Origin of the sequence: Natronincola ferrireducens (assembly GCF_900100845.1) — a bacterium.
Classification (GTDB): domain Bacteria; phylum Bacillota; class Clostridia; order Peptostreptococcales; family Natronincolaceae; genus Natronincola_B; species Natronincola_B ferrireducens.
Window position 1 is genome coordinate 1 of the sequence record NZ_FNFP01000001.1, and the last position, 57,671, is coordinate 57,671.

The window sequence follows — 57,671 nt, forward strand, 5'->3', positions numbered from 1 at the left end:
ATTAAGGAGGTTAGAATCCTGAAGGCTTCTAACTAAGTGACCAGCAAGAAATCAAAGATTTTAGCTGCCTACTTAACCGCTGATGGGCCTGGGCGGGAGACTGCCTGGGAGAGTAGGTCGTTGCGACGTGATAAAAAAGAACTCTACAGAAAATGTAGAGTTCTTTTTTTAAAAACAATTACCTTTTCATAGTTTTTTTCTGTAGATAGCGCATATGCCAAGAAAGGGCTTCATTTAGTTGATGCTTTATATGACCATTGGGTCCCTTATTATAGTATTCTAGCAACTCATGACGATAATCAGGATGGGCACAGTTATTGATGATGGTTTTTGCCTTTTCCTTTGGAGATAACCCTCTTAAATCAGCAATACCCTGTTCTGTAACCACCACCTGAACATCATGCTCCGAATGGTCACAATGGGATACAAAGGGAACAATGGAAGAAATATCACCTTCTTTAGCAATGGATGGAGTGGTAAAGATAGAAATGAAGGCATTTCTAGTAAAATCCCCAGAACCACCAATACCGTTCATCATATTTGTTCCCATAATATTGGTGGAATTCACATGACCATAGATATCTATCTCAATTGCTGTATTCATGCTGATAACCCCTAATCTTCGAATTACCTCAGGACTATTGCTGATTTCTTGGGGTCTAAGCAAAATCTTCTCCTTATAATAGTTAATATTGTTATAAAATCGTTCTATTCCTTTTGGAGATAAGGTTAAGGAAGACCCGGAGGCAAATTTTACAGTACCATTGTCTATTAAGTCCAAAACTGCATCTTGAATTACCTCAGAGTAAATCACAAGATCATAAAAGTTTGATTTAACCAATCCTGCCAATACAGCATTAGCTACTGAGCCTACCCCCGACTGAAGAGGAAATAAGTTTTGGGGCAGTCTTTTTTTATTTACCTCTAAATGAAAAAAATCAATTAAATGTTCTGCCATTTTCTCACTAGCTTTATCAATTTCACTAAAGGAAGCAATACTATCTGGAATATCTGTCATTACGATGGCTTTAATTTTTTTACTATCAACCCTTATAAAAGCATCCCCAATTCGGTCAGTAGCCTTTAATATAGGAATAGGTTTTCTAAAGGGAGGTTTTTCTGGCTGATAAACATCATGAATTCCCCAGAGTTCTAAGGGATGATGGGTATTGATCTCCACAATAATTATATCTGCCGTCTCCACAAAAACAGGTGTATTACCTAAGGAGGTGGAGGGAATGATAAAACCCTCTTCAGTAATAGCTACTGCCTCAACGATAGCAACATCAATATTACCTAAAAATCCATACCTAACAAAATCCGATACATGACTTAAATGCATATCGACATAATGAATATTTCCTTGATTAATACCCCTTCTACAATCCTTTTGGGTTTGATAGGGAAGTCTTTTACCGATAGCCTTTGCCCTTGCCAATTCTCCATCCAGTTCATCTCCTACAGAAGCACCGGTATAAAGGTTAATTTTAAAAGGCTCCTCTTTAGCCTTGATTCTTTCTGCCAATGCTTTTGGTACTGCCTTGGGATAGCCTGCTGGTGTAAAGCCACTGGTAGCAACTGTCATACCATCCTTAATAAATACAGCTGCCTCCTGGGGTGACATGACTCTATTAAGAAGTTCTTCTTTTTTTATTCTATCTTTTAACATATAAGTCACCCCAACCATTATTTAGAAAATTATTCTATTTCATAAACCATCATATCTTCTTATAAGCAGTCAATACCATCTTTTTTTAATATACCATCAAAGGATATTTATTACAATATATTCTAATTTAAGGAAGCATTCCCATACCCATCTGCTCCTCACTAAAAAACTGTATAAATTTAAAAAATAGCATCAATATATATTCTATAGGAAACAAAACACTTCTATAAACTTTACATACACTAGAGGGGTATGGTATATTATTCATAAGAAGGGAGACAAAAAAATGGAAAAACCAAATAAAAAGCCAAGTGAACAATCCTCTAAGGTACAAAAATCTATTCTAGATAGACTCAGTAGAATAGAAGGACAAATTAGAGGAATAAAAAAAATGATAGAAAAAGGAACCTACTGTGACGACGTCATTAACCAAATAGAAGCCTCTCGTTCTGCCCTAAGCTCTCTAGAACTTATTTTGCTGGAAAGTCACTTTAAGCATTGTGTTGCAAGGGACCTGCAGCAGGGGAAAAAGGGGGCGTTAGAGGAAGCAATGATAACTATTAAAAGGCTTACAGACCTAGAACCCTCGTCACAAACAGAGGAGCCTGTTCTTGATGGACTGAGTGAAGCTGAGGAGGCTATAAAAAAGATCAAAAAAATGATAGAAGTAGGAACCTACTGTGATGATGTTATAGGTCAAATAGAAGCGTGTAGGACCCTTTTAAGAAATATAGAACTTGTTTTACTGGAGGGGCATCTCAAAAGATGTGTTGCAGGTCAGCTTAGGGATGGAAAAGAAGAAGTGATACAGGAAGTACTAAAGACAATAAAAAAACTTATTCATTAGAGGTTATACAAGTATTATAGGATAAAATATTATTAAAAATTGGAGGGATTATTAATGAAAAAGAAGATTGCCATTGAAGGTATGAGCTGCGGCCATTGTGTTGCCCATGTGGAAAAGGCTTTAAAGGAGCTACAAGAGGTGGTTAATGTTCAAGTAGATCTTCCAGGAAAGAATGCTGTAGTAGAATTGAAATCAGAGGTAGGGGATGAAGTGCTTTCTCAGATAATTGACGATGCTGGTTATGATGTAGTGTCAATAGAGGATTTATAAAAAAGCCTTCCTTTGGAAGATTTATTGGTAGACTTTAGGTGAAAAAAAGGAGATCCTAGGATCTCCTTAATTTTGATTTGTCATTTCACGATATTTGGCAACATTCCTCAAATGTTCGTTATAGGTTTTGCTAAAGACATGTCCACCTTCTCCTAAAACATAATACAAATAATCATGATCTTCGGGATAGAGGACCGCATGAATAGATGTTTTTGAGGGAGCTGCAATAGGTCCTGGAGGCAATCCTTTAACCCTATAGGTATTGAAGGGGGAAGGATCCTCTAAATGGACAAAAAGAACCCGATTAATATGCTCTCGACCTTCACCGATACCATAGATAACGGTGGCGTCAATTTGTAGCAGCATATTTTTCTTAAGCCTATTAAAAATAACACCACTAATCCTTTGCTTCTCCTCATCATGATAGGCTTCCCTTTCAATTAAAGAAGCAATCGTCAATACCTCGTGGAGGGATAAATTCAACTCCTCTGCCCGTACCCTATACTCCTCCGTAAAAATACTCTCCATCGTCTTAGCTAAGGTACTAACCACATCTACTACACCTTGTCTTTCACTAAAGTAATAGGTATCGGGATAGAGATAGCCCTCCATTTCATAGAAAAGCTTAGCTGTATCAAAGGAATACTCTTTTTCTTCAAAGTATTTCTTTGTAGCTTCTATAAATTCCTCCTTGGTTCCTAAGCCTGCAATTTCAACCCTGTTGGCTATTTGATAAAGGGTAAAGCCCTCCGGTATGGTTATAACAATCGGCTTCTCTGGCACACCTTTTCGTAGCAATTCAAAAATCTCATTTAAATTGATGTTAGGATGTAATGTATAGGTACCGGGTTTAATACTCCTATCGATTCCTTCGGCGCGGGATTGATATTTAAACCAAAGTCTACTTTTAATAACACCTTTATTATAAAGGTGTTCAGCTACAGCATTTAAAGAAGCTCCTTCAGCCACAGTAATTTCTACTGGGTTTTCGTTAGAGGCTACAGATAAATAGGAGGGTACATAGAAATAAGCTCCAAGGGCAAGTAATGTTAGTATAAGTAATAAAGAAAACAATTTTTTCATGAAAATAACCCCCCTGTCATTTATAAAGTTTCGCTATAATCTATTTACTATTCTATCATTTTCTCTTATAAATTGCATTACCATCTTTTATAAAGAAAAAGAATTTTAAAAAATAGAGGTTTTACAAAAAACACTATAGAAGTTAGACTGAAACAATGTAAAAAAATCTGGGGGGAAAAGATATAGGCAATAAATTAAATTTTATGGCATACAATTAGTCAACAGCAATTAGTGAAGAAAGCTAAAGTATATAGAATAGAAGCTTCTTGTATTGGAAAGGAAAAAATCATGAAGAAAAGAAAAATGTTTAAAGCTATAGTAGCAATTTTTATAATTTTTATAGGTATTATTTTATTAATTAAGTTTAGGGACCACCTATTTATACAATGGAATATAGAAAGACTTCAAAGGGGGATAGAAGGCCTTGGGATTTGGGGTGTATTGGTTTTTATAGGAATTGCTGCTATTCGGCCATTTCTCTTTTTCCCTAATGTTGTGATTTTTATCGTTGGAGGCTTAATTTATGGCACATTCCTAGGGAGTATCGCTGCATTGATAGGAGTAATGATTGCTTTTTCCTTAAGCTTTTGGCTAGGCAGCAAATTTCAGGACCTTGTTAAGAAAATTGTAGGAGAAAGGTACATCATCAAGCTCCAAAGCATACAAGATAAAGAAATTATAAGAAAGTTATTTGTCATGAGGGTTACCCCTGGATTTCCCATTGATCCCATTAGCTATGGAGCTGGATTAGTAGGAATATCCTACGAAAAATTTTTTGTAGGAAGCCTTCTAGGGATTACCCCCAAAGTCATTTTATATACCTTTTTAGGAGATACTATCAACAACGTTTTCTCCATACAGACTATAATTGTTTATGTCTTATTATTATTGCTAGCTATTGTCCCAACTATATTTTTTAAAACAGAAATCTAATCATCCATAATCAACCATAACACCAGGACTTTTTTTATAACCTTATATTTCTATTGAAAACACAAGGGAATTTTGATATGATGTTTGTGACAAACCATATCAAAAAACAATTTAAAATAAAAAAAGATTTATACGTTTAGGTGTTTCATAGGAAACTTAAATGGGAAAGCGGTGAAAATCCGCTACAGCCCCCGCTACTGTAAGTGAGGATGAAATCGACAACAGCCACTGAACTGAATTTGGGAAGGCGTCGAGAGTAAAGGGATTCACGAGTCAGGAGACCAGCCTAAAGCTGACAACAACCTTCGGAGGGAGGGGATGTTTGTAGTACTGTAATAGAAAAATTATTTCAGGACATACAAAATCCACTTCTAGTGGATTTTTTTTATTTTACAACAAAACAACTAAGATTTCATAATTAATAAGGAGGCATATTCATGAAAAGAGGATTGTTTGTATTGGCCCATGGTAGTAAAGCAAAGGAAGCAGATGACATTTTAAAGGAAATTATAGCAATGTTAGAGGAGAGAAATAAGGAGGAGTTTCCTCTACTGGGTTTTGGCTCCCTACAGATTTCAAAACCAAGCTTTCATGAGGGAATAGATGAGTTAGTAAATAAAGGAGCAGAGGAGATTGTTATTGTTCCAATGTTCCTCTTTCAAGGAAATCATATTAAATATGATATTCCAGAAGAGTTAGACCAAGTAAAGGAAAAGTATCCAGCCATTAAATTTATTATGGCAAAGCATATAGGAGCCGATAGAAGAGTTGCAGAGATTGTTAAAGAAAGAGGTAAAGAGGCTTTGGCCCTTACATTCTAAAAACATAGAAGGTGATGAGTAATGAAGGTAGTTGTATTTGGTATTACCCATAAAAATTCTACTATAACCCTTCGGGAAAAGGTTGCATTTTCCAAGTCGATGCTACAGAAGGCCTATAATATTATGAAGGAGGACCCCTTTATAAAAGAAGGGGTTATCCTATCCACCTGTAATCGCAGTGAAATCATTAGTGTGGTAGAGGATACAAATCTAGCAGAAAAATGGTTTAAGAATTTTTACACAGATTTTTTTCAATTGAAGCAAGAAGAACTGGAAGGACATTATGTATTTAAAAGGAAAAAGGAAGCTGTAACCTACTTATACGAAGTCTGTTGTGGTTTGGACTCCTTGGTTTTAGGAGAAGATCAAATATTGGGACAGGTGAAAGAAGCCCATCATAGGGCAATGGAGGTTAAAGGCTGCGGTAAGGTGCTAAACAAACTATTTTTAGATGCTATTACCACAGCTAAAGAAGTCAAAACCAAAACCAATATTTCTGAAAACCCTCTATCTATTAGCTATATAGCCGTAAAGCAAGTTGAGAAACAACTAAAAGGCTTAATAGACAAAAAGGTATTAGTCATTGGCTTTGGGAAAATGAGTAGACTGGCGGTGGAGCATCTAATCGATAGAGGTGTTGAAAGGATTTATATTTGCAACAGAAGAAGGGAAACCATAGAGGCTCTTAGCAACAAACATAGTCATATTCAACACATTGATTTCAATAGGAAATATGATGTGTTAAAGGAAGTAGACATCGTTATTACAGCTACAGGTGCACCCCACTATATTTACCACAAGGAAGAATTTGAAGTCCGGTATGATCAGGGGAGAGAACTGTGTATTGTAGATATTGCTTTGCCGAGGGATATCGATCCTGCCATTGGAGAAATAGAAGGGATAAGACTATTCCATATAGACCAATTAAAGGAAATTGCTGATGAAAATTTAGCCTCGAGACAAAATTTAATTAAAGAGGTTCGACAATATATTGAAGTTGCCATTGACAGCTATGAAGATTGGTATCAATGTCTACCGATATATCCCAAGATTGAGGCCATCAAAAACTATAGTCAACGATTAACCGATGAAGAGCTTGAAAAAATGTTTAAAAAGCTTTCTCATATACCTGAAAAAGATAGGGAAACCATAGAAATTATTGTTAGAAGTTTGGTGAAAAAGATGTGGAGAAAACCTATACTTCAGTTGAAGGATGCGGGAGTGAAGGGTAAGGGAGAAGAAATGGCTTCCTTTGTAGATGAATTTTTAGGATTATAGAAATTTTGAAATAAGGAGAAGAACAATGGCTTTATATTATCCAATGATGGTTGAAATCAAGGGAAAACCCTGTACTGTTGTGGGGGGCGGTGAGGTGGCAGAGCGGAAGGTGATAACGTTACTGGAGTATGGTGCTGTTGTGACGGTTATAAGCCCCAAGCTAACCCCTGCCTTGGAAAAACTAGCGAAGGACAATAAAATTGTCCATAAAAACAAGCCCTATACAACAGGGGATTTAGATGGAAGTATTTTAGCTTATGGGGTTACAGATGATGCTGATATTAATAAAAGGTGTAAACAGGAAGCAAATCAGCGACAGATTTTTATTAATGTTGGTGATTCTCGACACCTATCAGACTTTATCCTTCCTGCCTCCATCAACCGTGGAAGCTTAACAATAACTATATCCACTGAAGGGAAAAGCCCCATGCTTTCCCGAAAAATCAAAGAAGAACTGGAATCTATCTACGGAGAAATCTACGGAGACCTCCTAGATATATTAGGGGCTATAAGAGGGAAGGCCTTAAGGGAAATACCCTCCATCCAGGATAGGAAAAGGTTATTTCATCACCTAATATACGATGTTGACTATCGGAAAGAAGACCCTTTTAAAATCAAGGAAAAGCTATGGGACACTTATGAAGCTTTTAAAGAAGGGCTATAGACTGAAAAGAGGCTGTCTAATAGGAGTTTAAACAAATTTAATTCAATAAAAGGCGTGATAAGATGCGAACAATTAAAATAGGCTCTAGGGCCAGTGAATTAGCCTTAACCCAAGCAGAAATCATTATAGGAATGCTGAAGGAAAGGTTTCCCCAATATCAATATGAAATTATTAAAATCAAAACGATTGGGGATAAAATTTTAGATAAAACCTTAAGCAAAATTGGTGGTAAAGGACTGTTTGTCAAGGAAATACAAACAGCCCTATTAGAAGAAGAGATTGATTTGGCTGTCCATAGTATGAAGGACATGCCGGCAGAATCTCCTGAGGAATTGATTCTAGGTGCTATAACCAAAAGAGAAGATCCTAGGGATGTGTTGGTAATCAAGGACAATAGAACCTTAGAGGAGCTACCCCAAGGGGCCCTGATCGGCACCAGTAGCCTTCGGAGAAAGGTTCAGCTATTAAGGCTGCGACAGGACCTACAATTAAAGGACATAAGAGGAAACGTAGGAACACGACTGAAAAAAATTGAAACCGAGGGCTTAGATGCTGTTATTTTAGCAGCGGCAGGATTAAAGAGATTGGGATATGATGAAGAAACCTTTTATTACTTAGATATAGATAACTTTACCCCTGCTGTAGGCCAAGGTGCACTGGGCTGTGAAATTAGAAAAAATGATAAAGAGCTGCACCGGATGCTACAGGAGATAAATGATGAAGAAACCTACCACTGTGTTATGGGAGAACGACAATTTTTAAAGCTGCTGGAGGGAGGATGCCATGTTCCCATAGGGGCTTATGGAAAAAAAGTAGAGGAGGAGCTGTGGATTACAGGTATGGTGGCTTCTTTAGATGGTCAACAAGTTCTCCGTCATACAGAAAAGGGAGAATTTCATAACTTTTTGGAAATAGGAAGCCGATTGGCAGAGGAAATGATGGCTTTGGGAGCTAAGGAGCTTTTGTAAAGAGGAAAGAAAGGAGGGGTTCTGTGAAGAAACCCTATGTTTATTTAGTAGGAGCTGGCCCCGGAGATGAGGATTTAATCACAGTGAAGGCCTTAAGGGCTATTAAGAAGGCAGAGGTTATTTTATATGATCGATTGGCTAATGCCAACCTTTTGAGCCATAGAAGATTAGATGCTGAAATCATCGATGTAGGGAAGGCTCCAGATCACCATGCCTATACCCAGGAGGAGATTAATGGCCTGCTGGTTAAAAAGGCAAAAGAAGGAAAGATTATTACTCGGTTAAAGGGAGGGGATCCCTTTGTTTTTGGAAGGGGAGGAGAAGAGGCCTTAGCCCTTCACCAGGAAGGAATTCCCTTTGAAATTATCCCGGGAATTACATCTGCCATTGCAGTCCCAAGCTATAGTGGGATTCCTGTAACCCATCGACATGTTAGTACCTCCTTTCATGTCATCACAGGCCATGAGGACCCTAAAAAAGAAGCCTCCACCGTCAATTATGAGGCTCTAGCAAAGCTGGAGGGAACCTTGGTCTTTTTAATGGGAGTAGGACATTTAAAGGAAATTACCGACAGGCTAATGGCCTATGGAAAGGATAAGAATACCCCTGCAGCCCTAATCCATAGGGGAACCACCGCTAGGCAAAGGACCGTCACCGGTACCCTAGAAAACATTGTAGAGGTGGCAGAGAAAAACAATATAAAATCCCCCTCCATCATCATCATTGGAAAAGTAGTGGGACTGAGGGAGGAATTAAACTGGTTTGAAGGTCTACCCCTTCAAGGAAAAAGAATATTAGTGACAAGAACAAGACAGCAGGCCAGTAACTTATCCCAAAGGCTAAAGGAGTTGGGGGGAGAGGTAATAGAGCTTCCCACCATACAAATAGAACCTCCCTTAAGCTTTAAAGAAATTGATAAGCATTTACAAAACCTTCATCAATATCAACATATTATTTTTACCAGCGTCAATGGTGTAAAGGGGTTTTTTGAAAGATTAAGGAACTTAAAAATAGACATTCGAACCACTGGTATAGCTAAGATAGCAGCCATCGGAACCGCAACACAGGAGGCCCTAGAGAATAGAGGGTTGATGGTGGATACCCTTCCAGATGTTTTCACTGCGGAAGGAATTCTAGAAGCTGTGGAGGGAAAGATTGCAAAGGGCGACAGGGTTCTGCTACCTAGGGCAGATATAGCTAGAAGAGCTTTGACCCAAGGTTTAAGGGAAATGGGGGCAATTGTTGATGAGATCGACATTTATAGGACCACGATTCCCACCTGTAGAAGACAAGACTTAATGGAGATACTAGAAACCCCCTTAGATTATATCACCTTCACAAGTGCATCAACGGCAAAAAACTTTATAAAGATCCTAGGGGAAGAAAATAAAGATAAGATTAACAATAGCAAAATAGCAGTTATTGGTCCTATTACAGGAAAAACAGTAAAGGAACTAGGTTTATCCGTTGCTGTGGAAGCAAAGGAATATACGATACAGGGATTAGTTGATGCTATAAGGGAGGGATAGTTTTGGAGGATTTTAGAAGATCTAGAAGGTTAAGAAGCAATGCCGCCATAAGAAGTCTCGTTAGGGAGACAAATTTAAATATTTCAGATTTTATTTATCCTATGTTTGTTGTACCAGGAGAAAACATAAAAAGAGAAATTCCTAACCTGCCGGACCAATACCACTACTCTGTTGACCAGTTAAAGGAGGCAGTGGGTGAGGTTGTGGACTTAGGGATTCAAGGGATTATCCTGTTTGGACTGCCGGAGGAAAAGGATGAAATAGCCTCTGGGGCCTATGCCATGGAGGGTATTGTCCAGAGGGCTGTCAGGGAAGTAAAAAGTCACTATCCTGAACTTATGGTGATTACAGATGTCTGTTTATGTCAATACACCAGCCACGGACACTGTGGCCTTGTGGAGGACGGGACTGTTCTTAATGATGAAAGCATTGAAAAGTTAGGAGCCACAGCTTTATCCCATGCTATGGCTGGGGCTGATATGGTGGCCCCCTCTGACATGATGGATGGAAGAGTGGCAAAAATTCGAGAAATATTAGATAAAAATAAATTCAATCATATACCGATTATGAGCTACAGCGTTAAATATGCCTCAGCCTTTTACGGTCCCTTTAGAAGTGCTGCCAATTGTGCCCCCAAATTTGGAGACAGAAAAACCTACCAAATGGACCCCGGCAATAGAATGGAGGCCTTGAGACAGGTGGAGATAGATATAGCAGAAGGTGCAGATATTATCATGGTGAAGCCAGCCCTTGTTTATTTAGATGTTATAAGGGAAATAAAAGACAGTTTTTCTATGCCCTTGGCAGCCTACCACGTCAGTGGAGAATATGCCATGATTAAACTGGCGGCAAAGCATGGACTGTTAAAGGAAGAAGATAGTATGATCGAGGCCTTAACCGCCATAAAGCGGGCTGGAGCCGATATGATTTTGACCTATTTTGCTAAGGATATGGCAAAATGGATAAGGAGGAATCAATAATGAATCTTGAAAAATCTAAAACACTTTTCAGAGGAGCTAAAGAAGTCATACCGGGAGGCGTCAATAGTCCAGTAAGGGCATTTTCATCGGTGAAGATGGATCCTCCCTTTATAAAAAGGGGAGAAGGAGCTTATATCTATGATGAAGATGGAAACAAGTATATTGACTATGTAGGTTCCTGGGGTCCCTTGATTTTAGGTCACTGTCATCCAGAGGTAGTGAAAAACCTAAAGGAAGTTGTGGAAATGGGTACCAGCTTTGGGGCTCCTACGGCAATAGAAACAAAAATGGCCCAATTGATTGTAGAGGCTATACCCTCCATTGAAATGGTTAGAATGGTAAACTCCGGGACGGAAGCTACCATGACGGCATTAAGGCTGGCCAGAGGCTATACAAATAGAAGTAAAATTGTAAAGTTTAATGGCAATTATCATGGTCATTCCGACAGTTTGCTGATCAAGGCAGGATCTGGTGCGTTAACCCATGGTGTCCCCAACAGTCCTGGTGTACCGGAGGACGTAGTAAAAAATACCATTACTGCAAAATATAATGATTTAGAAAACATAGAGAAAATTTTTAAAGTCTATGGGGAAGATATAGCAGCCGTCATTGTAGAACCAGTGGCAGGAAACATGGGGGTTGTCCCTATGACCCAAGAATTCGCAGATGGCTTAAGAAGGATTACAGAGGAATATGGAAGCTTGTTAATATTTGATGAAGTCATGACGGGATTCCGCTTAGCCTTTGAAGGCGCCCAAAGCCTCTATAATATCACACCCGACCTTACCTGCTACAGCAAGGTTATCGGTGGGGGTCTGCCAGTAGGAGCCTTTGGGGGTAAGAAGGAAATTATGTCCCAAATGTCGCCAATAGGCCCCGTCTATCAAGCTGGAACCCTATCTGGCAATCCCTTAGCCATGACAGCAGGCTACACAACCCTAAAAATCCTTAAGGAAAATCCCCAAATTTATGAAGAAATCAACAAGAAGGGACAGAGGCTAGAGGAAGGACTAAAAGAACATGCCAAGGCTCTAGGAGTAAAGGCTTCCTTCAATAGGGTAGGATCTATGCTATGCATGTTCTTTACTGAGGGTGCTGTAGAAGATTTTGAAGCCGCCCTAACCTCTGATACAGAGAAATATGCTGTTTACTTCAAATCCATGCTACAGCAGGGGATCTACTTAGCACCCTCTCAATTTGAAGCCACCTTCATAAGCGCTGCCATGACGGATGAAGATATAGAAAAAACCCTTGAAGCAGCCTACCATGCCCTAGAGGAAGTGAAGAGGCTAGGATAAATGAAGGGGACTAGAGGATTTTTATTAGCAGGAACCCAAAGTGGGGTGGGGAAAACCACCCTTTCTACAGGTGTTATGGGGACATTAAAAAAAAGGGGGCTTCAAGTAAAGGCCTTTAAGGTGGGTCCCGATTATATTGATCCACAATTTCATCGTTATATCACCGGGAATCCCTCCCGTAATCTGGATAGCTACTTGTTAAAAGAAGATACCATTAAAGAGCTTTTCCATAAAAACCTAGAAGAGGAAGACATAGCAGTTGTGGAGGGGGTAATGGGCCTTTATGATGGTTTAGGAACCCAAAAAGACGAGGGAAGCTCTGCCCATGTTTCTAAAATTTTACAGCTGCCGGTTATTTTAGTTATAGACGGTAGGGGGGTTTCCACCAGTGCAGCTGCTATGGTGCTGGGCTATAAACTTTATGATCCTGATATCAACCTAGCAGGGGTTATCATCAACAATGTATCGGGAGAGAAGCACTATAGCCTTTTAAAGGAAGGGATAGAAAGGGATACTGGAATAAAATGCTTAGGCTATCTAAGGAAAAATAACAACATTCAGTTAAAGAGTAGGCACCTAGGCTTAATTCCCTGTGATGAGGTTCCAGAACTGGAGGAAAAACTAGAGGATCTTGTGGAGATGGTGGAGGAAACCGTTGACATAGAGGGATTACTGGCAGTGGCAAAGGAGATAGAGATAAAGAAAAAAGAAGTTAAACCCCTTAGAGCAGAAGAAATTACCCTTGCCTATGCCTATGATAGTGCCTTTAACTTTTATTATCAAGATAACTTAGACCTATTAAAGGAACTGGGCTGTAGACTTATTCCCTTTAGTCCCCTAAAGGATACGGGGCTACCAGAGGGAATAGATGGTATCTACATTGGAGGAGGGTTCCCAGAGGTTTTTGCTAGGGAACTGGAGGAAAACCAAGGGATACGAAGGAACCTTTATGAAGAAGCCCAAAGGGGCCTACCTATCTATGGAGAATGTGGGGGCTTCATGTATTTAACAAAGGCAATAAAAACCTTTGATGGGGAAGTTTATCAGATGGCGGGGGTTTTTGATGCCACAGCTGAAATGACCAACCGACTACAGAGATTTGGCTACTGTCAAGTAAGTATTAAGGAGAATAGTAGCTTCCATAAAGAAGCTTTTACAACAAAGGCCCATGAGTTTCATCGTGGAGTTGTAATAGCCCCCAGTAGAGAATATGTTTATAGTGTAGTTAAGAAAAAGAAGGAAAAAATTATAGATAGATGGAGCTGCGGCATAGAAAGCTATAATTGTTTAGGAGGATTTCCTCATATACATTTTTATAGCAATCCTACTTTCATAAACAATTTTTTAGAAAAATGCAGAATCTATAAAAAAGAAATTAGGGGGAACCAATTATAATGCAAAAACAAGCAAGAGAAATTCACAACATTAAAACCATCACACAAATAGGTCTATTAATTGCTTTAAGTATTATAGGAGCCACTATTAAAATTCAAGGAAGCATTGCTTTTGATTCTATGGCAGCATTTTTTGCCGCCCTATATATTAATCCTTTGGCAGGGGGGGTAGTAGGAATTTTAGGCCACTTAATATCCTCTGCTACAGCAGGCTTCCCATTGACACTACCAATGCATATTTTAATAGGGATACAAATGTTCGCCTTTGTTTATATATTTGGATGGCTATATGAAAAAACCCCTGGGGGAATTCCTGTAGTAGTGGCCACTCTGTTGAATGGTCCAATGGCCGCCCTTACAGTAGTACCTATGTCCCTTATGCTAGGACTCCCCTTTAGTGGTTGGCCTTTATTCATGGTAATTTGGTTACCACTGACGATAGCATCCTTTGCCAATATCTTGTTAGCCGTCATACTCTATAGAAGCATTTCTAGAGGTAGATAAAATGAAGGTAAGAAACTTTCGGGATTTAACCCTTATTAACCATGATCCACAGAAATTTATGGTGATCGCCTGTGATTCCTGTGGAAGTGTTGGTAGTAAAGAAGAAGATATTGTGAAGGTTCCACCGGAGGTTGTAGGCTATTATACCACAAGGGTAGCTGTTATGGAGGTGTTGTCAGTAGGAGCACAGATTCTTACCGTTATCAATACCTTATCGGTGGAAATGGAGCCCACTGGCCGACAGATTATAACAGGAATTCAAAGGCTGTTAAAGGAGGGTGGAATAGAAGCTGTCTGCTTAAATGGCAGTACAGAGGAAAACTTTAAAACCCTTCAAACAGCTATGGGAGTTACTGTAATTGGAGAAGTGGAGAAACCAAAGGCAAAGATTAACACATCTAAAAAAGGAGATCTCGTGGTGGTAATAGGGGTGCCTAAGGTTGGTGAGGAGATTACTATACCCTTTGATAATGAAATATGTAGTGTAAAGGATCTTCAGACTTTATTGACAATGAAAGAAGCAAGAGAAATCTATACCGTTGGTTCAAAAGGCATTATGTATGAGGCCAACTTTTTAGCCCACGAAAACCACTGTAGGTTTCAAGCTGCAGAAGATGTTAAAATAGATTTAAAAAAATCCGCAGGACCTGCCACAGTAATTTTATTTACAATAGAACCTGAAAACCTCCCCTATATTGAAGAAAAGATCCAAAAACCCTGTAGGGTTATAGGGAAATTAATATAAGGGAAACATTATATCATTTAGAGTAGGGGGAAGACATCGTGATTCAAGGAGTTTGTCCAGCTTCCTGTGGTGAATTGCTACAGGGATATATAGAAGGTGGAGAAAAGCTTATTTCCTATAGCATCAATCTTTTTAGCAAAGTAACCATCAGAGAAGATATCCATACCCCTGCAGAAAAAATACCAGCAGCCTATAGCAAGGCCTATAGAATGCTGGAGAAGGTCTTTGCTTACTATGGCTATAAAAAAAAGGATTATCAACAGGTGAGGATACATATAAATTCCTCTATACCTATTGCTAAGGGAATGGCCAGTAGTACAGCCGATCTAGCCGCCACTGCTATAGCAACCGCCACTTATCTAGGAAAAGAATTATCAGAAGAAGAAGTAGCCAAGCTATGTATTGACATTGAACCCACCGATAGTACGGTTTTTTCTAAAATAACACTTTTTGACCACCTAAAGGGGGGGGTTAAAAGGCAATATAGCAACCTTCCCCCCTGCAGAGTGTTGGTATTAGAGGGAAAGGCAACCATCAATACGATAGACTTTAGAAAAATTGATCGGACAGAGATTTTAAAGGAAAATGAGGGCCGTTTAATGGAGGGCCTGGCCCTTTTGGAAAAAGGCATAAAAACCGGTGATTTAAAAACCATAGGTAAAGCTGCCACCATAAGTAGCTTTGCAAATGAAGGAATCCTTCCTAAGGAAGGCCTAGAAGAAATCCATCACATCAGTGAAGCTGTGGGGGCCTATGGCATCAATGTAGCCCACAGCGGCTCTGTTATAGGCATTCTATATAATGATAAAGACTTTGATACAGAAAAATTTTTCCACAGTCTTAAAGAAAAAGACTTTATGAAGAACTATTTATCCATCGTCAGCTATGAAATTATTGCTGGAGGGGGAAGAATAATAAAACCATAGGTGTAGCCAGTGGAATTAAAGGGGAGATAAAATCATGGAGTATATTAAAGATCCATTTGAAATAGAAAAAAAGAGCTTTGAAATCATTACCCAGGAGCTGGGGGAAAAAACATTTCCAGAAAAAGAGGGAAAAATCATAAAAAGAGTTATCCATACAACCGCTGATTTTCAATATGCTGATATTACCAAAATCAGTGGAGATGCTATTTCCTCTAGCCATGATGCCTTAAGACAGGGCTGTAAAATTTATACCGATACCAAAATGGCCATGTCGGGGATCAATAAAAGGACTTTAAAGGCATTAAATAGTGAAATTTACTGTCTTGTAGATGATCCTCAAGTGGTGAAGGAAGCAAAGGAAAGGGGACTTACCAGATCTATGGTGGCCATGGAGAAGGCAGTGGCGGATAAGGATACAAAAATTTTTGTGATTGGCAATGCTCCTACTGCCCTTTTTCAGTTATGTCAATACATAGATGAGAAAAGAATTCACCCCCACCTAGTAGTAGGGGTGCCGGTGGGCTTTGTAGGGGCCAAGGAATCAAAGGAAGCCCTCCTGGAGAGGGATGTTCCCTATATCACCACCGTAGGGAGAAAAGGTGGCAGCACCGTGGCGGCAGCCATCATCAATGCTCTTCTTTATATGATGAACTAGAGGTAGGGATAGCATGGAAAAATACATTGTCAAAAACGGCAAAAAGCTTCGATACGGCTATACAACTGGATCCTGTGCCACCGCTGCCTCTAAGGCGGCGGCCCTTATGCTGCTGAAGGAAAGAAACATAGAGGAAATACAAATATCTACCCCTAAGGGCTGGGACTTAACCCTAAAGCCCCTAGCTATAGAAAAGGGTATTAATTGGGTCTCCTGTGGCATAAAAAAGGATGGAGGGGATGACCCTGATGCCACCAATGGTCTTATCATTTACAGTAGAGTAAAATGGCGACGGGACAATCTCATCCACATCGATGGAGGAATAGGCATAGGGAGAGTAACCAAAAGAGGTTTGCCTGTAGAGGTTGGAAAGGCTGCCATCAATCCTGTTCCCCTCCAGATGATAGAAAGGGAAGTCCGGGAGGTCATAGGACAGCATAGAGGTGTAGATATTGAAATCTTTGCTCCAGAGGCTGTGGAAATAGCTAAAAAAACCTTTAATCCCCGTCTAGGGATTCAAGGAGGCATATCTATTTTAGGCACCTCAGGTATTGTGGAGCCCATGTCGGAGGAGGCTTGGAAGGAATCCCTAGCCCTAGAGATCGCTATGGCTAAGGAGGAAGGACTGGAAAAGCTGATTTTTGTTCCGGGAAATTACGGTAGAGATCTAGTAAGAAACAATTATGGCTTTGATGAAAGGCACATGATAAAAACCAGTAATTTTATAGGATTTATGTTGGATAAGGCTTTAGAGAAGGGGATGAAAAAAATTCTCCTAGTAGGTCATATAGGTAAGCTTATCAAGGTGGCAGGAGGCATATTCCATACCCATAGCAGGATAGCTGATGGCAGAAGGGAGATTTTAGCCGCCTACCTAGGATTATTAGGGACTTCTCCTAAAGATATAGAAAAAATATTGGAAAGCAATACCACTGAAGAGGCAGTTGCTTTTATTTATGAGATGAAAAAGCAGGAGATATTTCCTTTATTGGCAGAAAAAATTACCCAAAAGGCAAGGGAACGGATGGCAGAAGAAGTAGAAGTAGGGACAATTATTTTTTCTATGGATCATGGCATATTGGCCATATCTTCAACGGGAAAAAAGTTATTGGAGGAATTTAAGGAATGAATAAAATCATTGTTGCTGGCATAGGCCCTGGTCACAGGGACTATGTCTTGCCAGCTGTCTATAGAGCTGTTGAAAATTCCGATATTTTAATAGGGGGAAAGCGGAATTTAGAGATTTTTCAAGATTTCACAGGGGAAACCCATCCTATTACAAGGGACTTAGAAGAGGTCATCAGTTATATAAAGGATAAGAGAAGGGACAAAAAAATAACCTTCGTTGTATCTGGAGATACAGGATTTTACAGTATGCTAACCTATCTGAAAAGACACTTTTCTAAGGAGGATCTAGAGGTTATCCCTGGCATTACCTCATTACAGTATTTATTTAGTAAAATGAAGGAACCTTGGCAGGAGGTTCCCCTTATGAGCTTACATGGAAGACAACAGGATTTCTTAGAAAAGCTACAGACATTTAAGAAGGTAGCTATGCTGACAGATAACATCTATACCCCCGATAGAATTGCAGAGATATTGATTAAGGCAGGACTAAAATCTACAAGGATGACTGTAGGAGAAAATTTATCCTATAGGGATGAAAGAATTATTGAGGGAAGGCCCCAGGAAATCATAGGGGCTGCTCCCTATAAAATGGCAGTGGTGGTGATTCAATATGAATAGACAGTGGAACTATGCCGGCTTTGGCATTCCTGATAGTTATTTCATTCGGGGGAAAGCCCCCATGACCAAGGAAGAGGTTCGGGCTGTGGTGATGGGAAAGCTTCGCTTAGGACAAGAGGATATTTTTGTGGATGTAGGAGCAGGCACCGGGTCTGTATCGATAGAAGCGGCCCTAAAGCTCTCTACAGGTAAGGTCTATGCCATAGAATTTAAAGAAGAAGCCTGTAACCTGCTAGAGGCTAACAAAGCTGCCTTTGATGTAAAGAACCTAGAAATTCTCAAGGGTAGGGCGGCAGAGGAAATAAGGAAAATCAAAGGATTTCATCGGATTTTTATTGGAGGCAGCACCGGAGAAATGATGGAGATTTTGGATGAGACAGGAGACCGTCTACTGACGGGAGGAAGAATAGTCATTACCGCCGTTACCATCGAAACCCTCCATGAAGCCCTGCAGGGATTGAAGGCCAGAGGATTTCAAGAAATTGAAGTGGTTTCCATAGGGGTTTCCAAGGGACGTTCCACAGGAAACTATACTTTAATGGAGGCACAAAACACCATCTATATTCTTTCAGCTACTAAATAATAGAGCATTTTTATAATCCAATATTTAATAGTAAATTACTTTTAATTTCAATATAAGGATAAAGCAGTTGTTTATCAACAAACAAGGTTTCATTGAGGATTTAAAGTAGGGTTTTGCTTAACCTTAGCCTCAACCTTAATCTCAAATAGACAGGGGGAAAACAAATGAAGGGAAAATTATACGGCATAGGAGTGGGACCAGGTGATCCAGATCTGTTAACGCTGAAGGCAGTAAAAATACTAGCCAATGCAGATGTGGTTATTTGCCCTAAGGGTAAGCAGGAGGAAGATAGTATAGCTCTAAAAATTGCTAGAGAGCATATTCAGCCAGCGGCAGAAATAAAGGCCTTGGTCTTTCCTATGGTTTATTGTCAAGAAACGCTGGAAAGTCATTGGAGGGAAAACATCAGCATCATAGCCGATGCTTTAGATAAAGGGAAAAAGGTGGCCTTCCTAACCCTAGGGGACCCCCTTTTATACAGCACCTATATATATATTCTAAAGGCTCTGATGGCAGCCGACTATACCATCGAAACCATTCCAGGTGTCACCTCCTTTAGTGCCACCGCCAGCAGAGCCAATCTACCCCTAGCAGAGGGAGATGAAACCTTAACAATTTTACCCCTTATCAAGGAGGAGGAAAGGGTGAAAAAAGCCTTTGACACCTCTGACAATTTAGTGGTATTAAAAGTATCCCACGACCCTAAGGGATTGGCAAAAAGGCTTAGAGAAAAGGGCTTGCAAAACAGTTTTGTCATGATATCTAAATGTGGACATGAGGATGAAAAAATTACAAGGGATATAAGGGATCTAGAAGAAGAGAAGGTTCCCTATTTATCAACTGTTATTATCAAAAAAGGAGGACATAACCATGGGTAAAGTCTATTTTATAGGGGCGGGACCAGGAGATCCAGAGTTAATTACCTTAAAGGGTTATAAAAGAATTCAAGAAGCAGATGTTATTATTTATGCTGGCTCCTTAGTCAACCCTCAAGTGATGGGGGATAGAAGGGAGCATGCGGAAGTCTATAATAGTGCAGGCATGACCCTCCCAGAGGTGATAGAGGTTATGAAAAGGGCTGTAGGGGAGGACAAAACCGTAGCCAGAGTCCATACTGGAGATCCCAGTATTTATGGAGCCATTCGAGAGCAGATGGATGCTCTAGAGGAATTATCTATAGCCTATGAGGTTATTCCTGGAGTTAGCTCCTTTGTGGCTTCAGCAGCTCAGCTAAAGAAGGAGTTTACCCTTCCGGAGGTATCTCAAACCGTAATTTTAACCAGGATGGAGGGAAGAACTCCTGTCCCATCAAAGGAAAGTCTAGCAGCCCTAGCAGCCCATCGAGCTAGTATGGCCATCTTTCTTTCAGTACAAATGATGGATAAGGTAGTAGATGAGCTAACAAAGGCCTATCCTTCCAGCACCCCAGTGGCAGTAGTACAACGGGCTACATGGGAGGATCAAAAAATTGTAGAGGGGACCTTGGCAGATATTACAGAAAAGGTTCGGAAGGCCGGCATCAAAAAAACTGCACAAATTTTGGTTGGAGACTTTTTAGGCAATGAATATGCCCTGTCAAAGCTCTATGATGAAGGGTTTACCCATGAATATCGAAGAGGGAAGGAATAAATGAGGATTGCTATTTTTACAGTAACCCAAAGGGGCAAGGCATTGGCCCTAACACTTCAAAAACACTTTCCCCATAGCCAAGTCCATGTCTTGCCAAAATTTTATGAGGGGGAAGAGGGAGTTTTACCTATAGAGGGGGACTTAAAAACTACGGTGGGGGGACTGTTTCCTTCAAGGGACTATCTTATCTTTATTATGGCCACCGGCATTGTGGTTCGAACCATAGCCCCTTATCTCCAACATAAAAGCCAAGATCCAGGGGTCTTAGTGATGGATGAAGGAGGAGAGTATGTTATTAGCCTATTATCCGGTCATATAGGGGGTGCCAATGAAATGACCCTGAAGGTAGCTGACAAGCTGGGGGCAACCCCTGTCATCACCACAGCCTCCGATGTGCAGGGACTCATGGCAGTGGACACCCTAGCCCATAAGTTAAAATGTAAAATCAATGATTGGCAATTAACGAAAAAAATAACAGCTCATATTGTTAACGGTGGGAGAGTAAGGATTTATGGAGGTATTCCAGCCTCCATAAAGCTACCCACAAACTATGAAGCTATAGAAAAATTTACCGAACTTATTGATGGGGATTATGGCATCTATATAGGCAATGATCCAATAGATAAGAATCACAACAACATCCTACAGCTTTATCCACAAAATATCGTTTTAGGAATTGGTTGTAGAAAAGATATAGAAGCTGATACTGTTATAGAAGCTATAAAGGGGGCTTTAGAGGAAGCCTCTATAGCTCTAGAAAGTGTAAAAAAAATAGTAACGGTAGATGTGAAGGCACAGGAGAAGGGGCTTATTGAAGCCAGCAAGATCTTAGGACTTCCTTTAGAAATCATAGATCGTCAAAAAATTCTAGAGGTAGAGAAGGACTTTGAGATTTCCTCCTTTGTGAAAAATACCATAGGAGTAGGCTCCGTCAGTCAACCCTGTGCGTATTTAGGGTGTAACAGAGGAAGGTTGCTGTTGGAGAAGAAAATAACCAATGGTGTCACCGTATCAATAGCTGAAGAGGAGAGATAAAGGATGGGAAAAGTATTTGTAATAGGCATAGGTCCAGGAGGAGAGGATTACATGACTCCGGCTGCCAGGGAAGGAATTATGTCCAGTGACGTTATTATTGGGTACAAAACCTATATTGACTTGATTCGCCCCATCCTAGGGGATAAAAGAGTAATAGACAGTGGCATGAAACGGGAGATAGAAAGATGCAGCCTAGCCATTGATTTAGCAGAGGAAGGACATACAGTTGCATTGGTCAGCAGTGGAGATCCTGGCATATATGGTATGGCTGGGGCAGTACTAGAGGTAAAGGGTGAGAAAAACAGTCCTATAGAAATAGAGGTTATCCCAGGGGTAACAGCCGTAAGTGCAGCAGCTGCTGTACTGGGGGCACCCCTCATGCATGATTTTGCTGTCATTAGCTTAAGCGATCTTTTAACCGATTGGGACGTTATAAAAAAACGCCTTCAGCTGGGGGCTGAGGGGGATTTTGTTATAGCCCTCTATAACCCAAAGAGCAAGGGCAGAGTTACCCAGATTGAAGAGGCTAGGGATATTATGCTACAGCATAGAAAAAAGGAAACCCCTGTAGGTATTGTAAGAAATGCTAAACGAAGGGGTGAAGAAGTTATTATTACTACCTTGGGAGAAATGCTAAATCATTCTATTGATATGCTGACGATGGTGATCATAGGGAATAGTAACAGCTTTATCCAGGATGGCAAAATCATTACCCCAAGGGGATACCATCTATGATTTTAGCCCTATGTGGAACTTCAGAGGGACGGGAGCTGGTGGCAAAGCTTCTTGAAAAGCAGCTAAAGGTCTTAACCACTGTAACGACAGGCTATGGAGCCAAGCTCCTAAGGGAGGGTATGGGGGTGGAGGTTTTGGAGGGAAGGCTGGACAAGGAAAAGATGAAGGCTTTGGTAAACAATAAAGGACTTGAATACATTGTAGATATCACCCATCCCTATGCTGAAAATATTTCTAGACTAGCTATAGAGGTGGCTAAAGAAGAAAAAATCCACTACCTACGATATGAAAGGAAGGCCACCTCCTCTGAAGATAAACATATTCTGTTGGCTAAAGATTTTGATGAAGCGGCAAAATTGGCAAAATCCTTTAGGGGAAACATATTTCTTACGGTAGGCAGTAACCATATACCTACTTTTTTAAGGGAGGTTGATGTCAATAGGTTGGTGGCCAGAGTTCTGCCCCTTTCCACCATTGTCCAAGCCTGTGAAGACCAGGGGTTTACCCCCGACAATCTTATTGCCATGAAGGGCCCCTTCAATGAAGAAATGAATAAACAAATGTTTGAAACCTATAGAGCAGCTGTTATTGTAACGAAGGACAGCGGAAAAGCTGGAGGAACAGAAGAAAAAATAGCTGCAGCAAAAACCTTAAACCTTCCTGTAATTTTAGTAAAAAAACCTTCTATCTCCTATGGAGAAGTTTATGATGATATGGATTCCTTGGTGCATAAAATTGCCTCAATTCGCTCAAAATAAAATGAGGTTTAACTCAGATAAAAAGGAGGCTTTTACCATGAATCAGGAAGTAAATAAGGATATGGCAGCTATGAGCTATGCAAACCTTACGGATGAGCAGCTGAAACAATTAATGTCCATAGAGGATGACATCAACAAAAACCGTCAAGAAAAAGTATTTTTGATGGCCTTTGTAAATAAGCATTAGGAAAAGGGATGTTAATCCCTTTTTTTAGTACCAATTTCCTATACCCCAAAAGTAGGATTCTAGATAAAAATGTAGAATCATTAACAAAACAATAAATTTATGAGGAATTTTACAGCTTACTTGCAGGAAAATCACTTTTTATGGAGAATTTTACCAGTAAGTTCGCTTTGGGGAGTGGTAAAATGTTTAACTTGATTATCAATATAGCTTTTTTAACTATTCTTTTAGTACCTATCGTGATCTTGTTTTTAACCTTTATTAAAATAACAGGAGAAGACATCAGAAAATCCTTGAGCATAAAAAAAGAGAATGCCTTCTATAGCCCCAAGGAGAAAAGACAGGCTATGGAGGGTCTTCGTCGAATAAAATAATATTTTTTCTTCACCTATTTATTAACAATGTACTAGGATGCCGAATAGAATAATAAATATAGGGCTAAAATGAAAATATGGAATTTATCAAAAAGGCTGGTGGATAAAATGGGTGAGGACTTGTACTGTTGTATATGTAACGATGAAACCGGTAGAGGAATTATTTTATTAAACCAATATATATGTAGAAGTTGTGAAAAGGAAATAATAAACACACCATCTGATGAATTAAAATATGAAATTTTCAAACGAAAAATAAAGGATATTTGGATAAGCTTTTTACAGGCGACTTAACAAAGGGACTGATCTTCAGTCCCTTTGTTGCTTTGTCTTCTGTAAAAGTGACGATTCCCAAAGGAAACTACCCTTTATATAAATAAGCAATAGGAAGGTTATACACCTAACCCTTGATCGTCTACTGATGGGGTCATCTACTTTTTACAAAAGAATTATTTCAGCCTCTGTTGTTCTATACCTGTCTTCATGCTATCCCTTAAAATTTCTTTTCTTTGACCATTTACTTCATCAATAGAAATATCCAGCATTGTGGAAATTTCCACATCAGATTTTTTATTGCCATAAGCCTTTACAAGATTTCTTAAATTGGTTATTTTATTATTGATAGAGGCCACCACCTTTAGTTTTTTTAAAAAGGGGCTCAATTTTACATGGCGTAAACAAAAAAATTTCTATAGACAAATACTGTCTATAGAATTATTATTTCAAAAAAAGAATCCCTTTATACTTAAAAAGAAAAAGGAAAAAGCTTTTCTTTTAGCGAAATAATAATGATTAAGAAAAAACAATCTCTATATAAGGAGGAGGATGTTTATGAAATCAACACCCCTTTTAGACAGACTTTTACAGATAGAGGCAGAAGACATTACATCTTTCCACATGCCAGGTCATAAGAATGGAAAAATATTTAAAAAATTTCACTATAAAAACTTTAAACAACATTTAGCCAATATAGATACAACAGAAATAATTGGCACCGACAATCTCCATAAGCCTAAGGAAATTATCAAACAAGCACAAGAAAGAGCCAGTGAGGCTTTTAAAAGTGAAGAAACATTTTTTTTGGTTAATGGCAGCACATCAGGTATTTATAGTATGATTATGGCCGCCACATCTCCAGGGGACAAGATTATTATAGGAAGGAACTGTCATCAATCGGTTATCAATATTACGATTTTAGGAGATTTGACTCCTGTGTACCTTTATCCTGAAATGGATATAGAAAAAGGCATAGCTCTAGGGATTTCACCTGAAGAGGTGGAGAGGAGATTAATAGAAAACCCTGATGCTAAGGCGGTGGTGATTGCTTACCCAACCTACCATGGATTTGCCAGCGACCTTAAAAGAATTGCAGAAATTGTCCATAGTCATGGAAAGATCCTCCTGGTGGATGAAGCCCATGGAGCCCATCTAGGATTAAGCCATAGGCTTCCCATGACAGCCCTAGAATGTGGCGCTGATGCTGTGGTCCAGAGTATTCATAAAACCCTTCCCGCCTTCACCCAAAGCTCTATGCTCCATGTGCAGGGTAATAGAATAGATAGAGAAAAATTAAAATTTATGTTAAGATTACATCAAAGCACCAGTCCTTCCTATATATTAATGGCCTCCTTAGATTTAGCCACCACTATTTATCAAGATTATGGTAGGGAGCTTATGGAGGAGCTGTTGTATCATGTAGAAGTCTTTAAAAATAAAATGAAGGACATAGAGGGTGTGACGGTTTTAGGAACAGAATTGGTGGGAAAGCATTTTATTAAAGCAATGGATACAACAAGACTCTGGATTAGTATGCACCATCAAGGTATTGATGGCTATGAACTAGAGAGAAGGCTTAGAGATAAGTATCGTATCCAAATGGAGCTGTCTAACATTTACGGTGTGTTGGGGATGACCTCTATTGGTAATGATAAAGAAGACTTTGATAGACTATATACTGGTTTGTTGGACTTATCACAACACAAAGAAGACAAAGGAAAAATAGAAAAAATGCCCTTCTTCTCCTACTCTATACCCAAACGGACCTTTACACCGAGGGAGGCCCTATACAAGCCTAAGAAAAAGGTTTTGCTGGAGGACAGCATAGGTCATATTAGTGGAGAATATTTTATTCCCTATCCCCCAGGGATTCCTATCCTTATTCCAGGAGAAGTTATAGAAGAAGAAATGATAAACTATGTAAAGACAATGGTTGCAAGGGGTATGGAGGTATTGGGACTCAAGGATATTACATGTCAGAGGATAGAGATACTTACAGATTAAAAGACAATTAAGAATAATGAGGTGACATAATGAAAAAGGGTTTATTTATATCGATAGAAGGTTTAGATGGATCAGGAAAAAGCACCCAGATCCAGTATATGAAAAGATTTATGGAGGACAAAGGCTTTGAAGTCCTATTGACAAGAGAACCAGGAGGAACCGTCATTGGAGAAAAAATCAGAGACATTATATTAGATAAGCAGCACCAAGAGATGGCAGATACTACAGAAGTCCTTTTGTATGCCGCTTCAAGAGCTCAACACGTCCAACAATTTATTTTACCTGCCCTACAGGAGGGTAAGGTGGTCCTATGTGATAGATTTGTGGATTCCAGCATTGCCTATCAGGGTGGAGGAAGAAAATTAGGCTGTAGCTTAGTAAAAGAAATCAATAGATTTGCAACCCAAGGATTAAAGCCTGACTTAACCATATTTTTTGATATTTCTCCTGTAACAAGCCTGCAAAGGATTAGTTCCAAGGAAATAGATAGATTAGAACAGGAAAAAATAGATTTTCATGAGGCTGTCTACAATGCTTATAAGGAGCTATGTAGGGAGGAACCCCATAGAATTAAAGTAGTGAAGGCTGATAGAGATATTGAAGCCATTAGTAGGGATATACAAGGACTATTAATAAAATTAATAAAGGAGGGAAATCTATGAAACTAGTAATAGCCATCGTTCATGATGAAGATGCAGGAGATCTTATGGAGGAGTTAACCAACAACAAGTTCAGAATTACCAAGCTAGCCACTACAGGAGGTTTTTTAAGGGCAGGGAATACAACTCTTTTAGTAGGTACAGAGGATGAAGAGATTGATAAAGTCATAGCCATTATAAAAAACAACTGTGAATCTAGAAAGGAAATAGCCACTTCTCCTGCACCGGTATCAGGAACAACAGGGGTGTTTATTCCTTACCCCATAGAAGTAACAGTAGGGGGAGCAACGGTTTTTGTGGTAGATGTAGAAAAATATGTTAAGCTATAGAAAGAGTGATGAAACCCATGGCTTTTAAAGCTATATTAGGACAGGAAAGACTTATAGAAAGCTTAAAAGGAGCTTTAAATCGTCAGCAACTGACCCATGCCTACTTGATAGAGGGCCAAAGAGGACTGGGAAAAGCTAGAATTGCCCATGAGCTAGCAAAAGCTATATGCTGTAGAGCTGAAGGGAGGAAACCCTGTAATCAGTGCAATAGCTGTAGAAAGGCAGAACATCAAAGTCATCCAGAAATAAAGTGGCTACAGGAAGAGGGAAGCATCAAAATAGAAGCTATACGGGAGCTTCAGAAGAACTTCCAAATGAAACCCTATGAAGGCACAAAAAAAGTATGGATCATTTCAGATGCCGGTAAAATGACCACCCAAGCTCAAAATGCCCTTTTAAAGACATTGGAGGAGCCACCACAGCATGGAACGATTCTTCTTATCACCACCAATGGCAATAGCTTGCTACCCACCATTACCTCAAGATGTCAGCGACTAAAGCTGTTGTCGGTAGCATTAGAAAAAATCCAAAGCTATTTAATGGAGGAAAAAAATGTAGATGAAAAAGAAGCCAAGGTATTGGCGGCCTTCTCAAATGGTGTGATTGGTAAAGCCCTACAGCTTCTAGAGGATGAGGAGTTTAAGGAAAGAAGACAGAGGATTATGGTCATCACTAGAGATATTGTTGATAAAAAAACCATTTACCTTTTAGAAAATCTAGAATATTTCAATGAAGAAAAAACCAATATAGAGGAAATACTAGAAATAATGACGGGTTGGTATCGGGACCTCCTTATTTATAAGGATACACAAAAAAAAGACCTGGTTATCAACATAGATGCTTTAGAGGAAATTAGCTATCAAACCAGTAAACTTACCTTAAAAAACATAAAGGAAATGCTTTTTATTATAGAGTCAACAAAAAGCAATCTTAAAAGCAACGCTAATTTTCAAATGACTATAGAAGTAATGCTACTGGACCTAAAACAAAAAACACAGTAAGTAGAAATTCCAATAAAGGGAAAAGCTTTACTGATGGCACAATATTAGAAAGTTTGATACAATATGAAATAACACTTAATTCATAAGTAGACAACCGAAAGCTTGGTTTTTAACTTTGGTGTTGATTACTTCGTTTGTTTATCTAGTGGGGGGCTCACCAATACACTGCAGGATCAAAGAATAAAATTTATTAAGAGCAATGGTTACCTTTTATATAGAGATACAGAACTGGGAGGAATTATTAATGGTTACAGTTGTAGGTGTGCGATTCAAAAAGGCTGGCAAAATATATTACTTCAATCCAGGAGAAATACCTGTAGAAAAAAACAATTGCGTTATTGTAGAAACCGCTAGAGGTGTAGAGTTTGGAGAAGTGGTTGTGGGGCCTAAGGAGGTCTCGGAGGAGGATATTGTCGCCCCCTTAAAGGACGTTATAAGAACTGCCACCGAGGAAGACACAAGGCAACACTTTGAAAACAAAGATAAGGAGAAGGAAGCCTTTAATATATGCTTAGAAAAAATAGAGTTTCATCAGTTGGATATGAAATTAATCGATGTAGAATATACCTTTGATAATAACAAGGTGATTTTCTATTTCACCGCTGATGGAAGGGTGGACTTTAGAGAACTGGTAAAGGATCTAGCTGCTATCTTTAAAACCCGTATTGAATTAAGACAAATTGGTGTGAGGGATGAATCTAAAATGCTTGGGGGCATAGGCACCTGTGGCAAACCCTTATGCTGTGCCACTTGGTTAGGAGATTTTGAACCAGTATCTATCAAGATGGCAAAGGAACAGAGTCTTTCCTTAAACCCAACAAAAATTTCTGGTATTTGCGGACGCTTATTTTGTTGCTTAAAGTATGAATATGATATGTACCAAGAAATTCTTGACAAACTTCCAGGAGTGGGTTCTATTGTATTGACCCCCTATGGTGAAGGTACAGTCATTGAAACCAATGTTTTGCTGGAAAAGGTAAAAGTAAAGATAAAGATAAAAAATGGCCAGGACAATTCTGAAGAGTTAAAGGTCTGTAGTATTAATGAAGTTAGCAAAGTTAAAGAAAAAAGAAGCCTTAAAGAACAGCTTGCTCTTCAGGGTCACGTAACTGATGGGTTGTTGGAGGATGAATTACAGCAACTGAAGGAACTGGAGGACTAACTGGTAGTCGAAGGGGTGTTTATCAATGAAAGTAAGAAACAAAGCTTGGATCATGATTATTTTATTAGTGATGGTTTTTGCTGTAATAGGAAGCTTTAATAAAGATCCAGAGCATAAGCCTGGGGATACATCCCCTGTCCTACAAGAGACAGATCCACAGGATGACGGAACAGCTGATGAAGCACAAGAAGAGATAGATGAACAATCCCTTGAGGAAAGTATACCAATAGAAGAAAGCAGACCTAGGGTTTTAGCTTTTTGGGTATCATGGGATGAAGAATCAAAGGAACAATTGGATATACTAGAAAATGCAAATAAACTTTTAGGCCAGGATATTGGTTTTGTAGGTATACACGCCACCTTTTTTGATACAGTAGATAAAGAGGAAGTGATGGCCTATATTAAAGAAAAGGGCTATAGCTTTGAAATCATTATGGATGAAGAAGGAAAAAAAGCCGAAGACTATTATGTAGGAAGCTTCCCCACCACTATTTTTTTAAATGAAAAGGGGGAAGTAGTTGGAGCCTACACCGCCCTTATACAAGAAGACAAAATTTTACAGGAACTAGAAGAAATACTACAAAATTTAACCAATTAAACTTTTATACAAACGAGGTGAAGATACCACCTATGGAGGATTTGTTGAAACAGCAAGAACGAATTGACGATCTACAAGTAAATGGGTTGAAGATTATTCAAAACCCAAAGGGCTTTTGTTTTGGAATAGATGCGGTGTTGCTGGCAAACTTTGTTGCCTTGAAACAAAATGCCAAAGTAGTGGATTTAGGTACTGGTACAGGGATTATTCCCATCCTTTTGGCGGGGAAAAGTAACACCAGCCATATTACTGCCCTAGAAATTCAAGATGAGGTAGCTGATATGGCGAGACGCAGTGTTCAATTAAATCGCCTTGAAAATAGGATTGACATTTTAACCATGGACTTAAAGGAGGGGGAGAAGATATTACCCGTCAATACCTTTGATGTGGTAACCTCCAATCCCCCTTACATGCATCCAGAGGGCCTATTAAACCTAGAGGACACCAAGTCTATATCCAGACATGAGATAAAATGCAGTCTAGAGGATGTTATAAAAACTGCCTCTAGGCTGCTAAAGCATTTAGGACGATTTTTTATGGTCCATCGACCCCAAAGGCTGGTGGACATTATGTACTATTGTAGGCAATATAAGCTGGAGCCAAAACAGCTGCAATTTATCCATCCTACCTACGGTAAAAAACCAAATCTATTATTATTGGAATGCAGAAAAGCCGCCAATCCAGAATTAAAGATTTTAGATCCCCTTTATGTCTATGAGGAAACGGGGAAATACACAAAGGAAATCTACGAGATATATGGTAAAAGGATGTTAGAGGAGGGGAGAGATGATTAAGGGCAAGCTTTACATATGTCCCACCCCTATTGGGAATTTAGAGGATATCACCCTTAGAACCTTAAAGATTTTGAAGGAAGTAGATACTATAGCAGCTGAGGATACCCGTCATACCCTTAAGCTGTTACGACACTTTGACATTCAAAAGCCATTAACCAGCTATCATGAACACAATGAAAAGGTAAAAACCCAACAATTGATTAACAAACTACTGGGGGGAGAAAGGATAGCCCTAGTGTCAGATGCCGGGATGCCAGGCATATCAGACCCCGGAGAAACCCTAATCAAGGCCTGTATAGAAGAGGGAGTGGCTTTCGAAGTACTACCAGGTGCTACTGCTGGGATTCTAGCCCTAGTAGCATCAGGGCTGGATACAAGACAATTTGCCTTTGAAGGCTTTCTGGATCGAGAGAAGAAAAAACGACGACAAAGACTAGAAAAAATACAAATGGAGGATCGAACCCTTGTATTTTATGAGGCCCCCCATCGTATCAAGGATACCCTTAAGGATATGGTGGAGGTGCTGGGAAACCGAAGGGCTGTAGTGGGAAGGGAGCTTACAAAAAAGTATGAGGAATTTTTAAGAAGTACCCTACAGGAGCTGTATGATTATTTTCAAGAAAACCCTCCTAAGGGGGAAATGGTTTTAATCTGTGAAGGTATTAGTCAAGAAGAAATGCTACAAAATGAAAGGGAAGCCTTTGAGGCCCTCTCTATTAAACAGCATATCCTTTCCTTTATAGAAGAGGGCTTGGATAAAAAAGAAGCCATTAAAAAGGTTGCTAAGGTGAGAAAAATCCCTAAATCAGAAGTATATAAAGAAGCCATAGACATTTAAGTCTATGGCCTCTTCTTAACATATTATTGACTTTGTCCTAGGGCATCAATACATCCTTTACATACATTTTTACCTTTATGTACAGTGATATCCGTAGCATTACCACAGAAAACACAAGCAGGTTCATATTTTTTCAATAAAACACTTTCACCATCTACATAAATTTCTAAAGCATCCTTTTCTGCAATGTTTAATGTACGTCTTAACTCAATAGGAAGTACAATTCTTCCCAATTCATCTACCTTTCTTACAATACCTGTTGATTTCAATTTTTTTCCTCCTTTAATAAGTTACCCTAAATCTAAAGACAGCTTCCATTATAATTATACAAATTTCGACATTATGTAATACATATTAGCAAATATTCCATAAAAAGTCAATTGTAAAAATTTGCAAAAGATTGTCAAAATTTTAACCACTATTGGATAACTTTCATGAATAATATATACTAAAAGTATTACAAGTACAACAACAATCCGTAAAAAATATCAATAGAAATAAATTTTTAAAGAATAGTCTATATAAAACTAGAGTTTTAGGAGCTGATAAAATGAATACCGCTGTCTCCAAAATCCTTCAATTAAGTAAACAATTAAATATAGATGTATATTTAGTGGGGGGTGCAATACGGGATTTATTGTTAAACAGAAGAATAAAAGACTTTGATTTTACAGTTTTCAATGGTCACAAACAATTAGCCCATCAAGTTGCAAAAGAGATGGAGGGAAGCTTTATAGAGCTAGACCCTGAAGGAGAAATATATAGAGTGGTGTTAAAGGATGGACTTGTACTGGACTTTAGCCAAATAAAAGGAGAGACTATAGAAGAAGATTTATATCAAAGGGATTTCACCATCAATGCCATGGCCTATTCCTTAAAAAATCCTTGGCCATTAGTACCAGATAAGATCCTAGATCCCCTTCAAGGAAGAGAGGACATTTATAAAAAGCTTCTTCGACATGTAGAAGAAAATATCTTTAAAGAGGATCCCCTCAGGATGCTTCGAGCTGTTCGGTTGATGTCTCAGTTGAATTTTGACCTCCATAGAACTACAAGGGATCTCATTAGGACAGAAAGCAGTAGGATAACGGCAGCAGCAGGAGAAAGGATTACGGAGGAGCTGTTTCAAATCCTCAGTGAAAGGAAAACCTACCACTATTTTAATCTAATGGATAAACAATTAAATTTACTGGAAAAAATCTTCCCTGCAATCAGGGAGATGAAGGGAATTGGTGAATGCCAATATCATGTGGTGGATAGCTGGACCCACTCGATTTATACCATGAAGGCGGTAGAGGGCTACATCTATGCCCATGGATTCTTTGAAGATCATATTCGACAAGCCTACGAAGAGCATACTAAGGAAATCCTTGCTGGTGACCGCAGTCGACTACAGTTGTTGAAGCTAGGATCTATTTTTCATGATGTAGGAAAGCCATCGGCTAGAAAGGTGGACAGCAAAGGCAGGGTTCGTTTTAAGGGACATGAAATAACGGGAGCAGAGATTATCAAGGAATACGGCAACCGATTAAAGCTAAGTGTTAAAGAAAAGAAAATATTATATAAATATATAGCCCTCCATATGTGGCCCTTAGTCCTCTATAAAAAAAATGATGTAAGTGGTAAAGCCCTCTATAAGATGTTTAATGAAACAGGGGAGGAAACCTTGGATATCCTCTTAATTGCTTTAGGAGACATCGTGGCTACTAGGAGGATATTACACCCTAAGGAAGAAATGGGTATGTTTAAGATACATATAGAGTATATTGCCAATAATTATCTAACCCGTTATAGGCCTATAGCCAACATCACCTCTATCATTAAAGGCAGAGAAGTAATGGAGGTTTTGGATATACCAGAAGGAGTAACAGTGGGGAAAGTGCTGGAGGAGATAAAAAAAGCCATTTATTTTGGAGAAATCCCCCCTACAAAGGAAGGGGCTATCAATTATATAAAAGAAATTTACTAAAAAGAGGATCCTACAGAGATCCTCTTTTTTGACTTTCTTTATAGGTGTTTACCATAGAATGCTTTAAATCCCATAGCTTCTTAGAAAGATCCACCTTATAAAGCTGGGGACGATCTAAGCGTTTATACTCTGGCCAAAGGCTATTTAGTTCCTCAGCAGCATACTTTTTTATTTCTGTAACGGTTTTTCGAGGATACACCAGCTCTCCATCTACATAAAGAGGTATTAGCATTTCTCGAATACGATAATTGGTAAAGGTCTTGGTCTTCCATGTATAGATAGGATGAAAAATCGTCAAAGGGCTGTTGGTATCAATGGTCTCCTCCTCCAGCATCACCAAGTCTGCTTGAGCCTTGCCGTTATCACCATCATAAATCCTTACAACCTTTTTATATCCCGGATTTGTAATTTTATCGGGATTTTCTGATATTTTAATTTTAGGAATCAACTGATCATCCTTTTCTATGGCCGACAGCTTATAAACTCCACCCAAAGCAGGGCAATTACTGGAGGTAATAAGATTGGTTCCCACTCCCCAGCCATTAACAGCAGACTTTTGCATTTTCAAGCTATGAATAGTTTCCTCATCTAAATCACTGGAGGCAATAATACTTACATGGGGAAACCCAGCAGCATCCAACATTTTACGGGCCTCCTTAGAAAGATAAGCAATGTCTCCGGAGTCAATACGAATTCCCTTAGCCTCATAACCCTTTTCTCTTAATTCATTAAATACAGTAATAGCATTAGGCACACCACTTTTTAAGGTATCATAGGTATCCACCAAGAGAAGGCATGTATCAGGATAACTATTGGCATAGGCCCTAAAGGCATCTAATTCTGTATCAAAGGCTTGAATCCAGCTATGGGCTTGAGTACCTACTACTGGAATATCAAATCTTCTTCCTGCTAGAACATTTGAGGTGGAGGAACAACCACCAATGACAGCAGCTCGAGCCCCATAAATCCCAGCATCGGGACCCTGTGCCCTCCTTAAACCAAATTCAAAAACAGGTTCACCCTCGGTTACTTCGCAAATTCTAGAGGCCTTGGTGGCAATAAGGGATTGAAAGTTAATGATATTTAAAAGAGCCGTTTCTATTAACTGAGCTTCAAAGGCAGGTGCCTTCACCCTTAAAACCGGTTCGCCAGGGAACATAACAGAACCCTCTGGGACGGAATAAATAGTTCCAGAAAACTTAAAGTTCTTCAAAGCATTTAAAAACTCTTCTTCAAAGTCTAGACCCCTTAAATAATTTAAGTCCTCTTCTGTAAATTGAAGATTTTCGATATAATCGATTGCCTGTTCTATGCCAGTAATAATCGTATAGCTGCTACCCCCTGGATTTCTTCTAAAAAACAAGTCAAAAACCATGATATTGTTATGAAGGTTATGCTTTAAATAACCATTCATCATGGTTAACTGATAGAAATCTGTTAACAAAGCAAGGTTTCTCATAATATTCCCGTCCTCATCTAAGTTATATTTACTATTAGCATCATCCACTTACAAATAATTATAACAGATTTTTGTCAAGAAATGAAAATATTTAAAAAATTTTATAGGGAGGAAGAAAGACATATGGGAAAAGCCCCCTATCATATCATGTAACGAATGAAAAAAACAGGAAAAGAGGGTTTTTATGGGGTTAATATGGTTTGGGATGATGATTTTAGGTATGCTGGTGGCAGTGATAACGGGAAAAACAGCAATTATCAATGAAGTAATTTTACAGGATGCCCAAGAGGCAGTGGTCTTTGCCATTGGTCTTACAGGAATTATGGCGGTGTGGCTAGGACTAATGAACATTGCAAAAAAATCAGGACTTATCAACAGCTTTGCCCTCCTTATGAGACCTGTTACCAGAATATTGTTTCCCTCTATACCTCCTAATCACCCCGCCATTAGCAGTATCATGATGAACATGGTAGCCAATATGTTTGGGGCAGGGAATTCCGCCACTGCCTTAGGTATTAAAGCAATGGAGGAACTCCAGACCCTAAATAGAAATAGAAGGACCGCTACCAATGCCATGTGTATGTTGTTGGTCATAAATATGTCTTCTATACAACTAATCCCTCTAGCAGTATTGAAATTAAGGGCTGATGCAGGATCTCAAGTGCCTACAGAGATTATTGCCTCCGCCATGATGGCCACTGGTATATCTACGATGGTAGGTATAATTGTCTGTAAAGTATTGGAGGGGAGAGAAGGATGATTAAAATATTAACATTTTTATCTGTAGCCACCATCCCTATGATGATTACCATTATATTAGTCCATGGTCTCATAAAAAAAGTAAATGTATATGATGCTTTTGTGGAGGGGGCTGGTGAGGGCTTTAAAACCGCTGTAAAAATTATGCCCTATTTGATTGCTATTTTTCTGGCCATTGGTTTGATGAGGAAATCTGGAGCTATGGATTTCATTATTCAAGCTATGACAGTTCCTATGACCTATATAGGGATTCCACCAGAGGTGTTGCCCCTAGTAGTCATGCGTCCTATATCTGGAAGCGGATCTCTTGCTGTTTTACAGGATATTCTTACCTACTATGGACCAGATACCTTTGTGGGGAGGGTGGCCTCCACCATGATGGGTTCAGCAGAAACCATTTTTTATACAATGGCTGTCTACTTTGGGGCTGTAGGGATAAAACATTCCCGACACACTGTTCCAGCCGCTCTTATATCCCATTTTGCTGCTGTCATTGCTTCGGTGTTTATATGTAACAGACTCTTTTAAAGATTTTATCAAGAATCTATTGACAGCTACTGTATAATTTTATATATTTATGTATAAAATAAGATAAAAAAAGATATAGACATGGAAAGATAGATATTGATAAAAAAGATTAAGGGACTGCCTTTACATAATATGAATTACCAGTTTATTGATGGCAGAAACCCCAGTTGATACATAATTATAGAGGATAGGTAATGATGGGAAGAGTAGGATTAGCGATTTAGAAGCAGAGAGCCGGGACAGGTGAAAGCCGGTACTAAAGAACTAAACTGAAGATGGCCCCTGAACCTTATGGCTGAGGTGAATATACATTGAACTAAGGCTATGACGGGATTGCAGCCGTTATACTGCAGAGTGATGAAAAGTCACTTACTGAGGTTATTGCTGTAAAGTAGTAATAAACTAGGGTGGTACCACGAATCTATCTTCGTCCCTATACTTTTAAAGTATAGGGCATTTATATTTTTTGAAAAAATTTACCCTATTGAACCATACTAACAAAAAAGGAGAGGTTAAACATGAGTAAAGGAACCTATTATTTAACAACACCTATTTACTATCCCAGTGCCAAGCTTCATATAGGCCATACCTATACCACCGTAGCTGCTGATGCTCTGGCAAGATTCAAACGCTTTACAGGCTACGATGTACAGTTTTTAACAGGAACAGATGAGCATGGTGAAAAGATTCAAAAAGCTGCTGAAGGAAAGGGTATGAGCCCTAAGGCCTACGTAGACGAAATTGTAGATGACATTAAAAAAATATGGAAAAGCATGGACATATCCTATGACACCTTTATTAGGACAACCGATGAACAGCATGTAAAAAGTGTTCAGGGAATTTTTCAAAAGCTTTATGACAAGGGTGATATCTATAAAAGTGAATATGAAGGATGGTACTGTACCCCCTGTGAATCCTTTTGGACAGAGACCCAGCTAAAGGATGGGAATCTTTGTCCCGATTGTAACAGACCAGCTGAACTGGCAAAGGAGGAAGCCTATTTCTTTAGACTCTCTAAATATCAGGACAGATTAATCAAATATTTTGAAGAACATCCTGAAATTTGTTTACCAGAGTCCAGGAAAAATGAAATGATCAATAACTTTCTTAAGCCAGGCTTAGAAGATTTAGCTGTATCTAGAACCAGCTTTGACTGGGGCATTCCAGTACCCTTTGATGAAAAGCACGTTATTTATGTATGGATCGATGCTCTATCCAATTATATCACAGCCCTAGGCTACGGCTCCGATAACAAAGAAAGATATGAAAAGTATTGGCCCGCCAATGTTCATATTATGGCTAAAGAAATTATTAGGTTTCACACCATTATTTGGCCAGCCATGCTAATGGCTCTAGAGGAACCACTACCTCAAATGGTTTATGGTCATGGTTGGATTATGTTTGGTGATGACAAAATGTCAAAATCAAAAGGAAATATCGTTTATCCAGAGCCTCTGATAGAGAGGTACGGCCTTGATGCTTTAAAATACTTCCTATTAAGAGAATTTACCTTTGGCTATGATGGTACCTATACCAATAGGGCTTTTGTAAGCCGATTTAATGCTGACCTATCTAACGATCTAGGAAACCTTGTAAGCAGAAGTATTACCATGATCGAAAAATATAACGATGGCATCATTCCAGAGGGGAATATGGCTGGGGAATTTGATGAAGACCTAAAACAAGTAGCTACCTCAGCTGCTGAAAAAGTGGAGAAAGCCATAGATGGCCTTCAATTCCATGAAGGACTAGAAGAAATTTGGAAGGTAATCCGAAGAGTAAACAAATACATTGATGAAACCACCCCTTGGATTCTGGCAAAGGATGAAGCCAGTAAGCCAAGGTTGGATACAGTTCTTTATAATCTAGCCGACAGTATCCGCATTATCTCTGTTTTATTGAAGCCTTTTATGGAAGCAACTACAAAGAAAATATGGCTTCAATTAGGTATAGGTGAAGGTCAAGACACCTCTTGGGAAGCAGCCTCTCAATTTGGAAAAACCCCTGCTGGAACAAAGGTTGTCAAGGGGGAGGTTTTATTCCCAAGATTAGATATAGAAAAGGAAATCGAGGAGCTAGAAAACATAAATAAAGCCTATTTCCAAAAAATAAATGGTATTAAAGAAGAAAAAGAAGTAGAAGAGATGGTAGAAATAGAAGCCAAGGAAGAAATCACCATTGATGATTTTAGCAAGCTGGAGCTAAGGGCAGCCAAGGTACTTAAGGCAGAAAAACATCCAAAGGCGGATCGTCTATTGGTACTACAGCTACAGGTGGGCAACGAAACAAGACAGGTGGTTTCAGGGATAGCAGAGCACTATAAACCAAAGGATATGATAGGCAAGTCAGTTATTTTAGTGGCTAACCTAAAGCCCGTAAAGCTAAGGGGAGTAGAATCCAGAGGCATGATTTTAGCTGGATCCCATGATGGCCTCTTATCCTTAGCCACCCTAGACAAGGATATGCCGGCTGGAACACTAATAAGCTAAGCTGATAAAATAACTAATTATATTTAATGGTGTGCGGTAAATTTTCAGTTAGACAATTTTTAAGGCCAAGGTAGAGGTTGAGGTTAAGAAAAAGCTCCACCTTCCCCTCTCCTCAGCCTTGATAGGAGGATTATTATGGTTTTTGATTCCCATGCCCATCTGGATGATAGTAGATTTGATAAAGATAGAGATCAGATCATTAAAAGTGCCAAAGAAAATGGTGTGGAATATATTTTAAATCCAGGGGCAGATCTCAACACCTCTATTAAAGCAGTGAATCTAGCAGAAAAATATGATATGATTTATGCTGCTGTAGGGGTCCATCCCCATGATGTAAAGGATATGGATGAAAACACCTTAACCATCATAAAGTCCTTGACTAACAAGGAAAAGGTTGTGGCCATAGGGGAGATAGGCCTGGACTTCCACTACGACCATTCCCCCAGAGAGGATCAAAGGAAGTGGTTTAGACGACAGATAGAATTGGCAAAGGAAGTAAAGCTGCCCATCATCGTCCATGATAGAGAAGCCCACCAAGAGGTTTTTGATATCCTACAGGAGTATAATGCAGGTGAATTAGGATGTGTGATGCATTGCTATTCTGGCAATGTAGAGCTGGCCAAGGAATACATAAAAAGGGGGATATACATCTCTCTAGCAGGACCTATAACCTTTAAAAATGCAAAGAAAACCTATGAAGTAGCTCGGGAAATTCCCCTAGAATGGCTGCTGATAGAGACGGACTCTCCCTATCTAGCACCGGTTCCCCATCGAGGAAAACGAAATGAGCCCACCTATGTTAGGCATGTGGCGGGCACCATTGCTGAGGCAAAGGGTATCTCCTTTGAAAAGGTGGCACAACAAACCAACGAAAACACCCGAAAGCTGTTCAATATAAAGTAGCCAGAAAATTTCTGGCTACTTTATATTTTGGAAGCATGGAACTAGGGACACATTGATAAATATAGAAAATATTGGTATAATATTATGGTAATATTATTAATAAATAGAAATATATAGTAAAATAACACTATATAAAAAATTAATCAAAGGAGTGTAGCATTTATGAAGAAATCCCAAATAGCCATAGTATTAAGTATCATACTAATTTTTTCTATGACCATGACAGCTATGGCAGATATCAGTGCCACAGATGTAACCCGTGTAGAATTTGTTAAAGTATTGTTGGAGTTAGGCAATATTGATGTAAACAAAGCCTCAACTTCTTCCTTTACGGATGTAACCAATCCCCAGGATATTCCTTATGTAGAAACCGCCGTTCAAAGAGGAATTGCTTCTGGTTATCGAGATCATTTTTATCCCAATGACATCGTAACAAAGGAACAGGCAATAGCTATGGTGATAAAAAGCTTTGGAGAATTAGATGTGGCAGAAAAGGTAACACCAGAGATGATGAAAAAACATCTGGCCTTTAAAGACGGAGAATTCATCTCCAGTTGGGCAAAGCCCTACGTTACCTATGGTGTGATGAAGGGAATCATAGACGGTGATAAGGAGGTCTATAGCCCCAAAAGCTCTTTGAATCTTGAAGAGTTAAAGGAATTGATGAGAAAGGCAAAGCCTGTCTTTACAAGGGAAGGTATGACCGCCAGTGAAATGCTTGAAAAGGTTACGGAAAAGATAGAGAAATTTGACACCATGAAATATACCTTGAATATGGATATGAAATCCCATGTAATTGATAGGGTAGAAGGCCAAGAGGTTTTTATGACCATGGATATTATCCTAGAGGGGGCCATCGATCAAAAAAATGACCAGATTCATTTAGTAACGACTACAACAACTAAAGCAGGAGAAGAGGTAGTAGAGGCTGTTGTAGAAATGATTATGACAGAGGATATGATGTATATGAAGTTTCCTGAGACTGAGCAATGGATGGCAATAAACATCGATCCCCTTATGAAGGAACTAGAGGCAATGCTGGGAACTAGTATGGATAAAAATACCGGTATATCTCAACAACAAATGGAGCTATTTGGTATGAGGGCATCCTATCTACCAGAAGAAAAGATTGATGGGGAAGACTATTATGTTGTGGCCATCACTGTAGATCAAAAGGCCTATAGGGCAGCTATGGATGAAATTCTAAAAAACACAATGGATCTTATGGTAGAAATGATGGGGGTTGGAGAAGTGGCCCTAGAGGAAAAGGCAGAGATGGAGGAAGCTATTAAATTAATGCTTCATGAAATGCTGACTGCAATGGAAATGGAGGTTGAGTACAAATACTATATTCACCAAGAAACAAAGCTGATGGATAAAATGGAGGTAGATCAGGCTATCCATATGAAGGCCGGCACTGTAGAAAACCACAGCGTAAGCAAGGGTGTATTTAGATATTATGACTTCAATGAACCAGTAAATATCCCCACCATCAATCCAGAGGATCTCATGGCAGATCAAATCCTTTAAATGTCCCCTCTGTTAGGTTAGATACTATTGCTAATTTCAAAGTATAGGCTTTGTTAATGATAAATGCTGATATTTTAGAAAATAGGAAAAGAATGGCTACATTGATAATTAAGGTATAGCCATTCTTTTTTATGTCCTACAGAGAAGATTAGGGGCAACAAAATGATGGATGACCATGTTTTTCATTATTCCTATTATTTCCCGGGAAAATGACAACATATTACAAAACAATAGAAGGTTATTAACAAACACAGACAAGTTTAAGAAATTTTTAAAGGCTTCTGGCATATAATGAAAACAGAGAAAGGAATAAAAATATTATTTTTAGGAAATAATGAAAATGTTGAAAAAAATTCAACAATATCCATTAAATGGATAAAATGTTGACAAACCAAAGACATTGGCTTAAAATTAAAAAGACTTATTCCCTAGGTAAACAGTTAACAAAAGGCATCCAAGGTTAACTGTTAGGAAAAAACTGTATTGTGGCTTTTACTAGGACAATACAAAAAAATAGGAGGAATATGTATGGAAACTTTTAATAGCAGTAAGGATTTTTTGAGGGGAATCAACAAAAAAGTCTTTATTGCTGTCTTGTCTGTAGCCATATTGATGACGACCTTTAGTGCCATGGCTATTAGAAAAGATGTAGTACTTGTCTGTGATGGAAACGAGATAAACATAACCACCTTTGGTGGAACAGTAGAAAGCCTATTAAACAAGCAGGGTATAGAAATTGGTGAAGAAGATAAGGTTATTCCTGAACTTCATGAAAGGGTTACCGACGGTGATAGAATCGTTATTCACAGGGCCTTTGAGATTCAGTTGGTTGATGGCAATGAAGAAACAACCATTGTTACATCAAGAAAGACAGTGGAGGAAGCACTGAACTCCCTATATATAGAATTAGGACAAATGGATAAGGTCCAACCAGACCTGCAATCAACCTTGGAACCTGGGGATACCATAAGAATAACTAGAATTTTAAAAGAAACTATTACAGAAAATCAAGAAATCCCCTACCAAACAACGATAAAATATAATGATGATTTAGACTATGGAAAAACCACAAGAATCCAAGAAGGTCGCTCCGGCGTGAAGGAAATCTTGCTGGAGGTTACTTACGAAGACGGTTTAGAGGTGTCTAGGGAAGTCATAGAAGAAAAAATAATCCAGGAAGCCACTAATGAAATCGTTGAAAAAGGAACATCTAGATATTTGGTAACTACAAGGGGGGATAGTAGAAGATATAAGGATGTCATCGTTATGGAGGCATCAGCCTATACTGCTGGCTATGAAAGTACAGGAAAAACCCCTGGAGACCCCTACTATGGTATAACTCGGAGTGGAACAAAGGTAAGACCTGGAGTTGTGGCTGTAGACCCTAGGGTTATACCCCTGGGAACCAAATTATATATAGAATCTATGGATAGAACACCAAGCTATGGTATAGCCAGTGCAGAGGATACAGGTGGTGCCATTAGAGGGAATAAAATTGACCTGTTTTTTGAAAGTCGTGAAGATGCCTTGCGTTTTGGAAGAAGGAAAGTAAAAGTATATATTTTGGATTAAGTCGTAGATAGCGGAGAATACTTTCTCCGCTAAATTTCATCATAAAGGGAGAATCAAAGGGTGATTAAGGAAATTATTGTGGTAGAAGGAAAAGATGACGTGGCAGCTATAAAAAGAGCAGTTGATGCAGAACTGATTACAACAGGAGGTTTTGCTTTGCCCCCTGGGGTAATGGAACGAATAAAAAGAGCAGCGGAAAAAAGAGGAGTCATTATTTTTACAGATCCTGATTTTGCAGGAGAAAAAATTAGAAAGACCATTGCAGCACAGGTTCCCAATTGTAAGCATGCTTTTCTCCCTAGAGAAAAAGCCATGAAGAACGGTGACATTGGCATTGAAAATGCCTCACCAGAAAACATTTTAATTGCATTAAAAAATGCCCGTAGTCAGACAATAGAAAAAAGGCAGGAGTTTACCCAGAGGGACTTAATCATAAATCAATTAATTGGAAGTGAACAAGCAGCTGTAAGACGGGACCATTTAGGAAAGCTACTAGGTATAGGCTATGGTAATGCAAAACAATTTTTAAACCGAATAAACAATTATGGTATCACACGGGAGGAATGGCAAAAGGCGTTAAAAATTTTAGGAAGGTAGAGGGATGATACATATGGATAAAATTGCAACACCTAAAAAAACAAAGGAAATTGTTCAACAATATCAATTTAAGTTTTCTAAAAGCCTAGGCCAAAATTTTTTGATAGATGAAAATATATTAAACAAAATTGTTGAAGGCGCCGATATTACAAAGGAAGACTATGTGATAGAAGTGGGCCCTGGCATTGGAAGCCTAACACAATATATTGCTGAGAGGGCTAAAGCTTTAACAGCTATTGAAATAGATAAAAGCCTTATACCTATTTTACAAAACACTCTACAGGGTTACGACAATGTAGAGGTTATCCATGAGGATGTTTTAAAAGTAGATATAAAGGAACTTATAAAGGAAAAATTCCATGGAGCCAAGGTCAAGGTGATAGGCAATCTCCCCTATTACGTTACAACCCCTATCATTATGAGGTTTTTAGAGGAAAAAGTCCCCATGACCTCCATGACCATTATGATACAGCAGGAGGTAGCCCAACGGATGGAGGCAAAGCCCTCCACCAAGGATTATGGGGCCCTTTCTGTTGCGGTTCAATATTATTGCAATCCCAAAATACTATTGAAGGTACCACCCTCCGTATTTATACCTCAACCGAAGGTGGATTCCACGGTTATACGTTTAGATGTCCTAGATAAACCTAAGGTCCATGTAGAGAAGGAAAAGTTATTTTTTGCTACGGTGAAGGACGCTTTTGGAAAAAGGCGAAAAACCCTACTCAATGCTTTGAGTACAGGGAGTTTAGGCTTTGATAAGGACTTAGTCCGGCAGGCATTAGGGGCTGCTGGAATTGATGAAAAAAGACGAGGAGAAACCTTAACAATAGAAGAATTTGCAACCCTGGCCAACGAATTTGCAGCAAGGCTATAAAATATAAAAGGTTGAAGATTGAAAATAATCGTTAACCTTCAATTACTGGCAACTATTCCTCCCCTTTTACATATATTAATAGAAAGGTGTAAATTTCTATGAATATTGTAAAGGGGGGTCAGACGGTGAAAAGAAGATATAGAAGATATTTTGTCATATTAGAAGAAGAAGATAAGGGCTACAGCATATCAAAATCACAAGGAACAAAGGGATATGGCAAAATTGAAGTAAGGAACGACAACGGTACACTGTCTTTATATTGCCAGAACTTAAAAAAATTAGATGAAAAAAAGGAGAGCTATCGCCTATACCTTATCAATACAACAGATAACTTAGATCCTGTTATTGTAGATATCGGACCTATTAGGATAGACACCAATGGAAAAGGTGAAGTTTTATGGGAATTTTATGCAGAAAATGTAAAGGGATTAAAAAAGACAATAGAGGATTTTGACACCTTGGCGGTGGTAGTAGAAAACTTCCAAGAATCCCAAAGGGTTATAGCACCTTTGGCGGGTTATATACATAAGGAAAAGGTGAATTGGAGACCAATTCTTCAGAAAAAAGTTTATGGTTCCAGCAGAAATGAGGCGGAAAACACCTTTGAAAAACCACAGGTAAAGCCTGAACAAAAGTCAGAACCAAAACAACAATCAGAACCAAAACAACAATCAGAACCAGCATCAAAGCCAAAGGAAAAGCCGATTCAGAAGGCTCCATCACAACCTTTAGAAAAACCAACAGAAGAAGTCAAAAAAGAAGAGCTTAAAATAAAAGAGTCTGAAGAACAAAAAGGAGCCCCAAAGGAAGCTATAAAAGTCCAAGAACAAACAAATAAACCTAAAAGCACTTATAGCTTTGAAAAGGACTGGGATACTGTAGAAAACAAGAAGGAAGTCCAACCACTGCAAAAGTATGTGGAAAGTACCCTTAAGATCTTTCCAAGGGTAGAACCCTTTGATAACAATTTAAAGAACTATCAGTGGTGGCAAATCCAATATAATGCCCAGACCATTTATAGAAGCTATATGCCATTTATCTCTCATATTGAAATAATGGTAAATCCCTATTATTATCATTACCCCTATCATTACGGATCTGAATATCAAAAACAGCTTTATGGATATCAACATCATATTTTCGGTATTGCCTATGATGAAGAGAAAAAAGCTAAATATTATGTATATGGTATTCCTGGAAAAAACAACAAAGGGGAGCAGCCCTATAGAGGGAATACAGGTTTTGTTTACTGGCATCCATCCCATTACCTACAATTTAAGCAAGAGGGATTTGGATATTGGCTGATGCATATCGATGCCAACACAGGCAAGGTGGTAGAACCCTTAAAATCAACAGAGGCTTCATCGAGAGCAGATGATCCAATCTAAATATTGATTGTTTATACACGGGGAAATAAATGTAGCGGAGCCTATACTCCGCTACGTAACAGTTTTCGTTTGATTACATAGCATTAGGTTTTTTGGAAAATCTAAGGAATAGAAGGAAAGAGAGAGGGATACAAATTGCTTAACACCTACTTATTATTTATTTTAAGTGCTGCTATGGTCATTATTTCTGGCACCAAGCTTTCAGAATATGGAGATGTTATCGCCTCCAAAACCAAGCTGGGACATAGTTTGGTTGGTGGGATATTGATTGCCGCTGCCACCTCCCTGCCAGAATTGGTAACAAGTGTTACCTCCGCATTCATTGATGCTCCTAATATTGCCATAGGTAATGTTTACGGTAGTAACACCTTCAATATTATGATTCTAGCCTTAATAGATGTTTTACATGGACAAGGACCACTACTAGTAAAGGTCAAGATGAATCATATATTGGCTGGGATGCTGGGGGTTCTTTTATCTGCCATTGGAGCACTGGCTATTTTGATTAGTCAAATAGGAGGACTAGATCCTCAAATAGGCTGGGTTAGTATTAGTAGCTTTATTATTTTTGCCATCTATGTTTATGGTTCTATCCTCATCGTTCGATATGAAAACAAAAGGACTAAGGTGGAGGCCCCAGAAAATATAGAAACAGTAGACAATAATAGTATTACCCTTACAAGGGCCATCATTGGGTTTGGATTGGCCTGTACCATTATTATTTGGGCAGGGATGACCCTCTCTCAACTAGGAGATACTATTGCATTGGAAACGGGATTGGGACATACCTTTGTAGGAACCCTATTAATAGCTGCCACCACCTCTTTACCAGAACTGGTGACTTCTATAGCGGCCATTAAAATCGGAGCCTATGATATGGCAGTTGGTAATGTTTTTGGAAGCAATATTTTTAACATGCTCATTATTGTTTTAACCGACATTGCCTATTATAGAGGGTCTATCTTTACTGTTGCCCATATAGACCATACCATAACCGCCATGGCAGGGATTGTCCTAAGTTGTATTGCTGTCATCGGTCTTTTTTACCGCTCCAGTAGAACCTTCTTTACTGTAGGGTGGGATTCAGTATTTATATTGACATTTTACCTTTTATCTATTTACTTAATTTTTGTCCTTTAAAAAAAGCATAGGACCTAAAAGTGGGATTTAGTGTCGATTACTTTTACAGAACCCAAACAACAGCGGGCTCCAAAATTTCTGCAGCCCGCTACCCATCAATCATAATCAATAACCGACTTTGTAATTTCATAGGGCCACTTTTTGTACCCCCCTACTAAGGTATAAACCCTAGGATAACCAGATTCTGCTAAAAACCTAGAAGCTTTTTTACTGTTTTTCCCATTATCACAATAAACCAAATAAATATTTCCCTCATCCAGTTCTGTCCTTCGAGCCTTTAATTCCTTTAAAGGAAGAAGAAAGGCATTTTCTAAATGCCCTTTGTTATATTCCTTTTCGTTTCTTACATCTAGGATCACCACATGGGGATTGTCATCCATTAGATCCTTGGCTTCTTTAGGTAACAGGTTATTATAGGTATACTTTATGGTAGAGTAGTTACTTACCGCCTTATCTCGGGTAAAAATCCAAAACAACAAACCAACAATAAGTATAACAATTAAAGCTAAGACGATATAAAGATTTCTTTTTTTAACGACAAAAATATGCATTGTTTCACCCCTTATCAAATTTCAATGTCTACTATTAATATATTTGTCAACCCCCTTCTTTAGTACACTATTACAACTTTTCTATCATTTGTGCCTTTACAGAAATTCTAATCTCCTCACTGATGATGATATATTGCACCCTTAACCTAACCTGACGATTTTCAATCTCAAAAATTCTACCCTCTAAAATCTTATAAATCATTTCTCCATCTACACGCCATAGCTCTCTACCAACTAAATCAGCCATATAAAAATGAATGTTTTTTTGAATTTCATCCTTTAGCAGTAAATTCCCCTCAAATTCCACATCAACGATTAAGTTCTTTACAATAGAGGCCTTGTTACTCTGAATGCTTTCATTCAACCGCTCCAGCTTAAGCTCTTTGTCCAACAGCTGATTGGTTAATTGATTTTGAACACGGTACAGTCGATCTAAGGTGTGGAGATGAAAAAGATTCATCACAGTCAACCCCAAAATAAAACCAATGGCGAAAACAGCCGTTAAGGTCAATCGCTTTTTCATAGCTTTCCACTACCTTCTAAATAGTAAATAAGCTTATAGGCAATATGAGCCCCCAGTAAAGCACTTAATACATAGATTAACTGCTTCACTAAGCTACGGATTTCTCCATTAAAAATACCCGTCTCCAGAACCTTAAAGGAGGGGAAGGTACCCCCTAAGGCCACAACGATTGCCCATATTTTAATCCTTTCACAGAGCTCTACCATGGTTTTTAAAGGGGGTTGACCATTTAAAGTGGCAGCTACTCCACCTAGCAGGCATCCCCCCAATAATACCCCTAAAGAAATAAAAAAGTTATAAACTACATTTTGATAAAAGGTAAGCATTTAGTCACCTCCAGTTATTTAGCATAGATTCTATCTTTAATTATATGATTGGGGGTACCACAATTTTCATAAATTGCATAATATATATCGAAAAAAGAAAGGAGGAAGAAAAATGTATCACAATCCTAGTCACTATCCTTACCCCCAATACCCTTACCATGGTATCCCCGATAGATATATGGATTATTATGATCATAGAGGTTATCTGATAGATATGTATCCAGATATCTATAAAAGGGTTTATCCAAGGGTAGAGGAAGTATGTAGAAGACATGATGTCTATACCAACCCTAGAATGTATCCTCAAGTAGACCCAACATTTATTGATGTAATGGTAGATGAAGTTTATGGCATGTGTACCACCAGTGAAGCCAGTGCTGAGCAATGGGGAGCAAGAGGACCCTTAAGGGACTTAATCACCATCCTTATCATTAGACAACTGTTAGCTGGACGTCGTAGAAGACCTTTCTACGGCTACCCAGGAGGAATTGACTTCTTTTACTAAATAGCAAAAAGTGGCGGAGATTTTTCTCCGCCACTTTTAGGTGTTGTTCCTTCAATATAAAAGAACTTTTATACAAATTAATAAGGATATTAAATAAATCCCTAGCACCTACTTTATCTATTGTTATATTGATTATAAATATATTCTTCGATCCTATCACAAACCAGCTTAGCATGATGAACTGCTTCAACCACGGTTTTTGCACCGGTAACTACATCTCCAGAAGCAAATACACCTTTTCGAGTAGTCATACCTTCCCCATTGATAACAAGGAGACCCCTTTCATCCACCTTTATTCCTGTGGTATGGGATACAATATTACTTCTAGGCCCCTGACTGGCGGCAATAATGGTGGAATCCATATCTATTGTAAACCTAGAATCCTTTATGGGAAGGATCTTATCCCCTATTATTTCATTCCTTACACAGATGATTTTATCCTCCATAATTTCTATAGGACTGGCTAAAAATTCAAACCTCACACCATCAATTTTAGCCAGCTCCACCTCGGAACCAAGGGCAGGTAAGCTATCTTCATCTCGTCTATATAAGATAGTCACTTCCTTAGAACCTTTACGAATGGCGGTTCTAGCTACATCCATTGCTGTATTCCCGCCCCCCACAACAACAACCCTATTACCTAGAGAGAAAACATCGGGATTTTTTAAAAAAGAAACAGCATAATGAACATTTCCTAGACTTTCTCCTTTTATATTCAGGGTATTGGGATTCCACACACCAGTAGCAATAAACACAGCATCATAACCATCTCGAAATAACGTATCGATAGTAATAATAGGACCAATTAAAGTGTTGGGTCTAATTTTAACCCCCATACTTTTTAGGTTTTCACTAAAGATATCTAGAATTCTATTGGGCAACCTAAATTTAGGAATACCATAGCGTAAAAATCCACCAATTTTATCCTGCGCTTCAAAAAGGGTGATGTTATAACCCTTTTTTCCCAAAACAAAAGCGGTGGTTAATCCAGCTGGACCAGAACCAATGATAGCAATTTTACCTACTTTTTTTTCAATGGTATAGACTTTAGGAATACTTAAATAATAGTCTGATATATAATTCTCTATTCTACTAATGTTGATGGGTTTCCCCTTTTTACCTAGGATACAGCCCCCTTCACACTGATCCTCATGGGGACAGACAATGGAACAAATAATGGACAAAGGGTTGTTTTCAAAAAGATCTTCTCCGGCTTTTTCAATATTTCCATTTAAAAGATTTTGGATAAATTCAGGAATATTGGTGGCTATAGGACAGTGCCTTGTACACTGGGGATTTTTGCAGTTTAAACATCGTTTAGCTTCATCGATAATATGTTTTGACATAAACATCACTCCTGCTTTAAGAAATTTAATATTAATTTTATAACAATTATAGAGGAAGAACAAGAAAAAAACATAAATATTCAGAAGAGTTAAATGTTTAACGAATAATGTAACTGGAAAGCAGGCTGCAAAGGGAAAAATTAAAAATGAACATATTCCAAAAATTACATAAAAGCATTAGTAAACAATAAAACAAAGAAGTTATAAGGAGTACATATTCTTATCTGAAAAATCACAGGATTTACAATATTTTTTAATTATTAAAAACGTTTGACAAATCTACAAATTGTAATATATACTGGCAATACAACATTTATACATTCTTTTATACACTATTCATCGTAAGGAGGACAAATAATGAGTATAAAAACTACAAGTGTAAAAAAACGCGGACTTTTTAATAAGTTTTTAGACATGGTTGAAGTAGTAGGAAACACACTACCCCATCCAGTTACTCTATTTGCTATTTTCAGTTTAGCTGTAATTATTATTTCAGCGATAGCTGAGTCAGCCGGAATAAAAGTAGAATTCGAAAGAATTATTATTGGAAGCGGCGAAACTGAGATGGCAACTGTTGAAGCTGTCAGTCTGTTAACAGTAGATGGTATTAGAAGAATTTTCTCCAATGCCGTCACCAACTTTACAAGCTTTGCTCCATTAGGAACAGTGCTTGTGGCCATGTTAGGGGTTGGGGTTGCTGAAGGTACAGGACTAGTACAAGCAGGTCTAAGAAAACTAGTTTTAAGTACACCTCAAAAACTAATTACAGCGGTAGTTGTTTTTGCTGGTGTTATGTCAAACGTAGCGTCTGATGCAGGCTACGTTGTGTTGGTTCCATTGGGGGCATTGATCTTTTTAAGCTTTGGCAGACATCCATTGGCGGGTTTAGCAGCTGCCTTCGCCGGAGTATCCGGTGGTTTCAGTGCCAACCTAATAGTTGGTACCCTTGATCCATTACTGGGTGGTATGTCTGAACAAGCAGCACAAATGTACATGCCGGGCTATGAGGTACAACCAACAGCTAACCTTTACTTTATGATTGCTTCCACATTCTTGATTACAATTATAGGTACCATTGTAACAGAGAAAATTGTTGAGCCAAGATTAGGTAAATATACAGGTAATAAAGTAGCCGACATTCAAGGTGTAAGTAAAGAGGAATCTAGAGGACTACTATTTGCTGGTATTGCCTTCATAGTATTTGTAATAGGTCTGTTGATCATGACAGTTCCTCAAAATGCTATTTTAAGAGCTGAAGATGGAAAATTATTGGCTGGTTCAGCCTTTATGGCGGGATTGGTTCCAATTATTGCTTTATTTTTCATGATACCTGGTATTGCCTATGGTATCGGAGCCGGAACAGTGAAAAATGATAAGGATATCGCTGGCTTCATGGGTAAAGCCATGTCAACAATGGGTGGATATTTAGTACTTGCCTTTGTTGCAGCCCAATTCGTAAGTTACTTTACCTGGACAAACCTAGGAACAATTTTAGCGGTTAAAGGTGCAAATTTCCTACAGTCAACAGGTATGACAGGCATTCCAATGTTAATAGGTTTCATCTTTGTATCAGGATTTATCAACCTATTTATCGGAAGTGCTTCAGCTAAGTGGGCTATTATGGCACCAGTGTTTGTACCAATGTTAATGGCTATTGGTTATTCCCCAGAGTTTACACAATTAGCCTACAGAATTGGTGATTCTACAACCAACATTATTACACCACTTATGTCATATTTTGCGGTAATCGTAGCCTTTGCTCAAAAATATGACAAAGAAACAGGGATCGGTACAATCATTTCCACAATGGTACCCTACTCCCTATTATTCATGGTAGGTTGGATTCTATTATTCGTTCTATGGTTTGTATTAGGATTACCATTGGGACCTGGAGCTAATATATTAATGTAATAATAAAAGTAATAACAAAAGTAATAATAAAATGTATTATTAGAGATAAGAAAAACTTCTTCATCTCTTATTGAAGAAGCGGAAAGTATATTTTCCGCTTCTTTGCTTTTACCCATAATTAATCTTTATGATATAATTATAGGGGTCTTAACAAATACTACATAATAAAACATCATAGAATAAGAAGTATAGCATTAACTTTATTTTAACAGTGGGAAGGGGAAAGATTATGGCAAATCAAGAACGTTTAGTACAGGAATTTTTACAATTAGTAAAAATCGATAGTCATTCTGGCAAGGAAGGAAAGATTGCTTTAATTCTAAAGGAAAAGCTGGAGGCTTTAGGTTTAGAAGTTTTTATAGACAATGCTGGAGAAACTGTGGGAGGAGAAACAGGCAATGTCATTGGAAAGCTAAGGGGAATAGGGAATGGTCCCACCATTTTATTTAGCTGTCATATGGACACCGTAAAACCAGGAGAAGGGGTAAAGCCAATTATTAAAGACGACGCTATTTATAGCGATGGCACTACTATACTAGGTGGAGATAATAAGGCCGGTATTGCTGCAGTACTAGAGGGCATTCGTAGTATAAAGGAAAATAACATCCCCCACAGTGATATAGAGGTTGTCTTCAGTATTTGGGAAGAAGGTGGGTTAGTTGGAGCCAAAAACCTTGATTACAGCAAGCTAAATGCCCAATACGGTTTTGTGCTGGACAGCGGTGGATCTCCAGGGGAAATCATTACGGTAGGTCCTGCTCAAGACAAGGTAAATGCTAAAATAACTGGAAAACCAGCCCATGCTGGAGTAGCTCCAGAGGAAGGTGTCAGTGCCATTATGATCGCCGCTAGAGCTATCGACAACATGAAGCTATTAAGAATAGATAAAGAAACTACCGCCAATATCGGTGTGATAACTGGGGGAGAAGCCACCAATATTGTAACACCTCTAGTGGAAATTAAAGCCGAAGCTCGAAGTCTTTCAGAGGACAAGTTGGATATCCAAACCGCCCATATGGTGGCTGCCTTTGAAAAGGCAGCAGCTGATTTTGGTGGCAAGGTAGAAATGGATGTGGAAAGGATGTATCCTCCCTTTAAAATAGAGGAAGGGGAAGAAATCATAGCAAAGGCAAAGGAAGCCTTTAAAGCCATTGGCATCGAAGGCTATACTGCTGCCACTGGTGGGGGGAGTGACACCAACATTTTAAATGGCAATGGTATTAAAGCTGTGAATCTAGGGATAGGAGAAAAAAAGGCCCATACTTTAGAGGAACATATATACATTAAGGATTTAGTAGACAGTGCTAGAGTAGTGGCAGAGATTATTAAGATTTTCGCATAAAAAACCAAATGACCCAAAAACCAGATGATCTAGTGGATCTTTTATTGGGTGTTGGGTACCTTCACAAAATACAATAAAAAAACAAAGGGACAGGGGACGAACCTGTCCCTTTGTTTTTTCCACAAAAGATGCAAACAAGAGAGGGGAGATTTATGACAAATTTCAATCAAAATCAAACACCAATATTTACAGGATTAAGGGAATACCATAAAAGAGGTATTATCCCATTTGATGTTCCAGGCCATAAGCACGGTAAGGGGTTAAAAGAATTTACAGAATATGTAGGCAAGACAATAATGGAAATAGACGTAAATTCTATGAAGTGCTTAGATAATATCTGTAACCCCATTGGCGTCATTAAAGAGGCAGAAATCTTAGCGGCTGAAGCCTTCCATGCTGATCACGGGTATTTTTTAGTCAATGGAACAACCTCAGGAATTCAAACCATGATCATGAGTGCCTGCAGACCAGGAGAGAAGATTATTCTCCCTAGAAATGCCCATAAGTCTGCCATATCAGGGATTATATTGAGTGGCACCCTTCCTATTTATATACAGCCACAAATCAATGAAAAACTAGGGATTGCCATGGGTATTACCTTAGAAGACTTGGAAAAAACCATAGCTAGGCATCCTGATGCCAAGGCGGTTATGGTGATGAACCCAACCTATTATGGTGCCACCTCCAACCTAAAAGAAATAGTACTACTGGCCCGTCGCCATGGGATGGCAGTGTTGGTAGATGAAGCCCATGGGGCCCACCTAAGGTTCCATGAAGCTTTTCCTATTAGTGGAATGGAGGCGGGGGCAGATATGAGCGCCGTCAGCACCCATAAAACCGGAGGATCTCTGACCCAAAGCTCCCTTTTATTACTGAGGGAGGGTATGATAGATTCTGCCATCGTTAAGAAAAATTTGAACCTTATGCAAACCACCAGTGCCTCCTATTTATTAATGGCAAGCATTGATGTTGCCCGTAAGCAATTGGCTATGGAAGGACGAGCTATGCTAGAAAAGCTTTTGAAGCTCAGTAGGGAGGCTAGAAGGAAAATCAATGAAGTAGAAGGTTTATATGCCTTTGGGAAAGAGCTAATTGGCTCACCAGGGGTTCATCATTTTGATGAAAGCAAATTAGGGGTTTGTGTTGCAGGCTTAGGCATGACGGGCTATGAAGCCTACGATCTATTGAGGGATCAATACAATATTCAGGTGGAGTTAGGGGATTATCACAACGTTTTAGCCATCCTCAGTGTAGGAGATACGGCGCTTCAGCTAGAAGCCCTGGTAGAAGCCCTGAAGGATATAGCAACTAAATATAGAAAAGAAAAAGTTGTTAAAATTAAAAGTGGTGTCTTAAAAAATCCTGAGGTTGTTATATCTCCAAGGGATGCCTATTATAGCAATAAAAAGATTATAAAACTGGAGGATGCTGATGGAGAAATTAGTGGAGAAGCCATCATGGCTTATCCCCCTGGAATACCCATTATTGCTCCAGGGGAACGAATCACTCAGGAGATGATAGACTATATTTTTATGTTAAAGGAAGAAGGGAGCCTACTACAGGGAACCGATGATCCCTATATAAATTTTGTGAGGGTTTTAGGCCAGAAGTTTTAGCTTTTGTAGGGGTAAATTTTAGTTTTGCAAAAGTGGAAAATATGATTAAATTTATCCTGCTGTAGATTTTTATGACATAATTTGATATAATCTAATGCAGGTGTAATGATGCTGATATTGAGAACTAGATGAGATTGGGAAGTGAATAAAATGAAAATTTTTTTAAAAATATTTGGGGTAGCTTTTGTATGCTTTGTTTTATTGTTTGGCAGTATATTTTTTGCCTTTAACACCTTTATGAGGGAAAGATCTCCTAACGACAACTTACCTCCCATAAGGGATACAGAAGGCGCAGACCTTGAGGAGATGGAGCCTGAAATTAAGGACGAGCTTTTACGGGCTGCGGCAGAAAGTCGTCGGATAAATTTTATTGTCCTAGGACTAGAGGGAGTACGAAGTGATACGATGATGTTTATGTCCTTTGATCCAGAAGAAAAGGGACTAGATATTATATCAATACCTAGGGATACTTATTATCCAAGGGTGGGCTATGATGGGCCAGGGAAGGCTAAAATCAATGCAGCCTATGGAGACCATGGGGCAGTTGGTGTAAAGACCGTTGTCAGCGATCTTTTACTTGATATACCCGTGGATTACTATGTTACCATCACCTACAAAGGGGCTGAATCCATTGTCAATGCCATTGGGGGGGTTCCTGTCTATATACCAAAGCCTATGATATATAGGGATGACTATGACAAACCACCTTTAATTATCAACATACCAGCAGGCCAGCAGGTTTTAAATGGGGAGAATGCGGTAAAGTTTTTAAGATACCGTAAACCCACTCCCGGCAGTGGAGGACTGGATAGGGATGGTGATTTAGGAAGAATTCAAGCTCAACAGGAATTTATACAAGCGGCTCTGAAAAAAGCCATGAGCCTAGGGAACTTACCAGGATTGGTCACAAATACCTTTAGATTTGTAAGGACTGATATGGAGCTTCAAAACCTCCTACGACACGCCACAAGTGCGATAGGTCTAAACATGGAAAATGTCACCATGAACGTGCTTCCTGGAGAGGCTAGATATAAAGGTGGTGTATCCTACTACTTTTATGATCCAGTAGAAACCCGAGGACTTTTATTGGATATGTATGGGGTATCTAGAGAAAGTACCGATATACAAGAAAAAGAAGACGAATAAAAGATGGAGATCCTCCATCTTTTTTTTATACCTACCCTCTGTAGAAGTGGTTTGCCCTCTGGGAAAGCGACTTCCACAAAATCATAGATTTTGGGAATCTGCTTTTGGGAATCTGCTTTTAATTGGTAGATAATTCTTTATTTGGTATAATAAACTAGCATTATAGCATTAAATTGTTAGGAGGAATGTAACGGTGAAAGAAAAGTGGAGCCAGTATAAATCTATCATCATTTTAGGAATTATCATCACTTTATTTATAAGTGGTACTGTTTTTTATGAAAAGGGGACAAGCCCTGTTAGTCACTCCCCTAAAGGTGAAAATATTGTTGATGAAGGGGATACTATAGAAGAAGATTCTATAGAAGAAGTTACACCCTTATATTTGTATATGGAGGAAGATAATCTAGAGGATTTATATACGAGGGACCCCCTTGATAGCCAACGACTAGATGGTTATATAAAGCTTTCTCAACAGGAGGGGGAGGAAAGAAGGGTAGAGGTTCGATTCCGCGGTGACAGCACCAGATACCTACCTAAAAAGTCTTTTCATATCCGTTTTGAGGAGGGGCAGGACTTTATCTTTGGCAGCAATAGACTGAACTTAAATGCCTCCTATACAGATCCTTCCTTGATGAGGGAAAAGCTTGCCATGGACATGTTTAAGGAATTGGGATTACCAGCACCTAGGGCAAAATATATTGACCTATATATCAATGATATCTATGAGGGGCTGTATATCCACATAGAAAGGATTGATGAAAACCTATTAAAAAATGCAGGCTTAAACCCAAATGGAACCTTGGTTAGGGATGAATTTATAAGAAACATAGATAAAGAGGAAATAGACCGAAGCTCTTTATTTGGCTATAATATCGACAGTATAGAAGAAAAAGAAGACTTTTTAAAGGAAAATTTTGATTATCGCAATAAACCTGATTGGGGTGCTTTAGCCCAGCTTGCCAGCTGGATATATGATACACCAGCAGGAGAAGAATTTTATAGGGGATTTCAAGAGAAATTTTATCTCGAGGAATTTATAGACTGGTTGGCTATTCATTTCCTTATAGGGGATGTAGACTCCTTTGGAGATGATTATTGGCTCTACATTGACCACCAGGCTCCTAATGGGAGGTGGAGGCTTATACCTTGGGATAAGGATTTAACCTTCGGTTCCACCTTTAGACCGGGGGAATATGTGGACAATAATTTTTTTGCCTACGAATATCATATGATTCAGCACGGACACCGTAACAATGATATCATAACAAAATTTATGACGACAGATGAACTAAGGCAGAAGCTTTACGATAGAATGGAGTACCTTATGGAGGAAACATTTTCCCCTAACTACTTTAAGAGAAAAACTTCAAACCTTAGGAAAGCCATTGAGGACAGCGTTGGCATTCAACCATCTGAAGAAGCCTTTCGTCTTCATTCCCAGAATCATCATGGGGACTTAGGAGATGATGACTACTATATAGAAAATATATTGGATTTTATAGAGCTGAGGTATGGGTATTTAAAAACCCATATTAAACAGGACAAAAGAGATAGGTATAGGGCTGAAATCCAGTTAGCCAATTATAAAGCAGGAGATACCCTATACTTTACAGATGGTAGAGGATGGACCATGGGAAAATTAGAAGTCCATGCTATAAAGGGGGGAGATAGTATCCTTATGGAGGTAGAAGAAATAGAGGACATCCTCCCCATCAATAGGCTATGGAAAATCACCACCAACGCTGAAAAAATCTCTGGACAATTAACCCTTTACTATCGGAATGACATCTATTACTTTGGTAGAGAAAATTGGTATCATGAAGATAGCCCCCTAGGCAACCAGTGGAGCTTGGTGATAGGACGATACAACAAAGGAGAAATAGAAACCCTAGAATCCACAGTAAACCCCTATTCCAATAAAGTAA

The 57,671-nt window shown here is 38.8% G+C and carries 60 protein-coding genes, 1 riboswitch and 1 other annotated feature (1 of these 62 running past the window's edge); of the genes, 51 read left to right on the top strand and 9 right to left on the bottom strand.

Annotated features, from left to right (window positions below):
- Positions 1 to 178: 178 nt before the first annotated feature.
- Positions 179 to 1,669: an acetyl-CoA hydrolase/transferase family protein gene (locus BLS22_RS00005; RefSeq protein ID WP_208974645.1), complete on the bottom strand. Its 1,491-nt coding sequence runs from the start codon at positions 1,667 to 1,669 to the stop codon at positions 179 to 181.
- Between the two features lie 286 nt (positions 1,670 to 1,955).
- Between BLS22_RS00005 and BLS22_RS15285 the strand changes: the two genes are divergently transcribed.
- Positions 1,956 to 2,516 carry a metal-sensing transcriptional repressor gene (locus BLS22_RS15285; RefSeq protein ID WP_244269421.1) on the top strand — a complete coding sequence of 187 codons (561 nt, stop codon included), beginning with the start codon at positions 1,956 to 1,958 and terminating at the stop codon, positions 2,514 to 2,516.
- A gap of 54 nt (positions 2,517 to 2,570) precedes the next feature.
- Entirely contained in the window at positions 2,571 to 2,786 is a 216-nt protein-coding gene (locus BLS22_RS00015; RefSeq protein WP_090548513.1) for a heavy-metal-associated domain-containing protein, read from the top strand.
- 66 nt (positions 2,787 to 2,852) lie between these two features.
- Here BLS22_RS00015 and mltG read toward each other — a convergent pair whose 3' ends face one another.
- Positions 2,853 to 3,869 (bottom strand): endolytic transglycosylase MltG, encoded by a 1,017-nt coding sequence (gene mltG / locus BLS22_RS00020; RefSeq protein ID WP_090548514.1) that lies wholly within the window; start codon positions 3,867 to 3,869, stop codon positions 2,853 to 2,855.
- 288 nt (positions 3,870 to 4,157) lie between these two features.
- Between mltG and BLS22_RS00025 the strand changes: the two genes are divergently transcribed.
- The 24 genes from BLS22_RS00025 to BLS22_RS00135 all read left to right on the top strand — a co-directional run bounded on the left by BLS22_RS00025 (position 4,158) and on the right by BLS22_RS00135 (position 23,902).
- Entirely contained in the window at positions 4,158 to 4,802 is a 645-nt protein-coding gene (locus BLS22_RS00025) for a TVP38/TMEM64 family protein (protein WP_090548515.1), read from the top strand.
- A gap of 121 nt (positions 4,803 to 4,923) precedes the next feature.
- Positions 4,924 to 5,106: riboswitch (cobalamin riboswitch) on the top strand.
- A gap of 133 nt (positions 5,107 to 5,239) precedes the next feature.
- Positions 5,240 to 5,623, top strand: coding sequence for a sirohydrochlorin chelatase (locus BLS22_RS00030; protein ID WP_090548516.1), 384 nt, complete (start codon positions 5,240 to 5,242; stop codon positions 5,621 to 5,623).
- A gap of 21 nt (positions 5,624 to 5,644) precedes the next feature.
- Positions 5,645 to 6,901 carry a glutamyl-tRNA reductase gene (hemA, locus tag BLS22_RS00035; protein ID WP_090548517.1) on the top strand — a complete coding sequence of 419 codons (1,257 nt, stop codon included), beginning with the start codon at positions 5,645 to 5,647 and terminating at the stop codon, positions 6,899 to 6,901.
- A gap of 25 nt (positions 6,902 to 6,926) precedes the next feature.
- Positions 6,927 to 7,565, top strand: coding sequence for a precorrin-2 dehydrogenase/sirohydrochlorin ferrochelatase family protein (locus tag BLS22_RS00040; RefSeq protein WP_090548518.1), 639 nt, complete (start codon positions 6,927 to 6,929; stop codon positions 7,563 to 7,565).
- Positions 7,566 to 7,627: 62 nt separating this feature from the next.
- Complete coding sequence (hemC, locus tag BLS22_RS00045; protein WP_090548519.1) at positions 7,628 to 8,533, top strand: hydroxymethylbilane synthase; 906 nt, start codon at positions 7,628 to 7,630, stop codon at positions 8,531 to 8,533.
- A gap of 23 nt (positions 8,534 to 8,556) precedes the next feature.
- On the top strand, positions 8,557 to 10,062 hold the full coding sequence (gene cobA / locus BLS22_RS00050; RefSeq protein WP_090548522.1) for a uroporphyrinogen-III C-methyltransferase: 1,506 nt from the start codon (positions 8,557 to 8,559) through the stop codon (positions 10,060 to 10,062).
- A 2-nt stretch (positions 10,063 to 10,064) separates the two neighbouring features.
- On the top strand, positions 10,065 to 11,042 hold the full coding sequence (gene hemB / locus BLS22_RS00055; RefSeq protein ID WP_090548525.1) for a porphobilinogen synthase: 978 nt from the start codon (positions 10,065 to 10,067) through the stop codon (positions 11,040 to 11,042).
- Positions 11,042 to 12,340 carry a glutamate-1-semialdehyde 2,1-aminomutase gene (hemL, locus tag BLS22_RS00060; protein ID WP_090548528.1) on the top strand — a complete coding sequence of 433 codons (1,299 nt, stop codon included), beginning with the start codon at positions 11,042 to 11,044 and terminating at the stop codon, positions 12,338 to 12,340. Before hemB ends, hemL begins: the two co-directional genes overlap by 1 nt.
- Positions 12,341 to 13,735, top strand: coding sequence for a cobyrinic acid a,c-diamide synthase CobB (locus BLS22_RS00065; RefSeq protein WP_090548531.1), 1,395 nt, complete (start codon positions 12,341 to 12,343; stop codon positions 13,733 to 13,735).
- Positions 13,735 to 14,238 (top strand): ECF transporter S component, encoded by a 504-nt coding sequence (locus tag BLS22_RS00070; RefSeq protein ID WP_090548534.1) that lies wholly within the window; start codon positions 13,735 to 13,737, stop codon positions 14,236 to 14,238. The genes BLS22_RS00065 and BLS22_RS00070 overlap by 1 nt, the downstream gene beginning before the upstream one ends.
- A gap of 1 nt (position 14,239) precedes the next feature.
- On the top strand, positions 14,240 to 14,983 hold the full coding sequence (locus BLS22_RS00075) for an AIR synthase related protein (RefSeq protein ID WP_090548536.1): 744 nt from the start codon (positions 14,240 to 14,242) through the stop codon (positions 14,981 to 14,983).
- Between the two features lie 38 nt (positions 14,984 to 15,021).
- On the top strand, positions 15,022 to 15,909 hold the full coding sequence (locus BLS22_RS00080; protein ID WP_090548538.1) for a GHMP family kinase ATP-binding protein: 888 nt from the start codon (positions 15,022 to 15,024) through the stop codon (positions 15,907 to 15,909).
- Between the two features lie 34 nt (positions 15,910 to 15,943).
- Positions 15,944 to 16,564 carry a precorrin-8X methylmutase gene (locus BLS22_RS00085; RefSeq protein ID WP_090548540.1) on the top strand — a complete coding sequence of 207 codons (621 nt, stop codon included), beginning with the start codon at positions 15,944 to 15,946 and terminating at the stop codon, positions 16,562 to 16,564.
- Between the two features lie 13 nt (positions 16,565 to 16,577).
- The gene (cbiD, locus tag BLS22_RS00090; protein ID WP_090548543.1) at positions 16,578 to 17,693 is read left to right on the top strand and encodes a cobalt-precorrin-5B (C(1))-methyltransferase CbiD; all 1,116 of its coding nucleotides are present in this window, start codon (positions 16,578 to 16,580) and stop codon (positions 17,691 to 17,693) included.
- Positions 17,690 to 18,310, top strand: coding sequence for a precorrin-6y C5,15-methyltransferase (decarboxylating) subunit CbiE (gene cbiE, locus BLS22_RS00095; protein ID WP_090548544.1), 621 nt, complete (start codon positions 17,690 to 17,692; stop codon positions 18,308 to 18,310). Before cbiD ends, cbiE begins: the two co-directional genes overlap by 4 nt.
- Positions 18,303 to 18,893, top strand: coding sequence for a precorrin-6Y C5,15-methyltransferase (decarboxylating) subunit CbiT (gene cbiT / locus BLS22_RS00100; protein ID WP_090548547.1), 591 nt, complete (start codon positions 18,303 to 18,305; stop codon positions 18,891 to 18,893). The genes cbiE and cbiT overlap by 8 nt, the downstream gene beginning before the upstream one ends.
- Positions 18,894 to 19,057: 164 nt before the next feature.
- Positions 19,058 to 19,771 (top strand): precorrin-2 C(20)-methyltransferase, encoded by a 714-nt coding sequence (cobI, locus tag BLS22_RS00105; RefSeq protein WP_090548549.1) that lies wholly within the window; start codon positions 19,058 to 19,060, stop codon positions 19,769 to 19,771.
- Positions 19,764 to 20,522: a precorrin-4 C(11)-methyltransferase gene (cobM, locus tag BLS22_RS00110; RefSeq protein ID WP_090548552.1), complete on the top strand. Its 759-nt coding sequence runs from the start codon at positions 19,764 to 19,766 to the stop codon at positions 20,520 to 20,522. The genes cobI and cobM overlap by 8 nt, the downstream gene beginning before the upstream one ends.
- Entirely contained in the window at positions 20,523 to 21,557 is a 1,035-nt protein-coding gene (gene cbiG, locus BLS22_RS00115; RefSeq protein WP_090548557.1) for a cobalt-precorrin 5A hydrolase, read from the top strand.
- A gap of 3 nt (positions 21,558 to 21,560) precedes the next feature.
- Positions 21,561 to 22,292 (top strand): precorrin-3B C(17)-methyltransferase, encoded by a 732-nt coding sequence (cobJ, locus tag BLS22_RS00120; RefSeq protein WP_090548560.1) that lies wholly within the window; start codon positions 21,561 to 21,563, stop codon positions 22,290 to 22,292.
- Entirely contained in the window at positions 22,289 to 23,050 is a 762-nt protein-coding gene (gene cobK, locus BLS22_RS00125) for a precorrin-6A reductase (RefSeq protein ID WP_090548562.1), read from the top strand. Before cobJ ends, cobK begins: the two co-directional genes overlap by 4 nt.
- A gap of 37 nt (positions 23,051 to 23,087) precedes the next feature.
- Entirely contained in the window at positions 23,088 to 23,237 is a 150-nt protein-coding gene (locus BLS22_RS14895; RefSeq protein WP_176761978.1) for a hypothetical protein, read from the top strand.
- A 182-nt stretch (positions 23,238 to 23,419) separates the two neighbouring features.
- The gene (locus BLS22_RS00130; protein WP_090548565.1) at positions 23,420 to 23,608 is read left to right on the top strand and encodes a hypothetical protein; all 189 of its coding nucleotides are present in this window, start codon (positions 23,420 to 23,422) and stop codon (positions 23,606 to 23,608) included.
- 108 nt (positions 23,609 to 23,716) lie between these two features.
- Positions 23,717 to 23,902, top strand: a complete 186-nt coding sequence (locus BLS22_RS00135; protein ID WP_176761979.1) for a sigma factor G inhibitor Gin — start codon at positions 23,717 to 23,719, stop codon at positions 23,900 to 23,902.
- A gap of 155 nt (positions 23,903 to 24,057) precedes the next feature.
- Here BLS22_RS00135 and BLS22_RS00140 read toward each other — a convergent pair whose 3' ends face one another.
- Positions 24,058 to 24,270 (bottom strand): hypothetical protein, encoded by a 213-nt coding sequence (locus BLS22_RS00140; protein WP_090548570.1) that lies wholly within the window; start codon positions 24,268 to 24,270, stop codon positions 24,058 to 24,060.
- Between the two features lie 169 nt (positions 24,271 to 24,439).
- Here BLS22_RS00140 and BLS22_RS00145 point away from each other — a divergent pair, with 169 nt between their 5' ends.
- The 8 genes from BLS22_RS00145 to rsmI all read left to right on the top strand — a co-directional run bounded on the left by BLS22_RS00145 (position 24,440) and on the right by rsmI (position 31,269).
- Positions 24,440 to 25,888, top strand: coding sequence for an aminotransferase class I/II-fold pyridoxal phosphate-dependent enzyme (locus BLS22_RS00145; protein ID WP_090548574.1), 1,449 nt, complete (start codon positions 24,440 to 24,442; stop codon positions 25,886 to 25,888).
- A 29-nt stretch (positions 25,889 to 25,917) separates the two neighbouring features.
- Positions 25,918 to 26,550: a dTMP kinase gene (gene tmk, locus BLS22_RS00150; RefSeq protein ID WP_090548576.1), complete on the top strand. Its 633-nt coding sequence runs from the start codon at positions 25,918 to 25,920 to the stop codon at positions 26,548 to 26,550.
- Entirely contained in the window at positions 26,547 to 26,876 is a 330-nt protein-coding gene (locus BLS22_RS00155; RefSeq protein ID WP_090548579.1) for a cyclic-di-AMP receptor, read from the top strand. Before tmk ends, BLS22_RS00155 begins: the two co-directional genes overlap by 4 nt.
- A gap of 17 nt (positions 26,877 to 26,893) precedes the next feature.
- On the top strand, positions 26,894 to 27,877 hold the full coding sequence (gene holB, locus BLS22_RS00160) for a DNA polymerase III subunit delta' (protein ID WP_090548582.1): 984 nt from the start codon (positions 26,894 to 26,896) through the stop codon (positions 27,875 to 27,877).
- A 244-nt stretch (positions 27,878 to 28,121) separates the two neighbouring features.
- Positions 28,122 to 29,039 carry a PSP1 domain-containing protein gene (locus tag BLS22_RS00165; RefSeq protein WP_090548584.1) on the top strand — a complete coding sequence of 306 codons (918 nt, stop codon included), beginning with the start codon at positions 28,122 to 28,124 and terminating at the stop codon, positions 29,037 to 29,039.
- A 25-nt stretch (positions 29,040 to 29,064) separates the two neighbouring features.
- Complete coding sequence (locus tag BLS22_RS00170; protein ID WP_090548587.1) at positions 29,065 to 29,637, top strand: TlpA disulfide reductase family protein; 573 nt, start codon at positions 29,065 to 29,067, stop codon at positions 29,635 to 29,637.
- Between the two features lie 32 nt (positions 29,638 to 29,669).
- On the top strand, positions 29,670 to 30,431 hold the full coding sequence (locus tag BLS22_RS00175; RefSeq protein WP_090548589.1) for a tRNA1(Val) (adenine(37)-N6)-methyltransferase: 762 nt from the start codon (positions 29,670 to 29,672) through the stop codon (positions 30,429 to 30,431).
- Positions 30,427 to 31,269, top strand: a complete 843-nt coding sequence (rsmI, locus tag BLS22_RS00180; protein WP_176762061.1) for a 16S rRNA (cytidine(1402)-2'-O)-methyltransferase — start codon at positions 30,427 to 30,429, stop codon at positions 31,267 to 31,269. The genes BLS22_RS00175 and rsmI overlap by 5 nt, the downstream gene beginning before the upstream one ends.
- A 23-nt stretch (positions 31,270 to 31,292) precedes the next feature.
- Here rsmI and BLS22_RS00185 read toward each other — a convergent pair whose 3' ends face one another.
- Complete coding sequence (locus tag BLS22_RS00185) at positions 31,293 to 31,538, bottom strand: AbrB/MazE/SpoVT family DNA-binding domain-containing protein (protein WP_090548595.1); 246 nt, start codon at positions 31,536 to 31,538, stop codon at positions 31,293 to 31,295.
- Between the two features lie 281 nt (positions 31,539 to 31,819).
- On the opposite strand from BLS22_RS00185, the gene BLS22_RS00190 reads away from it, so the two are divergent.
- The gene (locus tag BLS22_RS00190) at positions 31,820 to 33,238 is read left to right on the top strand and encodes a CCA tRNA nucleotidyltransferase (protein ID WP_090548597.1); all 1,419 of its coding nucleotides are present in this window, start codon (positions 31,820 to 31,822) and stop codon (positions 33,236 to 33,238) included.
- Between the two features lie 10 nt (positions 33,239 to 33,248).
- Here BLS22_RS00190 and BLS22_RS00195 read toward each other — a convergent pair whose 3' ends face one another.
- Positions 33,249 to 34,697 (bottom strand): nicotinate phosphoribosyltransferase, encoded by a 1,449-nt coding sequence (locus BLS22_RS00195; RefSeq protein ID WP_090548600.1) that lies wholly within the window; start codon positions 34,695 to 34,697, stop codon positions 33,249 to 33,251.
- 184 nt (positions 34,698 to 34,881) lie between these two features.
- On the opposite strand from BLS22_RS00195, the gene BLS22_RS00200 reads away from it, so the two are divergent.
- From BLS22_RS00200 to BLS22_RS00245, 10 genes are all read left to right on the top strand, one after another.
- The gene (locus BLS22_RS00200; protein ID WP_090548603.1) at positions 34,882 to 35,457 is read left to right on the top strand and encodes a nucleoside recognition domain-containing protein; all 576 of its coding nucleotides are present in this window, start codon (positions 34,882 to 34,884) and stop codon (positions 35,455 to 35,457) included.
- Entirely contained in the window at positions 35,454 to 35,984 is a 531-nt protein-coding gene (locus BLS22_RS00205; protein WP_090548605.1) for a spore maturation protein, read from the top strand. Before BLS22_RS00200 ends, BLS22_RS00205 begins: the two co-directional genes overlap by 4 nt.
- Positions 35,985 to 36,169: 185 nt before the next feature.
- Positions 36,170 to 36,422: a binding site (T-box leader), on the top strand.
- 80 nt (positions 36,423 to 36,502) lie between these two features.
- On the top strand, positions 36,503 to 38,473 hold the full coding sequence (metG, locus tag BLS22_RS00210) for a methionine--tRNA ligase (protein ID WP_090548608.1): 1,971 nt from the start codon (positions 36,503 to 36,505) through the stop codon (positions 38,471 to 38,473).
- 135 nt (positions 38,474 to 38,608) lie between these two features.
- A complete protein-coding gene (locus tag BLS22_RS00215; RefSeq protein WP_090548611.1) occupies positions 38,609 to 39,376 on the top strand; it encodes a TatD family hydrolase in 768 nt (255 codons plus the stop codon).
- A 162-nt stretch (positions 39,377 to 39,538) separates the two neighbouring features.
- The gene (locus tag BLS22_RS00220) at positions 39,539 to 40,906 is read left to right on the top strand and encodes an S-layer homology domain-containing protein (protein ID WP_090548613.1); all 1,368 of its coding nucleotides are present in this window, start codon (positions 39,539 to 39,541) and stop codon (positions 40,904 to 40,906) included.
- Between the two features lie 528 nt (positions 40,907 to 41,434).
- A complete protein-coding gene (locus BLS22_RS15455) occupies positions 41,435 to 42,478 on the top strand; it encodes a 3D domain-containing protein (protein WP_090548615.1) in 1,044 nt (347 codons plus the stop codon).
- Between the two features lie 60 nt (positions 42,479 to 42,538).
- On the top strand, positions 42,539 to 43,075 hold the full coding sequence (gene rnmV / locus BLS22_RS00230; RefSeq protein WP_090548617.1) for a ribonuclease M5: 537 nt from the start codon (positions 42,539 to 42,541) through the stop codon (positions 43,073 to 43,075).
- 13 nt (positions 43,076 to 43,088) lie between these two features.
- Positions 43,089 to 43,952, top strand: coding sequence for a 16S rRNA (adenine(1518)-N(6)/adenine(1519)-N(6))-dimethyltransferase RsmA (gene rsmA / locus BLS22_RS00235; RefSeq protein ID WP_090551460.1), 864 nt, complete (start codon positions 43,089 to 43,091; stop codon positions 43,950 to 43,952).
- Between the two features lie 98 nt (positions 43,953 to 44,050).
- Positions 44,051 to 45,340 (top strand): cell envelope integrity TolA family protein, encoded by a 1,290-nt coding sequence (locus BLS22_RS00240; RefSeq protein ID WP_090548619.1) that lies wholly within the window; start codon positions 44,051 to 44,053, stop codon positions 45,338 to 45,340.
- A gap of 135 nt (positions 45,341 to 45,475) precedes the next feature.
- Complete coding sequence (locus BLS22_RS00245) at positions 45,476 to 46,480, top strand: sodium:calcium antiporter (RefSeq protein ID WP_090548622.1); 1,005 nt, start codon at positions 45,476 to 45,478, stop codon at positions 46,478 to 46,480.
- 95 nt (positions 46,481 to 46,575) lie between these two features.
- On the opposite strand, the gene BLS22_RS00250 is transcribed toward BLS22_RS00245, so the two are convergent.
- The 3 genes from BLS22_RS00250 to BLS22_RS00260 form a co-directional block, all read right to left on the bottom strand.
- The gene (locus tag BLS22_RS00250; RefSeq protein WP_090548625.1) at positions 46,576 to 47,031 is read right to left on the bottom strand and encodes a rhodanese-like domain-containing protein; all 456 of its coding nucleotides are present in this window, start codon (positions 47,029 to 47,031) and stop codon (positions 46,576 to 46,578) included.
- A gap of 70 nt (positions 47,032 to 47,101) precedes the next feature.
- On the bottom strand, positions 47,102 to 47,554 hold the full coding sequence (locus BLS22_RS00255; RefSeq protein WP_090548627.1) for a sporulation membrane protein YtrI: 453 nt from the start codon (positions 47,552 to 47,554) through the stop codon (positions 47,102 to 47,104).
- Entirely contained in the window at positions 47,551 to 47,880 is a 330-nt protein-coding gene (locus BLS22_RS00260) for a YtrH family sporulation protein (protein ID WP_090548630.1), read from the bottom strand. The genes BLS22_RS00255 and BLS22_RS00260 overlap by 4 nt, the downstream gene beginning before the upstream one ends.
- Positions 47,881 to 47,992: 112 nt before the next feature.
- Between BLS22_RS00260 and BLS22_RS00265 the strand changes: the two genes are divergently transcribed.
- Positions 47,993 to 48,385 carry a hypothetical protein gene (locus tag BLS22_RS00265; RefSeq protein WP_090548632.1) on the top strand — a complete coding sequence of 131 codons (393 nt, stop codon included), beginning with the start codon at positions 47,993 to 47,995 and terminating at the stop codon, positions 48,383 to 48,385.
- A 113-nt stretch (positions 48,386 to 48,498) separates the two neighbouring features.
- On the opposite strand, the gene BLS22_RS00270 is transcribed toward BLS22_RS00265, so the two are convergent.
- Positions 48,499 to 49,731: an NAD(P)-dependent oxidoreductase gene (locus BLS22_RS00270; RefSeq protein ID WP_090548635.1), complete on the bottom strand. Its 1,233-nt coding sequence runs from the start codon at positions 49,729 to 49,731 to the stop codon at positions 48,499 to 48,501.
- A 357-nt stretch (positions 49,732 to 50,088) separates the two neighbouring features.
- Between BLS22_RS00270 and BLS22_RS00275 the strand changes: the two genes are divergently transcribed.
- The 5 genes from BLS22_RS00275 to BLS22_RS00295 all read left to right on the top strand — a co-directional run.
- A complete protein-coding gene (locus BLS22_RS00275) occupies positions 50,089 to 51,642 on the top strand; it encodes an AbgT family transporter (RefSeq protein ID WP_090548638.1) in 1,554 nt (517 codons plus the stop codon).
- A 229-nt stretch (positions 51,643 to 51,871) separates the two neighbouring features.
- Positions 51,872 to 52,984: a M20/M25/M40 family metallo-hydrolase gene (locus BLS22_RS00280; protein ID WP_090548641.1), complete on the top strand. Its 1,113-nt coding sequence runs from the start codon at positions 51,872 to 51,874 to the stop codon at positions 52,982 to 52,984.
- A gap of 152 nt (positions 52,985 to 53,136) precedes the next feature.
- The gene (locus tag BLS22_RS00285) at positions 53,137 to 54,600 is read left to right on the top strand and encodes an aminotransferase class I/II-fold pyridoxal phosphate-dependent enzyme (protein ID WP_090548642.1); all 1,464 of its coding nucleotides are present in this window, start codon (positions 53,137 to 53,139) and stop codon (positions 54,598 to 54,600) included.
- Between the two features lie 150 nt (positions 54,601 to 54,750).
- Positions 54,751 to 55,746 carry an LCP family protein gene (locus BLS22_RS00290; RefSeq protein WP_090548645.1) on the top strand — a complete coding sequence of 332 codons (996 nt, stop codon included), beginning with the start codon at positions 54,751 to 54,753 and terminating at the stop codon, positions 55,744 to 55,746.
- Positions 55,747 to 55,939: 193 nt separating this feature from the next.
- On the top strand, positions 55,940 to 57,671 hold the 5' portion of the coding sequence (locus BLS22_RS00295) for a CotH kinase family protein (protein WP_090548647.1). The gene runs 56 nt beyond the window's last position; the window shows 1,732 of its 1,788 coding nt (coding positions 1-1,732); its start codon is at positions 55,940 to 55,942; its stop codon lies off the right edge, out of view.

Coding starts and splice junctions, on each gene's coding strand:
- BLS22_RS00005 (WP_208974645.1), bottom strand. CDS start 1,669: ATGTTAAAAGATAGAATAAAAAAAGAAGAACTTCTTAATAGAGTCATG.
- BLS22_RS15285 (WP_244269421.1), top strand. CDS start 1,956: ATGGAAAAACCAAATAAAAAGCCAAGTGAACAATCCTCTAAGGTACAA.
- BLS22_RS00015 (WP_090548513.1), top strand. CDS start 2,571: ATGAAAAAGAAGATTGCCATTGAAGGTATGAGCTGCGGCCATTGTGTT.
- mltG (WP_090548514.1), bottom strand. CDS start 3,869: ATGAAAAAATTGTTTTCTTTATTACTTATACTAACATTACTTGCCCTT.
- BLS22_RS00025 (WP_090548515.1), top strand. CDS start 4,158: ATGAAGAAAAGAAAAATGTTTAAAGCTATAGTAGCAATTTTTATAATT.
- BLS22_RS00030 (WP_090548516.1), top strand. CDS start 5,240: ATGAAAAGAGGATTGTTTGTATTGGCCCATGGTAGTAAAGCAAAGGAA.
- hemA (WP_090548517.1), top strand. CDS start 5,645: ATGAAGGTAGTTGTATTTGGTATTACCCATAAAAATTCTACTATAACC.
- BLS22_RS00040 (WP_090548518.1), top strand. CDS start 6,927: ATGGCTTTATATTATCCAATGATGGTTGAAATCAAGGGAAAACCCTGT.
- hemC (WP_090548519.1), top strand. CDS start 7,628: ATGCGAACAATTAAAATAGGCTCTAGGGCCAGTGAATTAGCCTTAACC.
- hemL (WP_090548528.1), top strand. CDS start 11,042: ATGAATCTTGAAAAATCTAAAACACTTTTCAGAGGAGCTAAAGAAGTC.
- BLS22_RS00065 (WP_090548531.1), top strand. CDS start 12,341: ATGAAGGGGACTAGAGGATTTTTATTAGCAGGAACCCAAAGTGGGGTG.
- BLS22_RS00070 (WP_090548534.1), top strand. CDS start 13,735: ATGCAAAAACAAGCAAGAGAAATTCACAACATTAAAACCATCACACAA.
- BLS22_RS00075 (WP_090548536.1), top strand. CDS start 14,240: ATGAAGGTAAGAAACTTTCGGGATTTAACCCTTATTAACCATGATCCA.
- BLS22_RS00085 (WP_090548540.1), top strand. CDS start 15,944: ATGGAGTATATTAAAGATCCATTTGAAATAGAAAAAAAGAGCTTTGAA.
- cbiD (WP_090548543.1), top strand. CDS start 16,578: ATGGAAAAATACATTGTCAAAAACGGCAAAAAGCTTCGATACGGCTAT.
- cbiE (WP_090548544.1), top strand. CDS start 17,690: ATGAATAAAATCATTGTTGCTGGCATAGGCCCTGGTCACAGGGACTAT.
- cbiT (WP_090548547.1), top strand. CDS start 18,303: ATGAATAGACAGTGGAACTATGCCGGCTTTGGCATTCCTGATAGTTAT.
- cobI (WP_090548549.1), top strand. CDS start 19,058: ATGAAGGGAAAATTATACGGCATAGGAGTGGGACCAGGTGATCCAGAT.
- cobM (WP_090548552.1), top strand. CDS start 19,764: ATGGGTAAAGTCTATTTTATAGGGGCGGGACCAGGAGATCCAGAGTTA.
- cbiG (WP_090548557.1), top strand. CDS start 20,523: ATGAGGATTGCTATTTTTACAGTAACCCAAAGGGGCAAGGCATTGGCC.
- cobJ (WP_090548560.1), top strand. CDS start 21,561: ATGGGAAAAGTATTTGTAATAGGCATAGGTCCAGGAGGAGAGGATTAC.
- cobK (WP_090548562.1), top strand. CDS start 22,289: ATGATTTTAGCCCTATGTGGAACTTCAGAGGGACGGGAGCTGGTGGCA.
- BLS22_RS14895 (WP_176761978.1), top strand. CDS start 23,088: ATGAATCAGGAAGTAAATAAGGATATGGCAGCTATGAGCTATGCAAAC.
- BLS22_RS00130 (WP_090548565.1), top strand. CDS start 23,420: ATGTTTAACTTGATTATCAATATAGCTTTTTTAACTATTCTTTTAGTA.
- BLS22_RS00135 (WP_176761979.1), top strand. CDS start 23,717: ATGGGTGAGGACTTGTACTGTTGTATATGTAACGATGAAACCGGTAGA.
- BLS22_RS00145 (WP_090548574.1), top strand. CDS start 24,440: ATGAAATCAACACCCCTTTTAGACAGACTTTTACAGATAGAGGCAGAA.
- tmk (WP_090548576.1), top strand. CDS start 25,918: ATGAAAAAGGGTTTATTTATATCGATAGAAGGTTTAGATGGATCAGGA.
- BLS22_RS00155 (WP_090548579.1), top strand. CDS start 26,547: ATGAAACTAGTAATAGCCATCGTTCATGATGAAGATGCAGGAGATCTT.
- holB (WP_090548582.1), top strand. CDS start 26,894: ATGGCTTTTAAAGCTATATTAGGACAGGAAAGACTTATAGAAAGCTTA.
- BLS22_RS00165 (WP_090548584.1), top strand. CDS start 28,122: ATGGTTACAGTTGTAGGTGTGCGATTCAAAAAGGCTGGCAAAATATAT.
- BLS22_RS00170 (WP_090548587.1), top strand. CDS start 29,065: ATGAAAGTAAGAAACAAAGCTTGGATCATGATTATTTTATTAGTGATG.
- BLS22_RS00175 (WP_090548589.1), top strand. CDS start 29,670: ATGGAGGATTTGTTGAAACAGCAAGAACGAATTGACGATCTACAAGTA.
- BLS22_RS00190 (WP_090548597.1), top strand. CDS start 31,820: ATGAATACCGCTGTCTCCAAAATCCTTCAATTAAGTAAACAATTAAAT.
- BLS22_RS00195 (WP_090548600.1), bottom strand. CDS start 34,697: ATGAGAAACCTTGCTTTGTTAACAGATTTCTATCAGTTAACCATGATG.
- BLS22_RS00200 (WP_090548603.1), top strand. CDS start 34,882: ATGGGGTTAATATGGTTTGGGATGATGATTTTAGGTATGCTGGTGGCA.
- BLS22_RS00205 (WP_090548605.1), top strand. CDS start 35,454: ATGATTAAAATATTAACATTTTTATCTGTAGCCACCATCCCTATGATG.
- metG (WP_090548608.1), top strand. CDS start 36,503: ATGAGTAAAGGAACCTATTATTTAACAACACCTATTTACTATCCCAGT.
- BLS22_RS00215 (WP_090548611.1), top strand. CDS start 38,609: ATGGTTTTTGATTCCCATGCCCATCTGGATGATAGTAGATTTGATAAA.
- BLS22_RS00220 (WP_090548613.1), top strand. CDS start 39,539: ATGAAGAAATCCCAAATAGCCATAGTATTAAGTATCATACTAATTTTT.
- BLS22_RS15455 (WP_090548615.1), top strand. CDS start 41,435: ATGGAAACTTTTAATAGCAGTAAGGATTTTTTGAGGGGAATCAACAAA.
- rsmA (WP_090551460.1), top strand. CDS start 43,089: ATGGATAAAATTGCAACACCTAAAAAAACAAAGGAAATTGTTCAACAA.
- BLS22_RS00240 (WP_090548619.1), top strand. CDS start 44,051: ATGAATATTGTAAAGGGGGGTCAGACGGTGAAAAGAAGATATAGAAGA.
- BLS22_RS00250 (WP_090548625.1), bottom strand. CDS start 47,031: ATGCATATTTTTGTCGTTAAAAAAAGAAATCTTTATATCGTCTTAGCT.
- BLS22_RS00255 (WP_090548627.1), bottom strand. CDS start 47,554: ATGAAAAAGCGATTGACCTTAACGGCTGTTTTCGCCATTGGTTTTATT.
- BLS22_RS00260 (WP_090548630.1), bottom strand. CDS start 47,880: ATGCTTACCTTTTATCAAAATGTAGTTTATAACTTTTTTATTTCTTTA.
- BLS22_RS00265 (WP_090548632.1), top strand. CDS start 47,993: ATGTATCACAATCCTAGTCACTATCCTTACCCCCAATACCCTTACCAT.
- BLS22_RS00270 (WP_090548635.1), bottom strand. CDS start 49,731: ATGTCAAAACATATTATCGATGAAGCTAAACGATGTTTAAACTGCAAA.
- BLS22_RS00275 (WP_090548638.1), top strand. CDS start 50,089: ATGAGTATAAAAACTACAAGTGTAAAAAAACGCGGACTTTTTAATAAG.
- BLS22_RS00280 (WP_090548641.1), top strand. CDS start 51,872: ATGGCAAATCAAGAACGTTTAGTACAGGAATTTTTACAATTAGTAAAA.
- BLS22_RS00285 (WP_090548642.1), top strand. CDS start 53,137: ATGACAAATTTCAATCAAAATCAAACACCAATATTTACAGGATTAAGG.
- BLS22_RS00290 (WP_090548645.1), top strand. CDS start 54,751: ATGAAAATTTTTTTAAAAATATTTGGGGTAGCTTTTGTATGCTTTGTT.